The following is a 47,611-nucleotide window of genomic DNA, read 5'->3' as shown; positions in this document are numbered from 1 at the left end:
AAGGCTATCCTTGAGTTAGCTAATCAATTAGGAACTAATCTCAAGACACTGACGGTTGATCACGGGAAAGAGTTCGCCAACTACCAATCAATTGAGAAAAATACCGGCGTGCCGTTGTACTTTGCCCATGCTTATTCTCCGCATGAACGTGGTAGTAATGAGAATCGTAATCGAGTGTTACGGCGATTTATTCCTAAGGGTCAGCCAATTGAAGAGATTAGTGATGATGAATTGATTCAGATTAACTGGTATCTGAATTCACGGCCACTCAAATGTTTGAACTGGCGAACTCCAATTGAGATCTTTTTGCTTAATCTGCGTCATTAAATTTGTTCAAGTTATTTATTGCAATCTACCTTTACAATAAAATTATCAATATAGTAAAAGTTAAGGAAGTTTTCCATATGAATTCACATAACAAAATCGCCCGTTGGCTTGGACGGGGAATTGTCATCACTTTGGGACTACTGGTACTAATTGCTGCAAGTTATGTTATTTACATGCAGAGCCATTACTACCGGATCAAGGACCATCAAAAACTTACAATTAAGGATCCGCAACAAGCAGAGTTAGCCCCTGGACAAGAATATACTGCTTTAACGTATAATATTGGCTTTGGGGCCTACAACCAAAAATACAGCTTCTTCATGGATACGGGGCGCATGGTCGATGGCCAAAAGACTCAAGGTAAATACGGAACAGCAGTTAACAAACAAACCGTTTTAGCTGATACCAATGGAGCGGTCACTACGCTCAAGCAGCAACAACCAGATTTTGCTCTAATGCAAGAGGTTGATACCAACTCAACGCGCAGTTTTCATGTTGACCAGGTACAAAAAATTCAACAAAGTTTCCCCAATTACGCTAGTGTTTTTGCCAGTAACTTTCATTCAGGTTATATTTTCCTGCCTTTAAACAATCCCCACGGATCAGTCCGGTCAGGTTTGCTATCTTTGAGCAAGTACCGAATTTCTCAGGCAGAACGACGTAAATATCCTGTAACCTCCAGTTTTATTTCCAAATTTACTGATCTTGATCGGTGTTTTGAAGTGTTAACCATCCCTGTTAAGAATCATAAACAGCTACTTTTGATTAATAGCCATATGTCTGCCTATGATAAGGGGGGCGAAATGCGTAAAAAACAACTCAAGTTGCTCAATCATGTGATGGATGCTGCCGTTGCTCAAGGAGATTATGTTATCGTTGGCGGTGACTTCAACCATGCTTTTGGCACAAAAATGTTAACTCATTTCAAAAATAAACAGCAGGTACCAGATTGGGTATCAGTGCTTTCTAGCAAAAATATCACTTCAAAGATGCGAATGGTGCACGCTACTAATGAGGACCAAGTCCCTACCTGTCGGGCAACAGACATCCCTTATCAAAAGGGCGTTAATTACGAAACCGTAATCGATGGATTCTTAGTTTCCCCGAATGTAACTGCCCACGCAACTAATCTTGATACCCAATTTCAATATGCAGATCATAATCCCGTCAAACTTTCTTTTACATTGCAATAATGAACATTCTTTATAAATAAAAAACGAATCTAGACTCTTAAAATGCCTCACAATCGTTAGAATCTTTGTCTAACAATTATGGGGCTTTTTTCTATGGTGTGCATCCAATTATTTATTCTGATCAAGGTTGGAATTATCAATTGAGGATTTCCCTCACCTATTTAAGGCCGAGCTACTGGATGGATTCTCACCATGAAAGACATTAAAGAACTTAAACAGCTTTCAAGACAGTATGTTCACTACTTTAACTACAAACGAATTTCATTAAAAACAAAAGGCATGACTCCAGTGGAATATCGGAATCATACCTTAGTAGCTTAGTTATTCAATTTTGTCTAACTTTTTTGTTGTACTTCAACTCTCCAGGTTTGTCTTTTACCGCACTATATGTCGTGTCTACTTAGATAAAGAACACTATCTTCTACAAAAAATGTTTACTGAATAATATCCCGTAAAACTATCCGCCGGTACATCCATACTGCCAAAGCATAATAACCCAAGTACAGTACCATAAAAATTACAAATGGCATTCCAAAACTCTGATAAGGGGCTACCACTAGTAGCTTAAACATTTGTAAACCAAATAAAACATCCAATGTTCCCAATACAGCTGGTAAGAAGAACAAGACCGCTACTTCTTTAGCAATAGTACGCTTCAATAATTCACGCGGTGTCCCGATCTTAGCCAGCATCTGGTAACGCCGCGTGTCATCGTAGGAACCAGAAAGAATTTTGAACATTAAACATGATGCCAGCATTGCCAAAAATGCAATTGCTAAAAAGCCCCCCATGAATTCCATCACTGAGTATAACGACTGTGCAGTCACATATCCGCGATACTGGCCTCCTATACCCGCAGTCACTTGGTGAGGATCAGAACTTGCGTCAGCCACCTGCTTAATCTGCGAATAAGTCTTGCCGATAGGAGCTGTTTGGATAAAGTATGTCATCTTAGCTGGAGCCTGGACTTGCTGGAACTGTTTATGACTTACAACGAATGCGCTGCTTGTCATTTCAGTATAAAAAGTCAATTCATAGCTATGCTCCTGCATCTTTTTCCCATCATACTTAATATACTTGTAATTGGTCGTCATATTTTCTGAACCAGCTAGAGGTTGGATAGCCACATATGGCTGACGATCGAACTCACTGCTGTCATAATAATATTTCGTCCCCACTTGCTTATATGTATAACGTTGCTGCTTTTTGGTAGTGACCTTTTTCATAGCTGCTTTTTGCCGAATATTAGGATTATACACAACCATACCATATGCACTTGAAACTTCAGCAGTCTGTTCCGTTTGGTTTTTAAAAGCTACCCCCATCGTCAGTGCTCCTAGTGCCAGACCGAACATCAATGACACCATAGTTAAGATTGCTGTATAGTCCTGAATTCTGAACTGTAATTGCCCCAAGGTAAACGTATTAAGTTGTTTTTGGGCCCAGGAAGTTTTGCGAACCAGATTTACCACAGCTACTACTGTCCCATTAATGACAAAATAACTGCCAACTGCTGTAATTACAAAACACCATAGCAAAGTCCACTGGCCAAATAATACCGGGTGTCGCATCAAATAATATGCGTACCCTAAAATACCAATCCCCAAGATTACTTCCACCATCGGTAACCAAGGTTGGCGGATACTTTTATGCGGTTTAACTCCCCGTCGCAACAAGTCTAATGCAGGCTTACGCACCATGACAGCTGTATTAATCAGAGCTGCAAATCCAAATACAGCTAGATAAATCACCAACGTAATAACCATAGCGCGGAGATAAAAGGGCCGATAATAAGTTAGCTCCATTCCCATCATTTTTTCAAGAATGTGGCGAACGCTAATACTCAGCACCCCACCAAACAAAATTCCTAAAACTGTAGACAGAAGTCCGATTAACATTGTTTCACAAGCAATCAAGAACCCCACACGTTGCTTTTTGGCTCCTAGCATCATAAACAAACCATAATCTTTCTGGCGCATCCCTAACAAAAAATTATTTGCGTACAGGATATAAACAAACGTAATCATTGCCAATAAGATGATGCCGATATTGAACAAGATAGCGGAAAAGCTAATCAGGTCGTTAGACTTGTGGATCATTTCCTTATTCACCGCTAACGTTGCAAACATATAGAAGATTGCACTAGAAATAACCAGACCTGAAAACAAGACCATATAATCCTTGATCCGGGTGCGTAACCCGGCAACTGCTAATTTAGCTAGCATACTTTTCCTCCTATTCAAACGTCCCTAGTACATCCAGAATTTCTTGGTAAAATTCCTGCCGTGAACGGTCGCCCCGATAGATTTCTTGACCAACTTGCCCATCTTTAATAAAGATAATTCTCTGACAATAACTAGCCGAGAATGGATCGTGAGTTACCATCAGAATTGACATTGCTTGCTCCCGGTTAATCTTTTCCAAAAGATTTAACATCTCGCGAGAGGTTTTAGAATCCAGTACTCCTGTTGGTTCATCTCCTAGCAAAATTGAAGGTTGGTGCACCAAGCTCCGTGCGACAGCAACCCGTTGCTTTTGTCCTCCGGAAAGTTCAGCCGGATATTTTGCCAGTAAGGGCGCAATTTCTAATGTTTCCGCAATCTTTTCCACCGCCGGAGTGATCTGGCTGGCTTTTACTCCTTGTAAAGACAAAGGTAAGCGAATATTTTCAGCAACAGTTAAACTTTCTAAAAGATTGAAGTCCTGGAAGATAAAACCGATTTCTTGTCCCCGAAAATTAGCTAAATGCTTGCCTTTTAGACTAGTAACATCGTGCCCGGCAATTGTGACATGCCCACTAGTTGGTTTGTCAAACGTTGCTAACATGTTTAGTAGGGTTGTCTTGCCGGCACCTGAAGATCCCATGATTGCCACAAACTCGCCCTTAATAACATTGAAGGAAACGTCTTTCAATGCTTCATACTGCCGCCCACCTTTTTTACCATAAACTTTGCGTAACTGGCTTACGGTCACAATTTGTTCTTTTTTCATTTTCTTCCCCTTTTTGTTCCGTAGTTAATTACTTGTGTAACTAACTATATCACAAACGAAGATAAATGCAAATAAAAAATGAGGATTAGATGCTAACACCTAATCCCCACATTAGCCAAATAGTGTATAAACCATCGCTACAATCAGTGCAGGAAGCATATTTAAAACTGGTAATTTGAGCTCAAATAAAACATTTAATCCTACTGCAAAAATTAACACTGAACCTACCAAGGATACCCCATCCAACATTGCAGTGGTTAGCCATGGGCGGACAAAAACAGCTAAAAAGGTTATCCCACCTTGCAACACCCCAACTGGAACTGCTGCCAAAAGTGCCCCCATCCCATATGCAGCTGCAAAAATAGCCACTGTAACACCGTCCAAAATCGCCTTAGTAAACAATAACTGGGGATCATGCTGGAGACCATCCTGGAGCGCTCCGATGATAAGCATGGCACCAACACAAGTCGGAATCGTGGCACTAATAAATCCTGTGATAAAACGGGTATCGTTTTGTCGTTTGAAAATACGTTTAAACCACTGCGCCAAGTATGTAACTGCATTCTCCAAATGCACCAACCATCCCAGTATTCCACCAATAGTTAAGCTGATAATCAGCATCATGCTATTGATTGTTGTTAGCTGGCCATTGGCAGCAATTCGTAACATATGACTCAATGTTCCGGCCATTCCCACAAAAATTACCGCCAAACCTAAGGTCTGCATTACTATGCGACGTAATTGGGGGCTAATGAATTGTTGAAAGATCATCCCTACTAGTCCCCCACCAATAATTGCCACAACATCAACAATTGTTCCTAATCCAACCATTTTCTCGCTCATTTCTTATATTTGAAGTTAATATTACCAGAACGTTCCAACTTTAAGCAGCCGTGCTGATACCCATGTAAAAAAGAACAAAGGATACTTTTGAACTTGCTGTATCCTTTGTTCTTTATGCTATATCCAATCTGGTTGCAGTTATTTTACTGGTTCAGATGCAATAATTGTCATCTCACCACAGACTTGCCAAGTAGTAATTGGGGCCGGGATGATTAAATGCATCCCCTTGGCCAGCTGATACTCCTGCCCAGCAGCCTGCAAAGTCCCGTTCCCATCCAAAACCGACATTAGAGTATACGGCCCGTGGCTATGCTTTCGTTCCAAAGCCCCATGAACATCCCATTTGTAAACACTGAAGTATGGTGATTCAGGTTGTGTGATAAATGTCGTAACCGTCGATGCTCCCACTTGCTCATGTGTCACATGTAGGTTTGGTTCATGATAGGGAACCGTTGTTGTATCCAAGGATTGTTGAATATGCAGTTCACGCTTTTGACCAGTTTTTTGATCAACCCGATCATAATCATATAGCCGATAGGTAGTGTCCGAGCTTTGCTGAGTTTCTAACACCATAATTCCCTTGTTTAAGGCATGAATGGTTCCACTCGGAACATATACAAAATCCCCTGCCTTGACAGGTTTCTTACCTAAGAGTTGATCCCACTTACCAGCATGGATCAAGGAGGCCAGTTCTTCTTTGGTCTGTGCCGTATGACCATATGTCAAATATGCACCTTCATCAGCATGGATGACATACCAACACTCAGTTTTTCCCAATTCATGCTCATGTTCTTCAGCATAGGCATCATCTGGATGAACCTGAACTGAGAGACTATCATTAGCATCTAGGATTTTTGTCAATAATGGAAAGACTGGTGACGCAGGATTACCAAACAGCTCCGGATGCTCGGCATAAACATCGGGCAACAATTGCCCACGATATTCACCATTGATGATTTGATTAGGTCCATGCTCATGACCTGAAATAGCCCAGCATTCTCCAATCTTACCTGCTGGAATATCATAGTCAAAAGCAGTTTCTAAATTACGTCCTCCCCAAATTTTCTCATGGAAAACTGGAGCTAAAAATAAAGGCTCTGCCATATCACATTATCCCCTTTGATAATTATAACTTCTCATTCATCTTACCATGTTATGAAACCGTTTAACACCTATGATTTTGCGTCAAAGACGGCTATAATCTATCTTAAGATTAAAAAAGGAGTTTTTGGCGTGAAAAAAGCACAGCATATCAAAATTTTCTCACACAACGATCTTGACGGATTTGGTGCCCCCCTGCTTTTAGAAGCAGTTCAACCAGATTTGTTTGGAAACGTTGAATTCGACCTCACTACTTGCTCGGCTGGACGGATTGATGCGGAATTAAGTTGGTGGTTTCGCCAACCTGATATCGCTCGTTACAGTGATGTTTATATCATGGATATGACTCCGGATAGTGACTATTCTTTTGAAAAATTAGACGAACACTTTGCCAACCATTGGTTGATATTTGACCACCATGAGTCTGAACAAGAACAACGTGATCAACATCCAGCTAACAGTATCACTCCACCCCAAACACATAAAAATCCCAGCGCTACCAGTTTAGTTTGGTACTGGATCACTCAAAATGTTAACTTTGCCAATTTACCGTCCCAAAGACAACATGATCTCGCTCAAATCGTAGAACTTATTCGTGCATACGATACTTGGGATTGGCAAAATGATCCTACAATGGATGTAGCTACTAAAAAGGCGGCCGACGAACTCAATCAATTGTTCTGGTTCTACCCACTTAACAAATCCGAACAGTTCGTACGAGCCGTCTTAGCTGAAAGCTGGCAGAGTTTTCGTGCGCGTAATGCCCTTCTAATTGATACTCTCAATGATCGACGTCACCGCTACCTCGAAAAGCATCTCCGCAGCACCGAAACCTTCACTCTGGGTGAAAATAGTTTCGGAATCGTATATGCAAGTGACTATAAATCTGAAATTGCTCACGAGCTTCTCCAACGCAACGACGTTGATGCTGCCTTAGTGATTGACGGGCATAGTGTTTCCTTGCGCAGCAATGGCCGCTTAGATGTGGCAAAATTTGCGGCCCAATACTTCAACGGCGGAGGGCATGCTGATTCTGCTGGTGGAACGCTGGAACTTGATCCTTTAGTAGCTGGTGAGCAAGCTGCAATTGCTGCTTTACAAACTAAAGTCCAAGTAGCAGAAAAGATGGCTAAAGAAAGCAGTGATAATTCTTTAGGCGATAGTATTGATCCGGAAATGGCAGCTAAATTGGCTAATTTATTTAAATAATACTAGTAAAAAACGTGTCCTTGAAAATCTAACTTTTAAGGACACGTCTTTCTATGCTTGTTTTTGTGGTTGATGATGCCGGGCAAAAATCACCAAAATAAAGTTAACTCCCAGCATTAAAGCAGTCGCCAAGAATACCGTTTGGTAGTTGAAAAGACCAGCCACTCCTGATCCAATCATCGGTCCGAAAACACCACCAGCAGCTTGGAATGATTGATTATAACTGAAGACTCGTCCAAAGGCCTTGCGGGGCACTACTAAGGTTAAAACTGTTTGGGCAGCAGGCATTAAGGCAGCATCTCCGATCCCTATCAAAAATCTCAATCCAGCTAAATTCCATGGTGAAGTAACTAGAAACATCGGGATAAACAAGAGCACTTCAGCGATCAAGCCCACGGTCAACACCTTGAGTGGCCCGATCCGGTCCATCGTGTGTCCCATTTGGCGGGCTGCTAATAAGGTTCCAAAGCCAGGGGCAGCTGCTACAATCCCACTAACAAACGAAATTGGTCCCTGATTGTGCATCAATTGCTTCACTAGTAGGGAGATAATCGGTGAAATCGACATTAGTGATGATTGGATAAATAAAGTCGTCATGAACATTGTTGCAATTAAGCCCTTGTGTGGGATGGTCTTGAAGATACTATTAAATGATTCCATCTTCTGCTTCGCAACTGGTTTAAAGTGTTCTTCAGTTGCGCCTACAAGAGTTAAAATGAAACAAATTCCCATCAGAATCCCGGTTAGCCAAAATGGAACTCGGTAGCCCCAAATACCTGCAATTGCTCCACCGAAGATTGGTCCTAATAGGTTGCCAGAAACCGAAGCCGTCTGCATTTCGGCCAAAACTGTCCCCGAGTGGTTATTCGGGGTTTCACCAGCAATAAATGCCACAGAATTATTGACATAACCTGAGAAACTTCCCTGAATAAACCTTAACAAAATAATTGTCCACACGTGGTGGGCAAAACCAGTGATGAATAAGGTAAAAGTCATCACTCCTGATGCCCGCAGGCACATTAATTTACGTCCCTTGCGGTCAGCTAGACTCCCCCAATATGGAGAAACTATGGCTTGGGCCAAATATGTAACAGAAAATGCCAAGCCTGAGTAAAAACTCAGCTGGGCGGTCGAGTAGTGCCCTAATGTTTCCATATACAGTGGCATAAAGGGCATTGTCATTGAAAAGCCCAAACCAGTAATGAAACTCCCCAGCCATAATGTATAAAAAGTTTTTTTCCAAGTTTTGGTGGGGAAAGTTTGACTTGCTTGTGAAAGTCCCATTATCATTCGCCTTCTCTCCTAACCGCTAATGGTACGCCCCCCTAATTTAAAATGCAAACTTCATTACTTAACCTTTAGAAAAAATAACAAAAACTGGTATGATTTAGATAACTAATTCATCTAAGGAGTGACATCGATGTCTTTATGGGATAAGTTGCGTGCCAAATTCACCTTACCGGCAGATTATGAATTACAAACACCTGACCTGCCACATTTCGACCCTAACGCCCCTATTATCCGCCAAGAATGCTTTTTTAGTGGTCGCGTCCAGGGAGTAGGCTTTCGGTTCCAAACAGCTGAGCTGGCCCAGCAGCTTGGCCTAACTGGCTGGGTTAAAAATCTTGATGATGGCCGGGTTCAAGCCGTTTTTCAAGGACCCAGTGATAAAATTTCTTTTATTAAGAAAGCTCTAGCACACCGCCCGTATATCAAAATCACCCACATCACAAGTTGTGAGCTAGCTGTCGTCCCTGATGAGCATACTTTTGAACCTCGTTACTGATACTAAGAAAAGGAGTTATCCCAATGATTAAGCCAATTGTTACTGATACTTTTTTGTTACAACAAAAATCCTCCCCAGCTCAGGCTACTGATCAGCAAATCATTCGTGATCTTTACGATACATTGGCTGCTCACCAAGACCACTGTGTAGGCATGGCAGCTAATATGATTGGTAGTTCCAAGCGGATTATCATCGTTCAACCTGGTCCCTTGCCCTTCGTTCTGGTCAATCCCACAATCAAAAAACGGCAGGGACCTTATACCACCAGTGAAGGCTGCCTGTCACTACCGGGAACTCGCTCCACTACCCGCTACCAGATGATTACTGTTACTTATCAGGACCAAAATTTCCATCCACATACTGAAACCTTTACAGGGGTAATGGCGCAAATTATTCAGCATGAGTTGGACCATTGTGATGGTATCTTGATCTAAGGAGGACCGCACTGTGATTACAATTGGTCTAACTACCTGGTCAGAACACCAGTCACTTCTGGCTAACCATCCACAACCCCTAACGTTAACTGAATATGCCGCCTTCTTTCCAACCGTTGAAGTTGATACAACTTTCTATGCCTTACCCCAGGCACAAACGATTCGTAATTGGCAAGCAGCTGTTCCCGCAACTTTCCAATTCATCTTCAAAGCTCCCCAAGAACTAACTACTCATAATGGAGTTTTAAGTAGTTCTGCTCTAAAGACAAGTATGGCAGCCTTCATAACATGTCTGCGGCCCCTTTTAGTTAGCCACCAAGTCAAGACGATCCTTTTCCAGTTTCCACCATATTTTACGGCAACTTCGGAAAATTATATCTACCTGCAGCGTCTCCGCCAATTGGCACCTAGTTTACCGATTGCCGTTGAATTTCGCCATGAATCTTGGCTAACTGGTCCCCAGAAAACACAAACGGTGACTATCTGCCATCAACTCCACTATACGCTTGTCGCTGCTGACGAACCCCACCACTTACCTGGTTCAGTTCCTTTTGTACTGGCACAGACTACCCCCAACCTTATTCTTATTCGGCTCCATGGACGGAATGCTGTTGGCTGGGGCAATCGCAGTCCTGAATGGCGTAAAAAAAGGACTCTCTATCGTTATTCTGATCAGGAGCTGACTAACTTGGCTCGATTAATACGAAAACATCAAACTGCAGCACAAGAGTTCTGCGTAATATTCAATAATAATTCTGGCGGGGATGCAGCCCCTAACGCCCAAGCTCTTCAAAGCGAACTTCAGCTTCACTTTGATAATTTAGCTCCTAAACCTCCAGAGCAAACGGATTTATTTTAAAGTAAAAAGACTGAAAAAATGGCTTTTTAGATGAAACTATAACCAATAACAACAGTAAAAAGCACTAGAAATCAACGTTTTCAGTAGCGTAATTTCTAGTGCTTTTAAATTTTTATGCTTTTTCTCAGTCTCGCCCTAGCTCAGCTCAACGACTTGCTGCAAAGGTTATTTCCACTAATCTTTAAACCGTTAAACTACGAACAACATCTAATGCTGCTTGGTAATCTGGTTCACTAGAGATCTCAGGAACGATTTCCCGATAAATTACATCTCCTTCAGCATTTAATACCCAAACACTCCGAGCATCAAAATCTTTAGCCTGAATATACAAACCCATTGCCTTCCCGAAAGAATGATCTGCATCAGATAAAAGTTTCATCTGCTGTACACCTTCCGCCGCACACCAATCTTTTTGTTGGTCTGGTGTATTAGTTGAGATTGTTAAGAAATTAACTCCTGGAAACTCATCCACATCCTGGTTGAACTTCTTGGTAGATAAACTACATACCCTAGTATTAATATCAGGGACTACGCTAATTAAAGTGATCTTTCCCCGAAAATCTTGCGGACCAAATTCTTGACCAGCTTCGTCCACTACTGTAAATAAGGGGAGCTGTGCCCCGACAGCTGTTGGTTCAGCATTAGTAGTCACAGCTGTTCCTTTAAATGTAACTTCCATAGTAGTAATTCCTCCTTATTACACCAACAATGGTATTACTGGTTTAATTATACAAATAATACCTGTTTTTTATAAACAATTAGCTTACGTAATTCTCTATCAGTAGTCTTTCTCCGCTTTTCCCTTAGTGAAATTTATCTCCTCCCAAATGGTATAATTTTATAGAGATAAAACGCATTGGGAGGATATAATGCAACTTGAAACTATTCATCACATCGCACTGATTGGACACGATTATCAACAAATGTATGACTTTTATGTTAATAAATTAGGCTTCAAAGTCATCAGCCAGCACGAGCGTCCAGCTAAAGAAGATACCATCCTCAATGTTCAACAAGGTGCTCTGACGTTGGAGATTTTTATCAAGCCAGCAGCACCTGCACGCCCTAGCCTACCCCAGCCTGAAACGCAAGGGTTACGGCACTTAGCCTTCAAAGTAGCAAGTGTCACTACTACTTTGCACCAATTCGATCAACTAGGAATCCCGCATGAAACTTTACGCTATGACGATTTCACTCACCAACCAATGGCCTTTTTCTTTGATCCTAGTGGTCAACCGCTAGAAATTCATGAGTGACTTTACGAAAGGAGTTTTTACTATGGCCTTTACCGTTTATCTTGTGCGCCATGGGCAAACCGAGTCCAATCTTAAAGGACAAAATCAAGGTTGGGCTGACACGCCATTGACTTTAACCGGAAGACGAACTGCAATTGAAACAGGAAAACGGCTCGCTCATATTCCCTTTACCAAAGCATTCAGTTCTGATACGGGCAGAGCACAAGCAACTGCCCGCTTGATCCTTGCTCAGAATGAATTAACTTCTTTGAAGCAACCTATTCCCCTAGTTTATTTTCGTGAACAGTACTATGGTTTCTTTGAAAACGTTCCTTATAAGCAGTTATGGGCAGCTGTCTTGCGCCATGAAGGTTATCGCAGTCTGGATAAGTTCTTAAATCATCATGACTTCAACCAAACCAAAGATAGCTTTAAAAGAGCTGATCCTCTCAGTTTGGCGGAAGATCAATATGAATTTTGGTCACGCCTCAACCGTGGATTGACTTATTTACGTGATCACTGCCAAGATGGAGACAAAGTTTTGGTGACCAGTCATGCTGAAACAATAGGATGTCTAGTTCAGCATTATCGCCCTGACCTAATCGCGAAGCGCGAACAAATGCCTGAAAATGGAGCGGTCACAAAATTAGTTTTTACTCCCGACAACGTTGAGGTTGTGTACTACAACCATTATCAAACAAACCAAACCTATTAACTATCCTTATATAGCCACCTTACTCAATAGTCATCACTTAGTAAGGTGGTTTTTCATTTCCACAGGTACGGGAAAAATATTGTTAAAACAAAAAATCCCCGCCACAAAGGCGAGGATCTTAGCAATTATTTTAATGCTAAATTTTTAATTAGTTAACGTGCACAGCAAATGAAGGTGTGTAGTATGCAGTGTTACCATAGCTTACGCTTTGACCTTCAGTAGGTGCAGCAATGTAACGACCATTACCAGCGTAAATTGCTACGTGGTAGGAACTACCACGGCTACCCCAGAAGAGTAAGTCGCCAGGTTGTGCTTGGCTAACTGGGATTTGAGAACCAGCTGATTCTTGAGCAACAGTGTTGCGACCGATACTCTTACCTGCTTGACCGTAAACATATTGAGTGAAGCCAGAGCAGTCAAACCCTTGAGGAGTTGTTCCACCCCAAGCATATGGAGTACCTAAGTAACGGTTGGCAATAGAAACTACAGAACCATTGTTAGCATATGTTTGAGTTGTAGCTGCTTGGTTAGTTTGAGCTGGTTGTGCAGCTGCTTGAGTGTTGTAGCTTGTAGTTGCCTGGCTAGTTGTAGCAGTTTGTGCAGTTGCTTGACTTGCAGTAGTTTGAGCAGCTTGTGCAGTTGCTGCTTGGTTAGTTTGAGCTGGTTGTGCAGCTGCTTGGGTGTTAGCAGTTTGAGTTGCAGAAGCAGTACCAGTTACCTTAAGGCTTTGACCTACATGTAACAATGAGTTAAGGTTCAAGCCGTTTAATTGTGCTAAAGCATCAACAGTAGTGTTGTACTTTTGTGCAATTGTCCACAGAGAATCACCTGCTTGTACAGTGTATGTACCAGTAGCCGTTGGTGCTGGAGTAGTAGTCTTTTCTTCAGCTTGGTTACCATCAGTAGGGATTTCTAATGATTGGTTAACATAAATCAAGTGTGAGTCTGCGCTAACCTTGTTTAATTTTTCGATTGATTGGATGGAAACACCGTACTTCTTAGCGAAGTTCCAAACTGTATCTCCACTCTTTACTTTAACAGTTGTATTGGCGCTGGCAACTTGGGATGAACCTAACAAAAGACCCATAGCCCCGATTGTACCTGCTAAAAATGCCTTAGTATTTTTTTTCAAGACTTTGTTCACTCCTAAAATTATTAGTATTCCTTACGACTTAATGTCCACATTATATATGAGCAGTGTTGCATCACGATGTTAGTAATATTACACCTGTATTAATTATCATTTATATACGTAACATTTAACGCCTAAGCGTTGCTATAATAACCTTTTTATTTTTTGTTTTTGTAACAAAAAACGTTTTCTTGACAGTAAGTAACTGCTTAAAAAAACCGTTTCAAACATGTTTTTTTACTTTTTTGCAACAAAAATCCTTATTTTTGTAAGAAGAAAGTTTTTGATAGTTGATTAACCACGATATAGACCTTAAAATATACGGTAACTACTAGTTCAACCGAGCTAATTAATTGAGATGGAAGTGAATTATATGAGCACAAAGTTAAAGGTCGGCGTTCTTGGTGCAACCGGAATGGTCGGTCAGCGTTTCATTACCCTATTACACAACCACCCGTGGTTTGAAACTGCAGTTGTTGCAGCCAGTCCACGAAGTGCTGGTAAAACATATAGCGAAGCTGTTGACGGGCGCTGGAAAATGGATGAACCAGTTCCAGCAGAAGTTGCCAACCTCAAAATTATTGATGTTAACCAAGTTGATGAAATCTGCTCTCAGGTTGATTTTGTTTTCTCTGCTGTTAGCATGTCCAAAGATGTGATCAAAAAGATTGAAGAAGAATATGCTCAGCATGAAACACCGGTTATTTCTAATAACAGTGCTCACCGCTGGACACCGGATGTGCCAATGGTGATTCCAGAAATCAATCCTGAACACATTGAGATCATCCATGCTCAGCGGGAACGACTAGGGACCAAGCGTGGATTTATCGCTGTTAAACCCAACTGCTCTATTCAAAGTTATACCCCTGCCCTTTCTGCCTGGCAGGAATTTGAACCGACACAGGTAGTTGCTTCTACTTATCAAGCTATTTCTGGTGCGGGGAAAAACTTCGCTACTTGGCCAGAAATGGAAGGTAATATTATTCCATTTATTTCTGGTGAAGAAGAAAAATCCGAAAAGGAACCTTTACGGATTTGGGGGCATATCGTTGACAAAGAAATCGTCCCTGCAACAACTCCTGTTATCACTAGTCAGTGTATTCGGGTTCCGATTCTCTATGGGCACACTGCAACTGTCTTCGTTAACTTCAAGAAGAACCCTACTAAGGAGCAATTAGTAGAGGCGCTGCGAAATTACCGGGGGATCCCCCAAGAATTACACTTACCAAGTGCCCCTGAACACTTCATCCAATACTTGGAAGAACCCGATCGTCCTCAAGTTAAGCTTGATGTTGATTATGAACATGGCATGGGTGTTTCAATTGGACGCCTGCGGGAAGATAGTCTTTTTGATTGGAAGTTTGTTGGTCTTTCCCACAATACCTTACGGGGAGCTGCTGGTGGTGGCGTTTTAATGGCTGAACTACTAGCTGCTAAGGGTTTTTTAACTGCTAAATAATTTCTATCTAGGATCCAATAAGACGGAGAAAACTATGTTTTCCTCCGTCTTTTTGTTTATCTTTTTATATTTCATGTCACATTATATGACATGAAAACTTGCTTTATGTTGTGAGAATAGTTTACACTAATACTCATAGTTACTGCTTAACGTTTTACCATAAAGGAGGATACGGTAGTTATGAACACTAAAAGATGGAAAATATGCGGTTACACCTTCCTACTGATGTTAGGAATTATTACAGGAATATTGGGGGTACACAATCAGCAGGCTCGCGCTGATGAACCAACATACACAATCGCAACCAATAATACCTTTGCTCCTTTTGCAATCCAAGATAGCCAGGGAACATATAAAGGTAAAAATCCTGGTATTGAAATTGAAATGTTACAACAAATTGCTCAACATGAACACTTCAAGTACACATTAAAACCAATGAGTTTTGATGGTGACTTGCAAGCTTTAGAATCCGGGCAGGTTGATGCCATCATGGCCGGAATGAGTGTTACCGATGAACGAAAACAAAAATATGATTTTTCTCGTTCCTACTATACTAGTGGTGTTGTAATGGCTGTTGCTAAAGATAGTAAGATCACTAGTCTTAGCCAGCTCAAAGGCAAAGTTGTCTCTAGTAAACCCGGAACAAGTGCTGCTATTTACTTAAAGAAGAATCAAGCAAAGTACGGTTACAAGATTAAATATTTCGATTCTTCTAACACAATGTGGAATGACGTAAAAATTGGCAATACCAGTGCTACCTTCGATGATGAACCTGTTATTCGCTACGGAATCAAACAGGGAATGCCACTCAAAGTTGTTTCTAAAAAGGCTATCGATTCCCAACCAGTGGCAATTGCTTTTCAAAAAGATAAGAACCTAGCTTTCCAAGCTAAAGTCAACGATGGTATTAAATGGATGCAAAAAACTGGGCGCTTACAAAAATTGGTTGATAAGTACACTAAGAGTAATGTCACTAATAAAAAAACTAGTGATACTAGTTTCTTAGGTTTAATCAAGGCTAATCGGGCCGCCCTCCTCAATGGTTTATGGCAAACAATCCAATTAACCGTAATCGGCATTCTCTGCGCTTTAGTTTTTGGCTTAATCCTTGGAGTACTAGGAATTATGCAAAACAAAGGTGCCCAGGCATTATCAAGTACAATCATTTACGTCTTTCGGGGGCTGCCAATGATCGTCTTAGCCTTCTTCATTTACATGGGAATTCCTAACCTCACAGGTCATAAGATTCCACTTTTCACTGCTGGTATTTTAACTCTAATGTTAGATGAAGGAGCTTATATTGGTGCCATCGTCAAAGGCGGCTTCGATGCTGTCGATCAAGGGCAATGGGAAGCAGCCCGCTCCCTAGGGTTGCCCTACCATAAAGCACTACGCAAGGTTATTGCTCCGCAAGGATTGAAGATTATGGTGCCATCATTGGTCAACCAATTCATCATTACTTTGAAAGATACTTCTATTCTCTCAGCTATTGGGGTTATGGAACTGACCCAAACGGGGACGGTTATTATTTCTCAAAACATGGAAGGTTTCAAAATGTGGCTGATCATCGGCATGATTTATGTCATCATCATTACTTTACTCACATGGTTATCTAAATATATTCAAAAAAGGATGGGATAAACAATGACACAGGCAGAACAATATAAAGTCCAAGTGACTGATCTCCACAAAAGTTATGGCAAAAATGAAGTTCTCACTGGAATCAGCCTCAATGTTAAACCCAGCGAAGTTGTCTGCATGATTGGCCCATCCGGGTCAGGGAAAAGTACATTTCTTCGTTGCATTAACAAACTAGAAGAAGCCAACAGCGGACAGATCATCGTTGATGGCCACGACATCACTGATCCACAAACTGATATCAATAAAGTACGCGAAAATATCGGCATGGTGTTTCAGCACTTCAACCTTTTCCCGAACATGTCAGTTCTTGACAATATCACGCTTGCCCCGATTGAACTCCACAAAGCTACTCCTGAGCAAGCTAAGAAAGATGCGCTCCACTATTTAGAACTAGTAGGGCTTAAAGATAAGGCTAATGTCCGTCCGCAAACTCTTTCTGGGGGGCAAAAGCAACGGGTCGCTATCGCACGAGCATTAGCAATGAAACCTGACGTCATGCTCTTTGATGAACCAACCAGTGCATTAGACCCAGAAATGGTTGGCGACGTTCTTCAAGTTATGAAAGATCTAGCTAACGATGGGATGACGATGATTGTGGTAACTCATGAAATGGGATTTGCCAAGCAGGTTGCCGATCGGGTGGTCTTTTTCCACGACGGTAAAATTCGGGAACAAGGAACCCCTGAAGAAATCTTTACCAATCCACAACACCCTGATACTAAGAGCTTCCTCGACAAAGTGCTTAATATCTAAAATTTGATAAATGAGAGGTTGGAAAAAACAGCTTTTTAAATAAAACCATAGCAAACAGCAAAAAGCACTAGAAATCAACGTTTTCGGTAACGTGGTTGCTAGTGCTTTTTAAATTCCTTAGACTTTTCCAGCATCTCGGTCTTTAGTCACTAAAGTTTTTTTGAGTAACGTGAAAAACAACCGCAAGTCTATTATCTAAGCTAAAACGAAGGTCGTCGCGCTTTGCACCAACCATCGTCTTAGCTTAGCCCACCGCCTTACCACGAAAATCATTTTCTACTCACATTTAAGTTTTTTTAGCATTATCCCTCGTTATAGTTCACACAAAAATTCTCTTGGTATAATAATCTTAATTGGAGGGATTAATCATGAGTATCTATGGCGAATATCACACTACCTTAACTACTTTACTGACAGAGGTGCAAAGGCGTATTCTAGCCGCTAATCAAGAAATGCAACAAAACGGTCAACCCAAACTCTTTGAACATCTAATCGGTCGGGTAAAGACTCCTGCTAGTATGGAAGAAAAGTGTCTCCGCAAAGGATACCCGGTAACAATGACTTCGGCCCTGCGTAAATGTAAAGATGCTGTGGGTATTCGTATTGTGTGTAACTTCATTGACGACATTGATCGCTGCCTAGAGTATTTCAAACACGCTTCGTGGTGCTCAATCGTTCAAGAAAAAGATTACATTAAAAATGCCAAACCTAATGGCTACCGAAGCTACCATATTATTCTTGATGTTGTCACTCCTCACGTTGATATTGATGGTCATACTCCGGGACACTACTTTGTTGAAGTCCAGCTGCGCACAATCGCAATGGACTCGTGGGCCAGTTTAGAACACGAAATGAAATATAAACATAATATCGCTAATCCCCAACGGATTGAAAAAGAGCTCAAGCGTTGCGCCGATCAATTGGCATCATGCGATGTTCAAATGCAAACGATTCGGCAGTTAATCAATGCCGCTGATTAGATAAAAGGAAGTGAATTATTATGCGTATTCTCCTCGCTGAAGATGAAGAACAACTCGCTCGGGTCGTCACAATGGCGATCCAGAGTCTAAATTATACCGTTGATGTTGCCCATAACGGCCAAGAAGCCGTCGACTTAGCAGCAACCAACGCTTACGACGCGATCATTCTCGATATTATGATGCCAGTTAAAGATGGCATTACAGCTTTGAAAGAAATCCGGGCTCGGGGTGACAGGACATATATTATGATGTTAACTGCTAAAGCCGAAATTGATGACCGCGTTTTAGGGTTGGACACCGGTGCTGATGACTACCTCACCAAGCCCTTCTCCCTTAAAGAACTGCTAGCACGATTACGTTCTATCGAACGGCGCAATGAAGCTTACGATACCGATACTTTAACTTTTGGCGACCTATCTTTGGATACTAACGAAGGGACCCTAGTTAGTCACAACTCAATTAGCCTCTCCCCCAAAGAAACTCGGATGCTCCAATATCTAGTGCTTAATGCTGAAAAAGAACTCAGTGTCACGACACTTCTCACCCATACCTGGGATGACGATGATGAAGAAGCTGATGAAGATGACGTTTGGTTCACCATCTCTTACCTACGTCAGAAGTTAGCTGCCATTGGTTCAACCGTCTCCATTATCGGCGCACAGGTTGGTCCCTTTAAGCTCCAAGCACCGCCAGCTTCAGCTTAGGAGGTGAGCATATGATTCGTCATTTTCGTAATCGTTTCATTCTCATCTCTAGTACCGCTCTGTTAGCCGTCCTTCTAACCTTAATCGGAGGGATCTCAGCTCTAACCTACTATCGTAGTCAAAAAGTTGTCGACAACGTTTTAACAATGTTAATTGCTCAAGATGGTAGTCTGAACCGTAAAGCAGCCAACCAACAACCCCGCAATGATTTTTTCAAAACACAACCGACTCGGGAAGGAATTTTTCAATATCGTTACTTTAGTGCAACGATTGACAACAAAACCAACAAAGTCTTTATTGATGACAGCCATATCATGACTGTTCCTCCCACAACGATTAGAACGTTTGCTCAACAAGTTAAAAACACCCCTAAATTAGAAGGGAATGTTTACTATCAAAAAACCGCCTATGCTTACCGGATAAAAAAGACTAAAAAGCAAACATTGATTGTATTCTTGGATAAATCTATCCTGACAGCCGAAACCCGCGAAATCATCCGTTTTACCGTTATTGTAGGGATCATCAGCATGATTTTGTATACTGGCCTTTTGATTGGTTTTTCCAAACGAGCTATTAGACCTATTATCCAAGCTGAAAAACGTCAAAAAGAATTCATTACCAACGCAGGCCATGAGCTTAAAACTCCTCTGACCATCATTTCCGCTAATACAGAGATGCAGGAAATGCTTTCTGGGGAAACTGAGCTGACCACTAGTAATAAGCAACAGGTCACCCGCTTAACTCGTCTCGTCAATGAGCTGATCTCCTTGGCACGAATGGAAGAGCATCCCCAAATCACCCTGACTGCTGTCAACGCTACTGATACAGTGACTGAGATCGCTAATAGTTTCCGAGGGGTTGCTGATCAAAATTCTAAGAAACTAGAAGCTTTTGTTGATGACGATATCCAAATTAAAGCCGACCAAAACTACTTTTATGAACTAGTCAACATTTTGCTCGACAATGCCGTTAAGTATTGCGATGAACAAGGAACTATCTCTATCACCCTGCACAAGAATCCTGTTACTAAAAATGCCATTTTGACTGTTGCTAATACTTATGCTGCCGGTAAAGACCAAGACTATACAAAGTTTTTTGACCGCTTCTACCGTGGTGATTCTTCCCATCACAGTCATAATAAAACCCAAACCGGATTTGGCATTGGCCTCTCAATGGCACAGCGAATTGTCGCTTTATTTAAGGGCAAAATCCAAGCCAACTACAAGGATGGACAATTGCAGATGATTGTCACCTTGAAAGCATAAAAAATCCAGGTCTTCACACGAAGGCCTGGATTTTTTGCATGATTAATATTTACTACTTAGCAGTAACCTTTAAAATTGGATCAAAGTAACTAAGCTTTGGATAATCAACATTCCCACCATCAGTGATGGCCAAGTCAGGAATAGCTGTGATAGGTAAGAAGGAAAGGTAGAAGATTGGATCAGGGAGGCGACTACCAATTTGTTGAGCAGCTTGATCCAGTTCCACTTCCTTTTGTGCTAAAGCTTCTGGCTCTAAGTCAGAGGCGATCCCTGCGATTGGTAATGGTAAGAAGGAAACAACTTCACCGTCGATAACAACCACTTGCCCACCATCGTTTTCGATCAGGGTGTTAACGGCGAGAGCCATATCTTCCCGACTGACACCAGCAACCACGATATTGTTGTCGTCTGGGGCAGCAGTTGTAGCAATCGCACCTTTCTTAAAGGACCAACCAGAAATGAACCCCAATGATTGGTTACCATTGATTCCATAACGTTCTAAGACAGAAACTAAGGCTACATCTTTTTCCGGATCTGGTTGAACCACACCATCAACTACATCCAGCTCTACATCACGCCGCTTACGTACGAATGGTCCAATACTGTTAATTGTTTCAACTTCTGCCGTCCCATTAGTAATGTCTACGTGATATTCAAAGTCGGCTGCCGTAGTGAGGTCACGTTGTACAGTGTGCACCAGTGCGGCTGAGCGTTCTGGAATCTGGTAATCAAACTTGTTGACCCCATCTTCAGTCACGATTTGCCCCTTACTGATTACAGATTGAATATTAAATGTTCCTGGTTGGTCAACCAAGAGAATATCCGCATCCTTACCTGGTGCAATTGAACCAACTTGCCCATCAATCTTGCAGGCTTCAGCCCCGTTGATTGTTGCCATTTGAATAGCAGTCATTGGGTCAACCCCGGCCTTGATTGCTAAACGTACCATGTGATCAATGTGTCCATTTTCCAAGATATACCGGGCATTGACATCATCAGAACAGAAACTAGTGTGCCGAGCTGCACCAGCTGCTCCTTCAGTAATAGCACGGATGTTTTCCTTCAAGAATTGCGTTACAGCAGATTCACGGACTACGATGTGAATTCCTTTACGCGCCTTTTCCAAAAATTCTTCATGATCGTAACTTTCGTGGTCTACTTGAACCCCGCTCATCAAGAATTCATTGAGCTCCTTGCCTCGTGCCATTGGTGAGCAACCAAAGATTGGTTGGTGGTTCTTGCGTGCTGCCACTAAAGCCTGCATCGTGGTTGGTTCCTTAGTTTGGACCGCTTCACGAACAGTTTCCCAAACCCCATAACAGTTCTCATGTGTTTGGTATTCATCGTGGTCTGCTCCTTCAATGTTATAAGCAATAGTTGAAGTTGGAATAGTATATGGTGTCTTATATGGAATGCCCCAGAATACCTTCAATGGTGAAGCATCGACTTCAGCAAAGATATCATCTAACCCTTTCAAGCCTAAAACGGAGATATATTCATCAAAACCAGTGATGATGCTGGTTGTCCCCCGTGGAACAACAGCTTGTGCGAAGCGAGTCATTCCCATCTTGCTGCATTCAACGTGAATGTGGCAGTCGATCAAACCTGGTGCAAGATACTTGCCAGTAGCATCGATTTTCTTGGTGTCTTCACCAATATAATCAGAAACATCAGGATCTACCGCTACGATCTTGTCTTTGTAGACCGCAACATCAGCTGGATAGTATTCACCAGTATTAACGTTAATCAATGTCCCATTTTGAATAACCAAATCAGCTTTTTTCTTAGCAGCACCTGCATCAATATAATCTGCGAGCAATTCTTTTGTTAACATTCCGATTCTCCTTTGATCAAGGTTACAGTCAGTAATAGTTAAAATCTAAATTATTGTTTAGTGCAAAATGTTCAATACATATAACAGAAGGATAAAGAGCAGGAAGAGAATCCACATAATCGGATTGACATCCTTCCGCCGACCTGCTGCCACCATCATGATTGGGTAAGTCAAGAACCCAAAGGCAATTCCGTAAGAAATGTTGTAAGTTAATGGCATCCCGATAACTACCAAGAAAGCAGGCAATGCTACTTCGAACTTATCCCATTGGATATCACGTAAAGCAGAAACCATTAATACACCTACAACGATCAGTGCTGGTGCTGTTACTTGGGAAGTAACCACTGTCAGCAATGGGGAGAAAATCATACTGAACCCAAACAGGATCCCCGTTACCACTGCTGTTAAACCAGTCTTACCACCGATAGCAATCCCGGCTGAAGACTCAACGTAAGCAGCTGTTGGTGTAGTCCCCATGACAGCCCCACCAAGCATGGACAGGGAGTCAGCCATCAAAGCGCGACCGATCCGTGGCATCTTGCCATCCTTCATGATCCCAGCTTGTTGTGCCAAACCGATCAAAGTTCCGGCAGTATCGAAGAAAGCAACTAAGAAGAAGATCAGGACAACGGCCCACATTTGTGGACTAGAGAGAACAGACAGATGTTCTAACCCAACACCGAAAGTTGGCTTCATACTTGGAACAGTGGAGATAATGTGCGTTGGCATCTTGATCAAACCTGTTGCCAAACCAAGTAATGTAGTTGCAACTAACCCATAAAAGATTGAACCTGGAACCTTCTTAGCCATCAAAATCCCAATGAAGAAAACCCCGAAAATTGTCAACCAAGTAGTTGGAACAGTGAAGGAACCGATAGAAACCAAAGATGACTTGTCAGCAACGATCAAACCCCCACCTTGTAAACCAACGAATGCGATGAAAATCCCGATCCCGGCTGCCATCGCATACTTGAGGTCTTGCGGAATCGCATCAATGATAATTTCACGAATCTTGAAGAAAGATACTAAAGTAAACAGAACGGAAGCAATGAACACCCCAGCCATTGCCTTTTGCCATGGAATCCCCATAGCCAAAACAACTGAGTAAGTAAAGAATGCATTGTCACCTAAACCTGGTGCAATTGCAATGGGATAGTTTGCTAAAAAGCCCATCAATAAACAACCAAGAATAGCAGATAAGGCAGTAGCAGTGAAAACTGCCCCCCTATCCATTCCTGCATCCCCTAAAACACTAGGGTTAACGAATAAAATATAGGCCATAGCAACGAATGTTGTCAGCCCCGCTAAAAATTCACGCTTAACGCTGGTGTTATTTTCCGAAAGATGGAAAACACGATCTAACCAGCCAGTAACGCCCGACTTTGAACTCATTTCAGAATTCATACGATAAATACCTCCGTGTGATCAATAATTATTACACTGTGATTATGTCATACAAAAAAATGATCGTCAACCATTAATGTTCGTAAAAACCATTTATTTTTAATAAAGTTAGTGACGAAGGTTAATAAAACGCTTAAAAAGCGAACTATTTTTCGCTGGATTAAGCGTTAAATTATGTTTTATCTCTCATAGACATCACTAATTTTTGCTATAATAGTAGGTAAGCAACCGCTTACTTGATAGTTGCTTTTACTTAAAGGAGTGATTTTTATGGCCACTAAAACAAAGTTTGCGTTAAGTGACATTACGCGTGCTAATAAGATTTTCTCGGCAACCCGGACGACCATTGAAACAGCCTTCTATGGTAATAACGTTCGAGAAGTTACTACCGTGGCCGATGCGTATACCTTAGCTGCTCAAAGCCCTAAGGTAATCGTAACCGACCAACCGATTTTACATACTGATGAACTAGGTCTCCCCCCTCACGCCAAGATGCTAGTTGATAACCACGGGGCAATTGTAGGCCGGACAGCGGCTGCTCGGCATTTTATCAATAATCCCGCAGAGAACCCAGCTGCTCTTAATGCTATTTTGCGGGAGGCAATTTACAATAACCATCAGCGCAGTTTTTTCAAAACCAGCGTGATGGTTGGCTTAGATGAAGACTTCATGCTAAAAAGCCATCTGCTACTACCTAGCGGATATGAATTCAACCTTCTTTCTTATCTTTTGAATTTCCAAGCAGTAACAGCAGAATACACTCGACGTTATCAACGTTCAGTTCCATATAACGAAGGTGATATCTACCTGTATTGCGATCCGGAATGGCATGATGACCGTTATCCCCAGGGATTAGTAATCATAGACGCTGATCACAATGCAGCTGCTGTCTTAGGTTTACGGTACTTTGGAGAGTTAAAGAAAACGACACTCACTTTGGCCTGGGCCACTGCTCACCGCAATGGATATACCGCTTCTCATGGGGGCGAAAAAGCTATTCATTTCAGCAATAAAGCTGATAAAGTACTTGCCTTTTACGGCTTATCAGGTTCCGGCAAGTCTTCTTTGACGCATGCTAAGCACGATGGCAAATTCGCTATCACTGTTCTGCATGATGATGCTTTCGTCATTAGTCGTGAAGACGGCAGTTCAGTCGCTTTAGAACCCGCATACTTTGATAAGACTAATGATTATCTACCGGGCAGCAAAGAAGCTGAATATTTTACAACAGTGATGAATGTCGGAGTTACACTAGATGCGAATGGCCAAAAAACACTAGTAACTGAAGACTTACGAAACGGTAATGGCCGCACTATTAAATCCCGGTACGCGTCAACTAACCGAGTGGACAAGGAAAGTGCTCCTATCACCGATATTTTTTGGATCATGAAAGATGATAGTCTCCCTCCTGTACTCCGATTGGATGACCCGATTACCGCAACCACGTTCGGTATCACTTTAGCCACTAAGCGTTCGAGTGCTGAAAATGTTGACCCCGCTAGTCGTGATGCTCTAGTGATTGAGCCATTTGCTAACCCATTTAGGGCTTATCCTCTATCTGAGGACTATCATGACTTCAAGGAGTTATTCACTAATCATCAAGTTAATTGCTATATTGTCAATACAGACGCTTTTGGCGGACAGGATATCCCTAAGAAAGTCACTTTGGGTATTTTAGAGGATATTATTGCTGATCAAAAAACAGACCTATGGCGTCCTTTTGGTAATCTCCCACATATTAGTTACTTGCCTTTAACGGACTATCCAGTGGACTTTACTAATCAAGACTACTGCCACCGCCTTAAAACACGGCTAGAGATTCGTCTCCAATGGCTCCAAGATTATGCAGCTAACCACCCGCATGAAAATCTACCGAGTGAAATCAAAGAAACACTGATGAGCTTAATTGCTAACGTTTAAGCTTATATAACAAAAAGAGATCTGGCATTACTTACCAGATCTCTTTTTTGTGCTCAACTTATAAAAACATCTTCATTATGTGCTACTTAGTGTAGCAATATGGTCTAATTAATTATTCTTTCTTCTTTGAGCACCACTTAGCCCTACCAGTCCAAGTGCTGTTAATACTACACCAACTAGACCGGCATTGGTTGGGGTCGCATCACCTGTTTGAGCAAGCTCTTAGTTGGAGTGGTCTGAGCCTCTTCTTTAGCAGTTGCTGGCGCCTTCTTGGTTACTGCAGTTGGCGTCACTTTAGCGCTTGACACGCTTGCGTCCACTACTTCTTTATTCGTTGTTTCTGTAACTCCATCCTTATCAGGTGCTACTTGTTTTTCTTTTGGAAGTACAGTGATTGTGATGGTTATTCCTTGCTGCGAACCATCCGGATAATTAATCGTCATTATACCCGTAGTTTTTCCAACTTGATCAGTATCCGGTGCAACCGTCCAACCAATAGTTACATCATCAGGTAATTGCTCACGGTTCTTGATCAGATCTTCTGGATTAACATCTTTACCCTGAGTTACAGTCACACTTGTTGTTATGTCTGGATTGTTCTTCTCAGCATCTGTCCGGTTGTCCACTACCTTTACTGGGACATCAATCTCAACCGTTGTCCCATCGTTGAAAGTTACTACCGCCTTATAAGCTACTGGGTCCTTGGTAGTTGCTTCCAGGCTAGTGTCGATACTGTCGGCATCCTTCCAGATGATTTCCTTAATATGTTTGTCCGCCTTTGTTTCGGCATCAAATGCTTTATTAGCATCCGGAACTGTATTCAAGTTCGTCGTAACTTCATCTGGGTGTAAATTTGCCCCATATTTTTGCACATCAGTCTGTGAATAGTTAGCAGTATAGTCAGCCGTAGCAAAGTTCTGGGTATACTTTCCGTCTCGATCCAAACAGTTGGTGCTGTTGTCACAGTATTGGTATCCTTGGCCACAGCAGGTTGCTTCTGATCATGTTTGTCAGCTTCTGGCTGCACTGGCTCTACTCCAGTTTCTGGAGTAGTGTCTTGTTTTGCCAACTGATCACTATTATTTTCTTGTGCTGTTTCAACCGTAGTATTTTCTTCTACTGGTTCTGTTTTTGCTGTTGGCGCAGTAACTGTTGAATGTAATTTAACAGTATCTTCCTGCAGATCATTGGTTGCCACAACATCCGTAGTGTTATTTTCATGAACCGTTGTAGTTGTGGCGATTGTGTCAGCATGAGCCTTACCATTCATTCCTGAAAAGACCGCCCCGACTAATACCGATGCAGTTACTAAACCAACCCGATGAATAGAATAACGCTGCTTCTTATCACCATACTTTTGTTTATATTCCTGACGATTTTTGCTAGATAACATTTGTCTTCCTCCTCGTTATTCACAAAAATGAAAGATGCATTAATTAAATAAAATAATTGTATCCAAATTAAGTCTAGTAAAAATGCAGTTAATTTCTTCAATTAACATTAAATATTTATTCAATAATTTTTTATTGTGTTACGTAGAACTTTCCTTCTGTATATCCCCCAGTATAGCTATTATATAGGTATTATCACTCATTAGTCAGCAAAATGCTTTTATTGTATAAAGTAAATATTTAGGTGGTTTTTCATAAAACTAAAAATTAAATATTATCGTTACTAAACATATTTCTGATGAAGACAACGCCAATTTCAGAAAAGCATTAAAGTCCGAAATATTAAAAAAGAGACTGGATAAATTCCAGTCTCTTGTCCTAAATATTCTTAGCTTATTAGAGCTTTTCCTTGTTTACGATGTTCAAGTTTTCGTCCAAGTCATAAACAACTGGCTGACCAGTAGCCATTTCAACATTCATGATATCTTCATCAGAAATGTTTTCAATGTACTTAGTCAAAGCACGTAAGGAGTTACCGTGTGCAGCAATGATTACGTTCTTGCCTTCACGTAACTTTGGAGCAATTTCATCTTGCCAGAATGGAATAACCCGTTCCAGGGTAACCTTCAAGTTTTCACCTGCTGGAACAGTCCGTGGATCTAAGTCAGCGTAACGACGATCGTTCAATGCAGAACCTTCATCATTGGCATCCAATAATGGTGGTAAAACATCGTAAGAACGACGCCAAATGTGAACTTGTTCGTCACCATACTTAGCAGCAGCGTCAGCCTTGTTCTTGCCTTGTAATGCACCATAGTGACGTTCATTCAAGCGCCAAGTCTTAGTTTCTGGAACCCAGAGTTGACCACTTTCTTCCAATGCAAAGTGCAAAGTCTTGATGGCACGAGTTAAAACAGAAGTGTAAGCTTGATCAAATTCAATCCCTGCTTCTTTAAGCTTGCGCCCAGCAGCCTTAGCTTCTTCAACACCTTGTTCGGAAAGGTTAACATCAACCCAACCAGTGAAAAGATTCTTCAAGTTCCATTCACTTTGACCGTGACGGATAAATACTAATTTAGCCATTTAGTAAATACCTCTTTCTTTGAAAAAATATTTAGTGTAAAACTTACAGATTAATTTTACACTGAATCACATAAAATTAACAGTATTAGCCCCAAATTATTGGGTTACTTCCTTATTTTCCACAATTGCTTGCGCTAGTTGATCCATTGCCTGATGCACGATTGCTGGCGTGGTTGCCAAGTTCAAACGAATGTGCCCCTTGCCAACTTCGCCAAACCAATCACCAAAATCAACTGCCAAATGAGCTTTATGCTTGATAAAGTATTCTAGATGCTCTGGCGCAACTACCGAAGAGAGGTCCACCCATGCCAAATAGGTTCCTTGTAAATCTGCCACCTTGATCTGTGGATCTACAGCTTGCAAGCATTCCTTAACATAAAGGTAATTGTCTTTGATAACAGCTAACAGCCCTTCTAGCCATGACGCTCCATCCCGGTAAGCTGCCGTCGCAGCCGTCTGCGCCATCACTGTTGCAGATGGCAAGGATAACTCGCGTACTTCCTTATCATAGCGTTCCCGCAACTGTGGATTAGGAATAACAATATTAGATCCTAATAATGCTGCCATATTGAAAGTCTTGGAAGGCGAGTCCACCATTACTGTATTATCGCGATAAATCCCTTGGGCAATGGACAAAGCTGAAACAAACGGCTTATCCCCTACGATTAAGTCATGATGAATCTCATCAGAAACTACTAGTACCTGTTTTTCCCGACATAGTTCTAAGAGAGTTGTCAATTCCTGTTCACTCCACACCTTCCCTACTGGGTTGTGAGGACTGCAAAAGATCAACATTTTAACATGGTGCTGGTCCATTTTGTTAGCAATATCTTCCATATCCATAACATAAGTATCGTTTTCAGCACGTAAATTAGAAACCACCAAGTGACGATCATTTTCTTGGATCACACGCATAAAGGGATAATATACAGGCTGAAGAACCATGATACTTTCCCCAGGTAAAGTTAGGGCCCGTACAATTGTGCTCAGGGCATTCACTACCCCTAAGCCAAATCGCATCCAGTCTTTTTGTAGCTCAGTTTGGTAACGACCCTTCTGCCATGCAAAATAGGCATCATAATATTCATCTGGTGTCAGCGAGTACCCAAAGGCACCGTGATGCACCCGTTGAATTAAGGCATCTTGTGCTGCTTGAGGAATCTTAAACTCCGTATCGGCTACCCATAACGGTAAAAGGTCATCCCTACCAAAAGTAGCTTCTAACCCATCCCACTTTGCTGAGTTAGTATGCTTACGTTCAACTGCATACTGAGCAATAAATTCTTCTTTATTCATCTTTCTTACTCAACCTCTCTTGTAGTTTTTGTTTAACATTATGACTTTTCCCATGATTAATTTTTACCCCAAGAATATCGAGGAAGAATGTAAAAATTGGAATTCCGACAATTAATCCCCACATTCCAAAAAGACGCTCTGAAACTAGCAACACTACAAAAGTATAAAATACCGGCAGGTCTGTCTTACTCGACATTAACTTAGGATTGAGAATGTATGCTTCCAATGCATGAACAACCGTCAGCATGATGATGATATAGATCACATCGCTCAACCCTCCATCAGAATATGCAATCAAACACATTGGAATGGCCGAGATAATAACCCCTGCTACCGGCACCATACTCATCACAAAAATCAACAAGGCTAAGGAGAATAGCTGGGGGATATTAATGATCATTAAACCTAAAGTAGTAATAATCGTATTAACAATTGCAATGATAAATTGTGCTTCTAAGACAATTCCGAACGTATTGGTAAACTTGCGCGCAAAGAAAGCAATATCCTTAAACAGCCACGCATGTTCACTATTAAAGAAACTCTGATTAATACTTTGCATCTGATCAACTTCAATACTGAAAAAGAAACTCAATAATAATGACATCGCTAAAGCAAAGGCCATACTTCCCAAACTAGTTAAAGATGTCACTACCAAAGAAAGTCCGTGTTTGATCTGTTCCGTAATTGTCGAGGTACTAACAAAATTCGAAACGTAATTCAAAACATCACTAGCCCCCTTGGGCGGATGATTGTAAAAATCAAGCAATGATTTGACTAGCGTCTCTGATTCCTTGACCAGTGTTGGAATATAGGTCGTAATGGCCAAATAAATCAACCCGATCAAAAGCAGATAAACGATTACTACAATCAATGCTGGGGGGACATGCACGTAATGATGAATTTTTCTAATCAGCCGCACAATTAAAAAGGAAAAGATGAACGTCAGTAATATGATCGTCATCATCCCACGCGCCAAGTATAAAACGCCAATTAATCCCAGCAAAACTACTAATCGGCGTAACTTGATATTATTGACAAACCGATGCCAAATCTCCATAGTTCTTCCTCCTCTTCATTTACACTTAGTTTACAACATTTCCAGTTTGAAGACACTGATTACTAGCTATCTAGCGGGGATTTTCTTCTCTTTCTTTGCCAGCAAAACATAATAAAATGCGGTACAATTAAAATAATATAACTTTATTTAAAAAGGACCACGTTCATTATGAAAAAGCAAGCACACAAACACTTATTTGGCATCTTTTTAGCCTTAACCGGTGCTATTCTCTGGGGAATTGATGGGATTACCTCCCAGTTTCTATTCCAGCGAACTCCCGTTGAACTTTCCTGGCTCATTGGGGTCAAAATGATCATTTCAGGAATTCTCCTATTGGCAGTTGCTTTCGCTGTAAACGGAAAAAAGATTTTTTCTGTTTGGCATTCTCAAAAGGGAATCACCACACTCTTGATTTACACCATTTTTGGCCTAGCTGGTGATCAAGTAGCTTTTGCCATGGCCGTCAAGGTTTCTTCAGCCGCTATGGCAACTATTCTCCAAAGTTTGAGTGTTATTCTCGTTGTGATCTATGCTGCAGTAGTCTACCATGAATTTCCCAATGGGTTGCGGTGGCTTGCGATTGTGATCGCCACCTTGGGAACGTGGCTCTTAGTGACACGAGGATCGCTCAACCATATTTCTCTTGACGGACCAACTATTTTTTGGGGACTAACTTTTGCCGTCTGCGCTGCTCTCAACAACGCTCTTCCAGTAAAACTAGTCGCTTCCTATGGTTCTTTGCCAATCATGGCGTGGGCTATGCTTCTCGGAGGAATTATCTTTGAGGGGATCCACCCCGTTTGGGTTGATGCTCCCCATATCACCTGGGACTCGTTGCTAGGAATCAGCTTCACTTCTATTGCTGGAACAGGGCTAGCATATTACATCTTCATTAGTAGCCTTAAATATATTTCCCCTACTGAAGCCACAGTTTTGATTACGTTTGAAGCATTAACAGCCGTCGTTGGTGGTTTTCTCTTCATGGGGTTGGTTCTCAACTGGGCAGAAATCCTAGGTGCAGTCATGATTCTGACTGCCACGATTGTGCTGGCTTTGGCTGATCGTCCCACAACTAATAATGGTTTTTCAAAAGAAAGTCGCAGTTCTAGTGAGTAACGCACTTCTGGCAGATAATACAAATAAAGAAGGTTCCAAAAACGGAACCTTCTTTTTGTATTATCTCAATGTTAATAATTCTTGTGGATGGTCAATTAAATACGTAGGCTTTTCCTTTTCCAAGGATGCAACATCATAAGCACCCCACTTGCATCCACAAGTAGCTACTCCAGCTGCATTTCCCATCTGCAAATCATATTTGGCATCACCAATCATTATACATTGGTCTAAATTCAGTTGGTATTGCCGTGCAATATTCAACACTCCATCCGGAGCTGGCTTATAATGGTCTACTTGGTCTGAGCCAATTGTTCCAGTGAAATATTGCTCAATTGCAAGTTGCTTCAAGCTCCGCTTAATGGCCCCTGAAGCCTTGCTAGTTACTACAAACAATTCCTTGTTGTCTGCTTTTAGAGTAGCAAGCACATCTTTAATCCCTGCAAACAACTTAATATTAACCCGCTCTAATTCACCGTAGATTTGTCGAAAATCTGCATACATCGTAGCTAACGTCTTGTCATCAGCTTGGTGGTCAGTCCAGATGGGAAAAGAAGTCTCAATTGGGATCCCCATATAATATCGTATCTCGTCCGCACTGGGTTGGGTAAACTTATAGTCTGCAAACACAGCCTGAATTGCATCAACAGTTGTTGTCCCCGAATCAGCCAGAGTTCCGTCAAAGTCAAATAAATAATTTTGAAGCATAATTCTCTTTCCCTCTCTCTTTTTCTTAGTCTTTTAATTGATAAGTGTACGTTGTTCGGTAGGTCTTCTTACCTCCACGTGGTAATACAATATCGCCAAAGTTTGTCTGATTAATGGCATCAGGTAGGGTTTGAGCTTCCAGAGCAATTCCTTCAAAAACATGAGCCCGTTTTCCTTCATCACGACTATATCTAATTTGGTCACTAGCAATATGGTTCATCGTATAAACCATCAAACCGTTTCGATCAGAGTCGATCGTCACCTGGCGCCCCGTGTCCGCATCTCGCAATACAGCAATCGGCTGTGTTGCCTTTCCTGGTCCATTAACCACATAAGCCATATCAATTCCAGTTCCATCAGTAGCAAGTAAGGCTTGACCAATATTACTTAACTCTTGGAAATCATATGGTGTTCCTGCTACCTGAATCGTATCCCCTGTTGGAATCAATTCCTCATTAAGGCGTAAACGTTCAGGCGTATTGATCATTAATTCTGAACTAGCAAGGTTATCATGGTCACTAAGATTAAAGAACGCCCGACTAGTTGGATTAAAGAGTGTATCTACTTCACTATCTCCTTGGGCCGAGTAAGCAATCGTTACTTGATCGTTATTGTTGAGCGTATAAATAATCGTCACCAAGATATCCCCTGGGAACCCATCTAACTCTTGAGTAATCTGCCGTTGAAAGATCGCACTGATACTGTTGGCTGTCCGTGAAGTAGTATAGTTCCAGTTCAAATGTTGAAAACCATGTGCCCCACCATGAAGTAAGTTAACCCCGTCATTTGCTTCTAAATGATACTCCTGATTATTGAGGTGGAAGCGTGCATGCGCGATTCGTCCTCCAACACGTCCAACTGTTTGCCCCACCAACATTTGTTCATATTGCGCCGGCGTATCAAAATTCAACAATAAGTTTGCCTTAGTTCCGTCTAAACGCGGAACTTTAAAATCAGTCCACGTAGCACCTAAAGTTATACACGAAATTTCCACCCCGTTGTCATTTTCCAACGTGATCTTTGTTACCATATGGTTGTTGTACATCCCAAAATGTTTCCGTGTTATATCCATGACAATTTTGCCCTCCAGATTACAAAAAATATAGTCTCAACATACAATTAGTATCCGTTTTCATTTTAGCATGAATCATCTCTCGTAACATACTTATCATCTTTTTAAGGCAAAATAAGCAAAAACATATTTTAAAACTTTTTTTATCCGTTATATCCCCCAAATTTCCCCATTTAAAGATTTCTTTTTAAGCATTTTTGCTTAAATGCTTAAATGTTACCGTTAACGTAGTTGCAAATTGCATATTTAAGCTGTATGATATTAATCGTCAAGGATATAGATTTTATATGACTGAGAGGATTATGCATTATGAGTAATACAATTATTGAAAAAATCGATGCCCGGGAAGACAAGGATAAAACATGGCGTCTATCTGATAGTCAATCAGGACACTATTTAAACGTAATTTTTGATCGCAATTTAGAAGAAGGCATGAAAGTTAAGCGTAACTTCTCCTTCAACCGGTTCGAATCTGAACAAATTAACGAACTCACGAAGCTAGTCCCACATCTTACTGGTGATTATTCCATTTCCATTGATTCCAATGCTGTTGGTTTGGCCTTTATGCCTATTGCTAACTGCGATGCTAAGTCAATGATGGTTGAAATTAGCTAAACAATATTGATTCACACATATCCAAAAAATAATTAGTCCTTACGAACAGGTGCGCGTGTTGTCGCACCTGTTTTTTTAGGCTAAAATATATTTACGTTTAAGAAAGCGCTTTTGGCGTGAGTTTGTTACGAAGGGATTTTTTGACTATGACACAAAAACAATACATCCTCGCAATCGACGAAGGAACCACTTCTACCCGTGCGGTGATCATTGATCATGACGGGCAGGTAATCGCCGATTCGCAACGCGAGTTCACCCAGTATTTTCCGCAACCTGGCTGGGTCGAACATGACGCTAACGAAATTTGGATTAATGTTTTAGCAACCATGACCATTGCGGTTACAAAAGCTGGCATCAAACCCGAACAAGTAGCTGGAATTGGTATTACCAACCAACGGGAAACAACGGTTGTTTGGGACAAAAATACCGGTTTGCCAATTTACCACGCAATTGTCTGGCAGTCACGGCAATCCAAGGATATTACTGATCAGCTCTTGGAAGAAGGTTACGCTGATATGATCCATCAGAAAACCGGGTTGATCATTGATCCTTATTTTTCAGCAACTAAAGTTCGCTGGATCCTCGACCACGTTCCAGGAGCACAAGAACGGGCAGCTAAAGGCGAGCTATTATTTGGTACTATCAACACTTGGCTCGCTTGGAAATTGTCTGGTGGCAAACTTCACATTACCGACTATACCAATGCTTCCCGGACAATGCTGTTTAACCTTCAAACCCTCACTTGGGATCAAGACATTCTAGACTTACTCAACATTCCTCGGCTCATGATGCCTGAAGTAGTCAGCAACTCTGGCATATACGGTATGACTGCACCGGTCCACTTCTTTGGCAAATCTATCCCTATCGCGGGCATGATTGGTGACCAGCAGAGTGCACTTTTTGGTCAACAAGCCACGGCACCAGGAATGATCAAAAACACTTATGGAACTGGGGGCTTCCTCGTAATGAACACCGGGGCCCAACCGGTATATTCCAAAAACAATCTTCTGACCACGATTGCTTACAGTTTAGATGGTCAGACCACCTACGCATTGGAAGGATCCATTTTCGTTGCTGGCTCAGCTATTCAGTGGCTCCGTGACTCAATGAAAATGATCCCTAGTGCTCACGCGTCAGAGCAAGCAGTTAAAAAATCAACTTCCGCTAATGAAATCTACGTTGTTCCTGCTTTCACTGGTTTAGGTGCCCCTTATTGGGATGCCGACGCCCGGGGAGCTATCTTTGGTATCACACGGGGAACTACCAAGTATGACTTTGTCAAAGCCACCCTCCAATCTCTGGCCTATCAAACACGAGATGTTGTCGACACAATGCAAAAAGACACTGGGATCGCAATTCCTACAATCAGCGTTGATGGCGGGGCTACCCGCAATAACTACCTAATGCAATTCCAGGCTGACATTATGGGGATTCCGATTAAACGCGCTCATAATATCGAAACTACCGCCTTAGGTGCGGCCTTTTTGGCCGGGTTGGCCACTGGTTTCTGGCAAGATATGAACGAACTAAAACAACTTACTACAACCGGGCAAACATTTACTCCCCAAATGGAAAAAACAACCCGTAACCACCTCTATCAAGGATGGCAACGAGCCGTTCAAGCAACTATGGCTTTTAAACCAAACTAATAATTTAGGAGATGTGTTTCTATGATCAATCTCTATCTTGTCCGCCATGGACAAAGCGAAGCTAATGCTCAAGCAATCTTACAAGGAAGTCAAATTGACACCCCACTGACACCGCTAGGACGACAACAGGCGCAAATCACTGGAGAAAAGTTGCTTCCATTAACTTTTGACCATACTTATTCCTCCCCCCTCCTGCGGGCTGGTGAGACAGCTAGCATTATCACCGCTGGACAGCAACCAATAACTTTTGACCCGCGTCTTCGTGAATTTGACTACGGTATCTGGGATGGATACAAACTGAATAGCTTATCACAAAAGTATTCTGAGTATTTCAATGATATGAATCGTTTTATAGCGGAAGCAAGCAACATTCATCAGGGAGATACTTACGCAGGTATTCAAGAACAACTCCGTTCTTTTATGGATGAACTTTTCACGCGCTATCAGGCACAGGACAGTAACATTCTGGTAGTTAGCCACGGGATGACTATCAAGTTATGGGTCAGTTTTCTTATGGGGGTCACTAACCATGATATCCTCATGGAACCAGCTAATGCTGGGATCACTAGACTGCGCCTCGATGATCCTCATCACATATACTTGGACTATTACAGTAAATAATAAAAGACCTAGCCATCCGGATTGCATAATACTATGAATCCTTCATGTCTAGGTCTTTTTAATTAATTCAAAAACTTAATCAAAAAAGCGTGCATAACCTGCCATGCTTCCCCACAATAGTGCCAAAGATAAGGTAACGCCACCTAAAATATCTCCCAAATGATGAGCTGAGAAGTATAAGCGGGAAAATAGAATTAGTAACCACAAAATCACTAACAAAAGCGTTACGATAATTCGTACCCCTTTAGACTTGATCCGGGGAACTAAAATCATGATAACCATCCAAATTACCATAGTAGCTGCTAAGGAATGCCCACTCGGAAATGAAAAACCATCATCGGCTAACAAGTGGCCTGCTGGTCGCATCCGGTGGATTAATTTCTTGAGCACTAAACCAACAACTCCCATTACCCCAAAGGTACCTACCATCCAGATGGCCAAACTCTTTCTGTACTTGAAGAATAGTACCGCAGCTATAATGAGGACAATGATCCCCATTGGGACAATATCCCCATAAGAAGCAACAAACGTCATAATATCATTCAAAAACCCACCTTGATAGTTGAGTTGGGGATGGCCAAAGTTAGCCTGCATAGTTGCAGTCACTTTATCTTCAATAGTGGTGAAGAAGTGCACATTAGCCTTGACACAGATGGTGATCAAAATAAACAAAAATAAGCTCAGCCCCGCCGCAACATTGTACCATGGGCTGCTTTCAACCCACGCTTGGGGACGCTTTTCCATAAAAATATCATTACTTGGTAACTTCATTAACCCGATCCTCTTTCTTAAATTAAACATGTTACCTGTTCATAATAGCCAAAATACGGTAGCTATTCAATCTTATTTGCTAAAAATAAAGGCGAGCGTCCCTAACCAGGTCTAGCGGTTAGCAAACGCTCGCATTTGGTTAAATTATTAATTTTTTATAAACTACAACGCCTCTTAATCCAGCAAGTCATACTTGAGCTGCATGTGGGAATGACCTTCATCCACCATTGTTCCCAAAAGTTCAACCGTGTTGGCAAAAGTCAAATCAGCCATCTTCTGGTTAGCAGTTGTCAGAGCAGCCTGTAAGGCGGCTCCTTGTAAAGCTTGGGCTTCTTGATCCGTTGCGTGTTGAATTTGGTAACAGCCGGCTACGGTCTTTTGTTCAAAGGCATCTTCTAATTCTCCATAAAGCTTGAAATTCGTATCGCCTAATTGGGACATCAGCTTGTTCAGCCAGAAGATACTGTGTAAGTTAAACTTAGCCCCTGTGTCCCGGAAGGACGCAGGCGTATCGGTAATATTCGTGTAAAATGGCACCATTGCGTTGAAGGTATTTGGGCCAAAGCCTAACCATTGAACACCTGCCAAACCTGCAGGAACATCATTTCTAATTTGCAAGACATGAGTTTCAAAATTCCGATTAATGCCGATTGGACGGAAACGTTTCTTTTCTGCAGGAGTTCCTTGATCCCCATAAGCATCATACGGGGTATTTTGATAATGTGATGCCATCAAGAACATAATGTCATCCACGCTAATTTTACGGTTAGCATAGGTAATAAAAGGCTGATCTTGATCCAACGGAGTGGTTGTTGACTCTGGATCAAAGTAGTGATGGACATACCATGCCCGCGGGTTGTTATAGTGTGTGTCTTTGATCGTTGCACTTCCGAAAATATGGCGGAAATTATACCCTTCAAAATCAGGATTGAGATGGTAAGTATTGATCAACTCTTGCAGGTCTGCTGAAGCCATAAAATCAGGACTATCAAAATCAAATTCATCAATGTTTAAGCGGTTAGGGGCGACTACATACGCATCATCAGGAATCCGCCGCGCTGCCCAGTGATGGCCCCCAATTGTTTCCAAATACCAGATCTCATCATGGTCAGCAAAGGCCATCCCATTCATCTCATAAGTCCCATATTTTTCCAGCAGGTGACCCACCCGTGTTACCCCTTCACGTGCGGTGTGGATATAAGGCAAGGTCAAAGTGACAAAGTCTTCTTCCCCCAGTCCTGCGTTGACTAATAAAGGATCAACGCCTTGAATCCGGGCGTTAGTTGTGATTGTTTCAGTTGCAGTCATCGCAACGTTTACTTCATTGATCCCCGCGGCTGCCCAGATTCCTTGCTTGCCACTGGCATCTGGTGCACTAGTATACCGCATTGGTTCTTCTGGGAGGTCTACCTCACACCCTGTGATTACACTCTTGTAGTGGCGGGGTTGATCTGCAGGATGAACTACCTTAAAGCTCTCAGGAATGATTTCCCGTCCTCCATCTTCGCTCCGGGCAATCATCGTCGAGCCATCAATTGATGCTTTTTTACCGACTAAAATTGTCGTACATTCAGTTGGTTTCATAAAAATTCGCCTCTTCTATCTATTGAATTAATTCTATTATACGCTTCTCTAGGAAAGGAGGGAGGCCCATTTGTTTATCCGCCGTTGCTGGAGAAAACGCACCACGCCCCGTTGCAAACGCCGCAGCCCCTCGTCTAAAGTGGCCTGCGGACAACCGATAGCCAAACGAATAAATTGATCCGCACCAAAAGTGTTACCCGCAGTAACTTTCAGCCCCACTTCCTTAATCAAGAAAGAACGGAACGCTTCGGCATCAGTATTGAGGGCACTAATATCGAGCCACATCATAGTTGTTCCAGCTGTTGGCACCCATTTAATGGTTGGGATATTGTGGTCAAGAAAATGTGCTACTTCTTGGCGATTGGCCCGAAGATAGACCAAGAGTTGATCTAACCAAGCTGCTCCGGCTTGATAAGCAGCGACTGTTCCGGCAACCGCTAGCAAGTTCGGTTCGCTCAAAGCATAGTTTTTTAACGCCAAGGCTACATCCGCACGTAGCTGGTCATCGGGAACAATCGCCGTTGCAGCTTGGAGAGCAGCCAAATTAAATGCTTTACTTGGTGACACAACAGCAACCACGCTGGAGTGCAACGTTTTCGGTACCGCCAAGGCAGAAAAATATCCACCATCATTAAAAGTTAGGTCTCCATGGGCCTCATCGCTCAGTAAGACCACATCATTTTCTGTGCATAACTGAACAATGGTTGTTATTTCATCCTTTGTCCACACTTTTCCCGTTGGGTTGTGGGGATTACATAAGATCATCAATTTAACCTTGGGATCTGCTAACTGCTGGGCTAGGCGCTCATCATCTAACTGATAGGTCAACTGTTCTGCGTCATATACCAGGTCAGTTTGTACCAGTTTTCGGCCCGTTGCAGCCAGTGCCACCATACTATAACCCGGTTTTTGCACAATAATCTTATCTCCTGGTTGGGTTAACTCACGGATAATTGCATTAACAGTTGGGCGTATCCCACTAGCAAAAATTTGCCAATCCGCTGGTATGGTTACCCCATGCCGTTGTTTGAACCAGTTAGTGACCGCTGCAAAATACTGGTCTGGTACTGTTTGATAGCTATAAAAGCCTGTTTGCACCTTAGCCAGAAGTTCTTTTTGAATTGCCGGGGCGGCCAAAAAGTCCATATCTGCCAGGTCCATGGGCAAAACGGTTGCATCATCCCCCCATTTGCGTGTGTTATCCCCACGCAAGTCAACCACTTGGGTAAAATCGTACGTTTCTGTCATAATTTCACATCTTTTCCACAAACTAAACTTACTCTGGTTTGATTTTACCATGCTTAACTGGGGATAAGTTGGCTTTTATCCCCATAAAAATCAATAAATCTGTTATTTATATTTAACCCCTTAACTTATCCATATCACACAAAAAACACCAGGCGCTCAACTGTGTTGATAACCTAGTGTTTTCTTCTAATTTAATACCATTTGGTTGGTATACAACTTATAATAAAATCCCTTCTGCGCTAATAATTCTGCATGGTTTCCTTGCTCCACTACATTCCCATCTTTGAGAACAGCGATCTGATCAGCATTGATAATCGTCTTGAGCCGGTGAGCAATTACAAAACTCGTTCGTCCAGCAATGATATTGTCCATCGCTGCTTGAATTTTCGCTTCGGTAACAGTATCCACATTGGCTGTTGCCTCATCCAGAATCAAGAAATCAGGATCCGTTAATAAAGTCCGTGCAATCGAAAGTAGCTGCTTTTGCCCAGTCGAAAAGATTCCTTGTTCCCCATCAATCTCAGTGGCATAGCCTTGGGGCAACGTCATAATATAATCATGAATATTAGCTTGTTTAGCGGCTGCAATCATCTCTTCATCCGTTGCTGCAGGTTTGCCAAACTTAATGTTAAACGCTACCGTCCCAGTAAATAAAACTGAGTCCTGGAGCACTATTCCGATACGCGACCGCAATGATTTAAGCGTCAAAGTCCGTACATCCTGTTCGTCGATAGTAACACAGCCCTGATCAACATCATAAAAGCGATTGAAAAGATTCATTACCGTTGTTTTTCCCGAACCAGTTGGTCCTACCAATGCTAACATTGTTCCCTGGGGAATGTTCAGGTCAATTCCGTGGAGAATTTCTTTATCGGGTTGGTAACCAAAGTGGGCATCCACGACTGCTACCTTTTTTGTGAGCGGTGCCAGATTCTGACCTGTCGGCACTTGATCTTCTTCTGGTTGAATTTCCACCTGATCAATCCGCTTAGCCCCTGTCAGCGCGAGCTGAATCTGGGAATAGATTGATGCTAATTGGGTCAGGGGCGAAAAATATTGCTGCGAAAACTGAACAAACGTCACAATCAATCCCAAGCCGACGGACCGCGATATCCCACTGTTCATCACAATAACTGAGCCTGCCGCAATTACGATGGCCAAGTTAAGGTATGACAAACCTTGTAGCAAAGGATTGAGCATTCCAGAGTAAAGTTGCCCCTTAAACATTGCTGTCCGTACCTCATCGTTATAGCGATTAAATCCAGCAATAGATTGTTGCTGCAAACCGTTAGTAATAATAACTTTTTGGCCGTTAATCTGCTCGTTAACATAACCATTGAGGGCACTGATCTTTTCTTGTTGCAAGTCAATATACTTTTTAGACTTCCGCATCAAAATTACGGTAACCAGTAAAGCCACTGGTGTCAAAGCCATTGTTACCAGGGCCAGCTGCACGTTAACCCGCAGCATCAACCAAATTGTTCCAGCGAAAATCGCCACCTGGGCAATTAGTTCAAAAATAGCATTGTTGAGGGCATTGAAAATGTTATCCAAATCTGACGTAAATAACGATAACAGCTTGCCGTCCTGGTGTGTATCGAAATATTTAATCGTTAACCGCTGGAATTTTTTAAATAAATTAACCCGCATATCATGGTTAGCAAAAGAGTTAATCCGGACTGCAATTAGCCACGATGCTAACAGCAACAACAAGAACAGACTATACATCAGAATCATCAGTTTCAAATTTACTTGAAACGCTCCAATAGTTATCTGCTTCCCTGCCCGATAAGCTGCAACATACTGAGCTAATGCCGTTACTGCCCGTCCCATAAAAAGCGGAGCCACCACTTCAAAGACAACGGAGAGTAAGCTCAATACGATCATTACCAGCATTCCCCGCCAATATGGGGCTAGGTAATGCTTAAAATACTGGATTGCACTTGCTTTACGCATATTCTTCCTCCCTTCTAATGGAAATTTTGGGCATGCGCGACTTGAGTATCATAAATCTCCTTATAAAGTGGAGATGTTTGTAGTAATTCAGTATGGGTTCCTTGAGCCTGGATTCGACCATTATCTAACACAAAAATTCGATCTGCATTAACAACTGACATGATCTTTTCCGCAATAATGATCGTTGTTGTCGCACCTAATTCATGCTCCAATGCCTCTTGGACAATTTTTTCCGATTCAGCATCTAATGCCGAGGTAGTATCGTCAAGGATCAGGATCTTCGGTTGTGCAATTAAGCCCCGGGCCAAGGATAACCGCTGTTTTTGCCCCCCAGAAAGGTTAGCCGATCGCTCCTCAATCTGATGATTATACTCATCATTAAACTGAGTAATAAATTCATCAGCCCGGGCTAACCGCGCAGCCAACTGCATTTCCCGCAGTGTAGCATCCGCTTTGCCTTGCCGCAGATTATCTTTGATCGTCCCACTAAATAGGGTTGCCCGTTGTAAAACAAAACTAACTGTTCGGCGCAACGACTGCTCATTGACTTCCCGTAAGTCACGCCCTCCGACTTTAACTGTCCCTTCCGTCGGATCGAATAATCGTGGGATCAGTTGTGCCAGGGTCGTTTTACCGGCCCCTGTTGCACCAACTAGTCCAATCATCTCTCCGGGTTGGATCTTAAAAGTAATATCCTTGAGAACTAGTCGGTCTGCCTGATCCGGATATGCAAACGAAACATGCTCGAACTCAACGCTTCCATCTAAAGCTTCTGCTGGTGCATCAGGGGAGAAGGTTAATGCTGGCTTGGTCACCAATACTTCACTAATTCGTTCTAAAGCAACCAGCCCCCGGGACATCATGGTTAACAGCATTCCCGCGATCATAATAGCAAAAATCATTTGCATTAAATATGTAATGAACGTACTAATTGCTGTCACTTCCTGCGGATGCGCCAAAATATCCTTCCCCACCAATAGCAATGCTAATGCGACCGCCGCATAAGCCACTACCATAAATACTGGATATGATGTAACAAAGAGATTTCCAATCCGCAGATTGAGCTGGTTGAGGTCCGCGGAACGTTCTTCGAATCGGTGGCTTTCAGCTTCTTCCTGATTAAACGATTTGATCACCCTGATCCCTTGCAAAGCTTCTTTAGCTTTATTGTTGATTACGTCAATTTTCTCCTGGTAACTGGTAAATAATTTGCCCATCTGTGAAAAAACTAACCAGGCTAACAATATCATCAGCGCCATTGCAAGGGGAAAAATCCACCATAAACGCGGAATAGTTAGTACCCCCAGCACTAACGAACCAGCAAAAAGGAACGGCACCCGTACAATCTGCGTGATCCCATTCATTACCAGGTTCATCACTTGATTCATATCATTAACTAAGCGCACAACTAAACTCCCAGCTGAAAATTGGTTAATATTAGCATATGAAAAAGACTGGATCTGCGCATATAGGTCAGCCCGGAGGTCGTTGGTCACCCCTTGTGTCACTTTTGCTGCGAAGAAAACAGCTAAAATCCCAAAGATAACCCCTAGTATCCCCACAGTCGTTAGTTGCACGCCATACTGAATTAACTGGTGCTGATGGTTAGCCGTCAAAGCGTTCAAAACTGACTGAAGTAACCGTGGAATCCACAGAGCAGTAAGGGTGGCGGCTGCAACTGACAAACCAGCAGCAAGCACAGTTAGCCAGTAGCGCCGAAAATATGGAAACAGAATTTTCATGACCATCCTCCTTTTAAATCGACAAAATAATAAAACGATTATACTATATTTAACCTAATTTTAACAATTTTGCTTAGCGCTGTCGCCTTTTTCAATTGCAAATGCAAAAGCGAATAGGACATAAAAAAGAAGCTGGAAAAAACAGCGGTTCTTCCCAGCCTCCTCTAAAGCTTCGGTTAGTTAAGTTTATTTTTCTAACCACACCTGCTTGGCTAAGTTAAAGGCACTCCATGCATTGGGCCAGCCAACATAAAAAGCGAGTTGCGTAATCACAGCACTAATCTCTTGCTTAGAAATTCCATTTTTCTTGGCCGTCTGCAAATGATACGGTAATTGTGCAAAAGCCCCCTTAGTAATTAATGCGGTTACTGTTAGTAACGAACGATCACGTGCACTTAAACTTTCTTCATCAGCCCATACTTCGCCAAAAAGGACGTCATCATTAAAATGAGCAAATTGAGGTGCAAAATCACCTAATTGTTCGCGGCCTGCGGTCTGTTTTACTGTCATAAATATAACCTCCTTGCGTTAATCCTGGTGCAACTTAGCATAATCAGAATCACTAACAGGTTCCAGCCATTCACTGGTCCCTTTTGTCACTGCTAAATGGGTGAACCAACTATTCTGCGTAGCTCCATGCCAATGCTTCACCCCTGCCTTAATCACCACAACATCTCCGGACTGTAACAGCCGCGCCGGCTTTCCTGCTTCCTGATACCATCCCTGCCCAGCAGTCACAATGAGTATTTGATACCCATTGTGATGGATGTGCCAGTTATTACGGCATGCCGGCTCAAAACTGACACTACTGATATTGACGTCAACCATGTCATCAGGTGCAACGATGCTTTGCAAATAACTCTGTCCGCTAAAATACTTTGCATAAGCTACGTTAGGTTCACCCAAATCAAAAAGGTTATTTCTCATCTGTGCTGCTTGTTCTTGCATTAAAATGACCTCCCTTAGTTGTCTTATGCTCAGTATAATTCTCTCGTTAATTCATGAAAAATACCTATTATTAGTAGTTGATCATGCAAAAAATGAATTATTATTTTGATTCTGCTGTATAATGCAGTTAGCTTTTTAGGGAGGAATACGCATGGATACTCGCATTTTACGTTATTTCTTGGTTGTAGCTGAAACCAACAACATCACTCAGGCGGCACAGCGACTTCACCTGACTCAACCTACTCTATCTCGCCAAATTCAAGAATTGGAACGGTTAGTGGGGCGACCATTATTTGACCGTAACAATCACCACCTGCAACTGAATGCGGCCGGATTATTGTTTCGCGAACGCGCGCAGGTCATTCTTGACCTGCTTGACCATGCGCAAAAGGAAATTCAGACTAGTAGCGATCAATTAGTGGGAACCATCAACTTAGGCTTGGTAGAATCAGCTGTCACTCCCTGGTTGATGAGCCAGATTGATCTATTTCAAGTCCAGCATCCAGGAGTTAAATTTGCGCTTTTCGCCGGTGATGGGGATAGCCTGCGTCCCCGTCTTGACCAGGGCCAAGATGACTTTGCTGCTTTAATCGAGCCTGTCGAAACCGCTAAATATCACTTTTTTAGACTTCCCGTTACTGAAGAATGGGGCGTACTTATGCGCCAAGACGACCCCTTAGCCCAACAGGATAGTATCACACCAGCACAGCTAGCTTCGCTTCCACTCATCATGGGGCGCCGGTCAATTGTTCGTGACAACGTTGCAGAGGCATTGTCCCTTTCCAGTAACCGTTTAAACGTAAAAATTACAACCAACCTTCCTGGATCCCTATCAACTTTGCTTTTGACCGGAAACTACTACCACTTAGGCATCCGCGGGGTAGCTGAGCAAATTCACGACGCCCGGTTAACATTTGTGCCACTAAGTCCCCGTACTACCAGTGCCCACTTATTGGTATGGAAGAAACAGCGTTCCCTTGCGCCAGCTGCCCGGGCTTTCTTGCACTTTTTGACCAATGTAACTCCAAAATAAAGAAAGGGGCTGGGAGAAAACAGTGTTTTCTCACCAGCCGCGATCTTCATTTACTAATTTTCACAGATAACGGGGAAAATACTCGCAAGCCTAGTATCTAAGTACAAACGAAGGCCAACGCCTTGCTACAAAGGTAATTTTCCTCTTACTTTTTATATCATTCAGCTAATTCAGGGAACCATAGTGCGATTTCACGTTCAGCTGATTCAACACTATCTGACGTGTGCACAACGTTGTGGATTGATTCCTTGTTGGTCCATTCCCGGGCAAAATCGCCACGGATTGTTCCCGGAGCAGCTTCTGATGGGTTAGTTGCCCCTGCCATCTTGTGTACTACGTTGATAACGTTAGTCCCAGATACCACCAAGGCAACAATTGCGCCACTTTCCATGTATTTCAAAATTCCCGGGAAGAATGGCTTATCCACCAAATGACTGTAATGCTTCTTTAAAATTTCATCGTCAGCCGTCATTGTCTTAATTGCGTCAATAGTAAACCGCCGATTTTCAATCCGACTAATGATGTTCCCCACCCGGTGGTCACGAACGCCATCAGGTTTAATCAAGAGGAGAGTTCTTTCTTCTTGTTTTTCTGCAATTGCCATGAATATCATTCCTAACATATTTAATCTATTTAATTTTATACCAAATAAAAATAAAGCGCTACCTTTTAAAAAATTATGCACACTTTTCGTCACTTAGTCCCTGTATTTCCATTTTAAATTTAACTCAATAGTTATATATTTTTCGGCTAATATCTTTATTAATTTATTCGCCACTTTATTACTTAGTACAACCAATTTAATTCAGCATGCTTAGTAGTGGATTAATGTGATCTATTAAGGTTATTTAACTATATTTTTTCGTCCGTAAATCGTTTTTTCTCGTCATTTCTTAATTGAAAGTGTTTTATTTTAATTCAAGTCAAAATTATTGTTTGGGTTAGAAATTTGTAATTCCATTTTTACTATCTGATCTGGTATAATATGGCGTCTTATAAAAATACTATCAAAAAGTGCACAACTGATCCTGTTGTGTTCAAAATGGAAAAGGAAGTGAAAGTGAGATGGCAAACATTTATACTCGCCGAGCAACACTAGACGATTTAGACAAAATCATGGAGATTATCAACTCTGCCAAACAATATCTAAAAGAAATCGGTAGCCCGCAATGGCAAAGCGGTTACCCTGCTAATAATGATATTGCTAAAGATATTCGCGCACATAGTGGCTACGTCTTGATTGTTGACGGACAAGTTGCGGGGTATTCAGCAATGATTATCGGCGATGACCCCATGTATGAAGTTATCACGGAGGGAAGCTGGGCCAATAATCGTGATCCTTATGCAACATTGCATCGGGTAGCTATTTCCTCCCAGTACCGTGGGCAAAATCTAAGCTCCTTCTTACTTTCAGGCTTAATTTCATTGGCAATGAGTCAAGGCGTCCGTAACTTACGTATTGATACGTTTGAAAAGAATGTCCAAATCCACCGAATCGCTGCGCGCTTTGGTTTCCAAAAACGCGGACAAATCTTGATTAACGACCCCCTCGATCCACGTCGAGTGGCATTTGAATTGAATATTGCATAAAAAAAGTGCCTTTTCATAGGCACTTTTATTTTATCCAATTCTACTATTTCCATAACAGTCCTTGGGCGTGGGTCACTTCCAAAACATCATCCCGTTTAGTAACTTTCTCATTCAAGGTACTATTTTCTCCTGCAATTAAACTCGTGAAATTTTCTTGTCGCGCATTAGCGTTACGCTCAGCATAGTACGTAGCCAAAGTCCGATCAAACTCTTGATATGCTTGTTCATCTAAAGCATCATTATATGTGTTTTCCATTGGCAGATTGTAAAATTTAAGTTGAACATTTTAGTGGACAGAAAAACCCATAAAGGTCTTTAATGGTGTCGTTACAACATTCCATTAGAAAGA

At 41.9% G+C, this 47,611-nt stretch carries 47 protein-coding genes and 1 pseudogene; 22 read left to right on the top strand and 26 right to left on the bottom strand.

Going from position 1 to position 47,611, the window contains the following annotated elements; genetic code table 11:
• The 3 genes from G541_RS0105265 to G541_RS10800 all read left to right on the top strand — a co-directional run.
• On the top strand, positions 1 to 327 hold a 327-nt coding region (locus G541_RS0105265; RefSeq protein WP_027826748.1), incomplete at its 5' end, for an IS30 family transposase.
• Positions 328 to 404: 77 nt separating this feature from the next.
• Positions 405 to 1,520, top strand: a complete 1,116-nt coding sequence (locus G541_RS0105260; protein WP_027826747.1) for an endonuclease/exonuclease/phosphatase family protein — start codon at positions 405 to 407, stop codon at positions 1,518 to 1,520.
• Between the two features lie 192 nt (positions 1,521 to 1,712).
• Positions 1,713 to 1,841 (top strand): IS3 family transposase, encoded by a 129-nt coding sequence (locus G541_RS10800; RefSeq protein ID WP_155824502.1) that lies wholly within the window; start codon positions 1,713 to 1,715, stop codon positions 1,839 to 1,841.
• A 113-nt stretch (positions 1,842 to 1,954) separates the two neighbouring features.
• On the opposite strand, the gene G541_RS0105255 is transcribed toward G541_RS10800, so the two are convergent.
• The 4 genes from G541_RS0105255 to manA all read right to left on the bottom strand — a co-directional run bounded on the left by G541_RS0105255 (position 1,955) and on the right by manA (position 6,458).
• Complete coding sequence (locus G541_RS0105255; protein ID WP_027826746.1) at positions 1,955 to 3,745, bottom strand: FtsX-like permease family protein; 1,791 nt, start codon at positions 3,743 to 3,745, stop codon at positions 1,955 to 1,957.
• A gap of 10 nt (positions 3,746 to 3,755) precedes the next feature.
• A complete protein-coding gene (locus G541_RS0105250) occupies positions 3,756 to 4,511 on the bottom strand; it encodes an ABC transporter ATP-binding protein (RefSeq protein WP_027826745.1) in 756 nt (251 codons plus the stop codon).
• Positions 4,512 to 4,622: 111 nt separating this feature from the next.
• Positions 4,623 to 5,342, bottom strand: a complete 720-nt coding sequence (locus tag G541_RS0105245) for a DUF554 domain-containing protein (protein ID WP_027826744.1) — start codon at positions 5,340 to 5,342, stop codon at positions 4,623 to 4,625.
• A 150-nt stretch (positions 5,343 to 5,492) separates the two neighbouring features.
• Positions 5,493 to 6,458, bottom strand: a complete 966-nt coding sequence (gene manA / locus G541_RS0105240; RefSeq protein WP_027826743.1) for a mannose-6-phosphate isomerase, class I — start codon at positions 6,456 to 6,458, stop codon at positions 5,493 to 5,495.
• A gap of 129 nt (positions 6,459 to 6,587) precedes the next feature.
• Here manA and G541_RS0105235 point away from each other — a divergent pair, with 129 nt between their 5' ends.
• Positions 6,588 to 7,664: a DHHA1 domain-containing protein gene (locus G541_RS0105235; RefSeq protein ID WP_027826742.1), complete on the top strand. Its 1,077-nt coding sequence runs from the start codon at positions 6,588 to 6,590 to the stop codon at positions 7,662 to 7,664.
• Positions 7,665 to 7,715: 51 nt separating this feature from the next.
• Here the strand turns inward: G541_RS0105235 and G541_RS0105230 are convergent, their stop codons facing one another.
• Entirely contained in the window at positions 7,716 to 8,948 is a 1,233-nt protein-coding gene (locus tag G541_RS0105230; RefSeq protein ID WP_027826741.1) for an MFS transporter, read from the bottom strand.
• A 136-nt stretch (positions 8,949 to 9,084) separates the two neighbouring features.
• Here G541_RS0105230 and G541_RS0105225 point away from each other — a divergent pair, with 136 nt between their 5' ends.
• From G541_RS0105225 to G541_RS0105215, 3 genes are read left to right on the top strand one after another with little or no spacing between them, the layout of a single operon-like run.
• A complete protein-coding gene (locus G541_RS0105225) occupies positions 9,085 to 9,450 on the top strand; it encodes an acylphosphatase (RefSeq protein ID WP_051174566.1) in 366 nt (121 codons plus the stop codon).
• 23 nt (positions 9,451 to 9,473) lie between these two features.
• A complete protein-coding gene (locus tag G541_RS0105220; RefSeq protein WP_027826739.1) occupies positions 9,474 to 9,884 on the top strand; it encodes a peptide deformylase in 411 nt (136 codons plus the stop codon).
• A gap of 13 nt (positions 9,885 to 9,897) precedes the next feature.
• Positions 9,898 to 10,743 carry a DUF72 domain-containing protein gene (locus G541_RS0105215; RefSeq protein WP_027826738.1) on the top strand — a complete coding sequence of 282 codons (846 nt, stop codon included), beginning with the start codon at positions 9,898 to 9,900 and terminating at the stop codon, positions 10,741 to 10,743.
• A 181-nt stretch (positions 10,744 to 10,924) separates the two neighbouring features.
• Here G541_RS0105215 and tpx read toward each other — a convergent pair whose 3' ends face one another.
• Complete coding sequence (gene tpx / locus G541_RS0105210; protein WP_027826737.1) at positions 10,925 to 11,422, bottom strand: thiol peroxidase; 498 nt, start codon at positions 11,420 to 11,422, stop codon at positions 10,925 to 10,927.
• 190 nt (positions 11,423 to 11,612) lie between these two features.
• On the opposite strand from tpx, the gene gloA2 reads away from it, so the two are divergent.
• Complete coding sequence (gloA2, locus tag G541_RS0105205) at positions 11,613 to 11,999, top strand: SMU1112c/YaeR family gloxylase I-like metalloprotein (RefSeq protein WP_027826736.1); 387 nt, start codon at positions 11,613 to 11,615, stop codon at positions 11,997 to 11,999.
• Positions 12,000 to 12,021: 22 nt separating this feature from the next.
• Positions 12,022 to 12,693 carry a histidine phosphatase family protein gene (locus G541_RS0105200; RefSeq protein WP_027826735.1) on the top strand — a complete coding sequence of 224 codons (672 nt, stop codon included), beginning with the start codon at positions 12,022 to 12,024 and terminating at the stop codon, positions 12,691 to 12,693.
• Between the two features lie 148 nt (positions 12,694 to 12,841).
• Here G541_RS0105200 and G541_RS0105195 read toward each other — a convergent pair whose 3' ends face one another.
• Positions 12,842 to 13,825 (bottom strand): C40 family peptidase, encoded by a 984-nt coding sequence (locus tag G541_RS0105195; protein WP_027826734.1) that lies wholly within the window; start codon positions 13,823 to 13,825, stop codon positions 12,842 to 12,844.
• A gap of 373 nt (positions 13,826 to 14,198) precedes the next feature.
• Here G541_RS0105195 and asd point away from each other — a divergent pair, with 373 nt between their 5' ends.
• The 6 genes from asd (at position 14,199) to G541_RS0105165 (ending at position 20,627) form a co-directional block, all read left to right on the top strand.
• Entirely contained in the window at positions 14,199 to 15,284 is a 1,086-nt protein-coding gene (gene asd / locus G541_RS0105190; protein WP_027826733.1) for an aspartate-semialdehyde dehydrogenase, read from the top strand.
• A gap of 180 nt (positions 15,285 to 15,464) precedes the next feature.
• A complete protein-coding gene (locus tag G541_RS0105185) occupies positions 15,465 to 16,925 on the top strand; it encodes an ABC transporter substrate-binding protein/permease (RefSeq protein ID WP_027826732.1) in 1,461 nt (486 codons plus the stop codon).
• A gap of 3 nt (positions 16,926 to 16,928) precedes the next feature.
• Positions 16,929 to 17,678 (top strand): amino acid ABC transporter ATP-binding protein, encoded by a 750-nt coding sequence (locus tag G541_RS0105180; protein ID WP_027826731.1) that lies wholly within the window; start codon positions 16,929 to 16,931, stop codon positions 17,676 to 17,678.
• 368 nt (positions 17,679 to 18,046) lie between these two features.
• A complete protein-coding gene (locus tag G541_RS0105175; RefSeq protein WP_027826730.1) occupies positions 18,047 to 18,658 on the top strand; it encodes a GTP pyrophosphokinase in 612 nt (203 codons plus the stop codon).
• A gap of 20 nt (positions 18,659 to 18,678) precedes the next feature.
• Positions 18,679 to 19,362 (top strand): response regulator transcription factor, encoded by a 684-nt coding sequence (locus tag G541_RS0105170; RefSeq protein WP_027826729.1) that lies wholly within the window; start codon positions 18,679 to 18,681, stop codon positions 19,360 to 19,362.
• A gap of 11 nt (positions 19,363 to 19,373) precedes the next feature.
• A complete protein-coding gene (locus G541_RS0105165) occupies positions 19,374 to 20,627 on the top strand; it encodes a sensor histidine kinase (protein WP_027826728.1) in 1,254 nt (417 codons plus the stop codon).
• 52 nt (positions 20,628 to 20,679) lie between these two features.
• Here G541_RS0105165 and G541_RS0105160 read toward each other — a convergent pair whose 3' ends face one another.
• Positions 20,680 to 22,461: an adenine deaminase C-terminal domain-containing protein gene (locus tag G541_RS0105160; RefSeq protein WP_009552057.1), complete on the bottom strand. Its 1,782-nt coding sequence runs from the start codon at positions 22,459 to 22,461 to the stop codon at positions 20,680 to 20,682.
• Positions 22,462 to 22,518: 57 nt separating this feature from the next.
• Complete coding sequence (locus tag G541_RS0105155; RefSeq protein ID WP_155824500.1) at positions 22,519 to 23,865, bottom strand: NCS2 family permease; 1,347 nt, start codon at positions 23,863 to 23,865, stop codon at positions 22,519 to 22,521.
• 270 nt (positions 23,866 to 24,135) lie between these two features.
• On the opposite strand from G541_RS0105155, the gene G541_RS0105150 reads away from it, so the two are divergent.
• On the top strand, positions 24,136 to 25,785 hold the full coding sequence (locus G541_RS0105150; RefSeq protein WP_027826726.1) for a phosphoenolpyruvate carboxykinase (ATP): 1,650 nt from the start codon (positions 24,136 to 24,138) through the stop codon (positions 25,783 to 25,785).
• A gap of 108 nt (positions 25,786 to 25,893) precedes the next feature.
• Here G541_RS0105150 and G541_RS10795 read toward each other — a convergent pair.
• The 6 genes and pseudogenes from G541_RS10795 to G541_RS0105125 form a co-directional block, all read right to left on the bottom strand.
• Positions 25,894 to 25,959 (bottom strand): annotated as a pseudogene (locus tag G541_RS10795) (hypothetical protein); the annotation flags it as partial.
• A 2-nt stretch (positions 25,960 to 25,961) separates the two neighbouring features.
• Positions 25,962 to 26,411, bottom strand: a complete 450-nt coding sequence (locus G541_RS10730; RefSeq protein ID WP_338086456.1) for a Rib/alpha-like domain-containing protein — start codon at positions 26,409 to 26,411, stop codon at positions 25,962 to 25,964.
• 194 nt (positions 26,412 to 26,605) lie between these two features.
• Positions 26,606 to 27,178 (bottom strand): hypothetical protein, encoded by a 573-nt coding sequence (locus G541_RS10620; protein ID WP_027826724.1) that lies wholly within the window; start codon positions 27,176 to 27,178, stop codon positions 26,606 to 26,608.
• 394 nt (positions 27,179 to 27,572) lie between these two features.
• On the bottom strand, positions 27,573 to 28,259 hold the full coding sequence (locus tag G541_RS0105135; RefSeq protein ID WP_009552073.1) for a 2,3-diphosphoglycerate-dependent phosphoglycerate mutase: 687 nt from the start codon (positions 28,257 to 28,259) through the stop codon (positions 27,573 to 27,575).
• Between the two features lie 96 nt (positions 28,260 to 28,355).
• On the bottom strand, positions 28,356 to 29,555 hold the full coding sequence (locus G541_RS0105130) for a MalY/PatB family protein (RefSeq protein ID WP_027826723.1): 1,200 nt from the start codon (positions 29,553 to 29,555) through the stop codon (positions 28,356 to 28,358).
• Positions 29,548 to 30,612 (bottom strand): AI-2E family transporter, encoded by a 1,065-nt coding sequence (locus G541_RS0105125; protein WP_027826722.1) that lies wholly within the window; start codon positions 30,610 to 30,612, stop codon positions 29,548 to 29,550. Before G541_RS0105125 ends, G541_RS0105130 begins: the two co-directional genes overlap by 8 nt.
• A 168-nt stretch (positions 30,613 to 30,780) precedes the next feature.
• Here G541_RS0105125 and G541_RS0105120 point away from each other — a divergent pair, with 168 nt between their 5' ends.
• Positions 30,781 to 31,728 (top strand): DMT family transporter, encoded by a 948-nt coding sequence (locus tag G541_RS0105120; RefSeq protein WP_027826721.1) that lies wholly within the window; start codon positions 30,781 to 30,783, stop codon positions 31,726 to 31,728.
• A gap of 60 nt (positions 31,729 to 31,788) precedes the next feature.
• Here G541_RS0105120 and G541_RS0105115 read toward each other — a convergent pair whose 3' ends face one another.
• Together G541_RS0105115 and G541_RS0105110 are read right to left on the bottom strand one after the other, a co-directional pair.
• Positions 31,789 to 32,433, bottom strand: a complete 645-nt coding sequence (locus G541_RS0105115; RefSeq protein WP_027826720.1) for an HAD family hydrolase — start codon at positions 32,431 to 32,433, stop codon at positions 31,789 to 31,791.
• Between the two features lie 25 nt (positions 32,434 to 32,458).
• A complete protein-coding gene (locus G541_RS0105110; protein WP_027826719.1) occupies positions 32,459 to 33,505 on the bottom strand; it encodes an aldose epimerase family protein in 1,047 nt (348 codons plus the stop codon).
• A 309-nt stretch (positions 33,506 to 33,814) separates the two neighbouring features.
• Here G541_RS0105110 and G541_RS0105105 point away from each other — a divergent pair, with 309 nt between their 5' ends.
• The 3 genes from G541_RS0105105 (at position 33,815) to G541_RS0105095 (ending at position 36,390) form a co-directional block, all read left to right on the top strand.
• Positions 33,815 to 34,120, top strand: a complete 306-nt coding sequence (locus G541_RS0105105; protein ID WP_027826718.1) for a hypothetical protein — start codon at positions 33,815 to 33,817, stop codon at positions 34,118 to 34,120.
• Positions 34,121 to 34,266: 146 nt separating this feature from the next.
• Positions 34,267 to 35,769 (top strand): glycerol kinase GlpK, encoded by a 1,503-nt coding sequence (gene glpK, locus G541_RS0105100; RefSeq protein ID WP_027826717.1) that lies wholly within the window; start codon positions 34,267 to 34,269, stop codon positions 35,767 to 35,769.
• A 21-nt stretch (positions 35,770 to 35,790) separates the two neighbouring features.
• Positions 35,791 to 36,390, top strand: a complete 600-nt coding sequence (locus G541_RS0105095) for a histidine phosphatase family protein (protein WP_027826716.1) — start codon at positions 35,791 to 35,793, stop codon at positions 36,388 to 36,390.
• 75 nt (positions 36,391 to 36,465) lie between these two features.
• On the opposite strand, the gene G541_RS0105090 is transcribed toward G541_RS0105095, so the two are convergent.
• The 7 genes from G541_RS0105090 to G541_RS0105060 form a co-directional block, all read right to left on the bottom strand.
• Entirely contained in the window at positions 36,466 to 37,161 is a 696-nt protein-coding gene (locus G541_RS0105090) for a phosphatase PAP2 family protein (protein WP_027826715.1), read from the bottom strand.
• 174 nt (positions 37,162 to 37,335) lie between these two features.
• Positions 37,336 to 38,745, bottom strand: a complete 1,410-nt coding sequence (locus G541_RS0105085) for a C69 family dipeptidase (protein WP_027826714.1) — start codon at positions 38,743 to 38,745, stop codon at positions 37,336 to 37,338.
• Positions 38,746 to 38,793: 48 nt separating this feature from the next.
• Complete coding sequence (locus tag G541_RS0105080; protein WP_035162988.1) at positions 38,794 to 39,993, bottom strand: MalY/PatB family protein; 1,200 nt, start codon at positions 39,991 to 39,993, stop codon at positions 38,794 to 38,796.
• 186 nt (positions 39,994 to 40,179) lie between these two features.
• Positions 40,180 to 41,949 (bottom strand): ABC transporter ATP-binding protein, encoded by a 1,770-nt coding sequence (locus tag G541_RS0105075; RefSeq protein ID WP_027826712.1) that lies wholly within the window; start codon positions 41,947 to 41,949, stop codon positions 40,180 to 40,182.
• A gap of 14 nt (positions 41,950 to 41,963) precedes the next feature.
• Positions 41,964 to 43,691, bottom strand: a complete 1,728-nt coding sequence (locus G541_RS0105070; RefSeq protein ID WP_009552098.1) for an ABC transporter ATP-binding protein — start codon at positions 43,689 to 43,691, stop codon at positions 41,964 to 41,966.
• 186 nt (positions 43,692 to 43,877) lie between these two features.
• Entirely contained in the window at positions 43,878 to 44,201 is a 324-nt protein-coding gene (locus G541_RS0105065) for a carboxymuconolactone decarboxylase family protein (RefSeq protein WP_027826711.1), read from the bottom strand.
• Between the two features lie 18 nt (positions 44,202 to 44,219).
• On the bottom strand, positions 44,220 to 44,639 hold the full coding sequence (locus G541_RS0105060; protein WP_027826710.1) for a cupin domain-containing protein: 420 nt from the start codon (positions 44,637 to 44,639) through the stop codon (positions 44,220 to 44,222).
• Positions 44,640 to 44,790: 151 nt separating this feature from the next.
• On the opposite strand from G541_RS0105060, the gene G541_RS0105055 reads away from it, so the two are divergent.
• On the top strand, positions 44,791 to 45,672 hold the full coding sequence (locus G541_RS0105055) for a LysR family transcriptional regulator (RefSeq protein ID WP_027826709.1): 882 nt from the start codon (positions 44,791 to 44,793) through the stop codon (positions 45,670 to 45,672).
• 157 nt (positions 45,673 to 45,829) lie between these two features.
• On the opposite strand, the gene ndk is transcribed toward G541_RS0105055, so the two are convergent.
• The gene (ndk, locus tag G541_RS0105050; RefSeq protein WP_027826708.1) at positions 45,830 to 46,276 is read right to left on the bottom strand and encodes a nucleoside-diphosphate kinase; all 447 of its coding nucleotides are present in this window, start codon (positions 46,274 to 46,276) and stop codon (positions 45,830 to 45,832) included.
• 461 nt (positions 46,277 to 46,737) lie between these two features.
• Here ndk and G541_RS0105045 point away from each other — a divergent pair, with 461 nt between their 5' ends.
• Positions 46,738 to 47,262 (top strand): GNAT family N-acetyltransferase, encoded by a 525-nt coding sequence (locus tag G541_RS0105045; RefSeq protein ID WP_009552110.1) that lies wholly within the window; start codon positions 46,738 to 46,740, stop codon positions 47,260 to 47,262.
• Between the two features lie 43 nt (positions 47,263 to 47,305).
• Here the strand turns inward: G541_RS0105045 and G541_RS0105040 are convergent, their stop codons facing one another.
• Positions 47,306 to 47,518, bottom strand: a complete 213-nt coding sequence (locus tag G541_RS0105040) for a hypothetical protein (RefSeq protein ID WP_027826707.1) — start codon at positions 47,516 to 47,518, stop codon at positions 47,306 to 47,308.
• Between the last annotated feature and the right edge of the window lie 93 nt (positions 47,519 to 47,611).

It is taken from the genome of Ligilactobacillus saerimneri DSM 16049 (assembly GCF_000423265.1).
GTDB lineage: Bacteria > Bacillota > Bacilli > Lactobacillales > Lactobacillaceae > Ligilactobacillus > Ligilactobacillus saerimneri.
This window is presented reverse-complemented; position numbering and strand designations above follow the sequence as displayed.

Excerpts from the sequence above, each read along its gene's own strand:
- G541_RS0105090 (WP_027826715.1), bottom strand. The coding sequence starts at position 37,161 with ATGAAGTTACCAAGTAATGATATTTTTATGGAAAAGCGTCCCCAAGCG.
- G541_RS0105040 (WP_027826707.1), bottom strand. The coding sequence starts at position 47,518 with ATGGAAAACACATATAATGATGCTTTAGATGAACAAGCATATCAAGAG.
- G541_RS0105165 (WP_027826728.1), top strand. The coding sequence starts at position 19,374 with ATGATTCGTCATTTTCGTAATCGTTTCATTCTCATCTCTAGTACCGCT.
- asd (WP_027826733.1), top strand. The coding sequence starts at position 14,199 with ATGAGCACAAAGTTAAAGGTCGGCGTTCTTGGTGCAACCGGAATGGTC.
- G541_RS0105230 (WP_027826741.1), bottom strand. The coding sequence starts at position 8,948 with ATGGGACTTTCACAAGCAAGTCAAACTTTCCCCACCAAAACTTGGAAA.
- G541_RS0105225 (WP_051174566.1), top strand. The coding sequence starts at position 9,085 with ATGTCTTTATGGGATAAGTTGCGTGCCAAATTCACCTTACCGGCAGAT.
- G541_RS0105180 (WP_027826731.1), top strand. The coding sequence starts at position 16,929 with ATGACACAGGCAGAACAATATAAAGTCCAAGTGACTGATCTCCACAAA.
- G541_RS0105115 (WP_027826720.1), bottom strand. The coding sequence starts at position 32,433 with ATGCTTCAAAATTATTTATTTGACTTTGACGGAACTCTGGCTGATTCG.
- G541_RS0105220 (WP_027826739.1), top strand. The coding sequence starts at position 9,474 with ATGATTAAGCCAATTGTTACTGATACTTTTTTGTTACAACAAAAATCC.
- G541_RS0105250 (WP_027826745.1), bottom strand. The coding sequence starts at position 4,511 with ATGAAAAAAGAACAAATTGTGACCGTAAGCCAGTTACGCAAAGTTTAT.
- G541_RS0105085 (WP_027826714.1), bottom strand. The coding sequence starts at position 38,745 with ATGAAACCAACTGAATGTACGACAATTTTAGTCGGTAAAAAAGCATCA.
- G541_RS0105160 (WP_009552057.1), bottom strand. The coding sequence starts at position 22,461 with ATGTTAACAAAAGAATTGCTCGCAGATTATATTGATGCAGGTGCTGCT.
- G541_RS0105075 (WP_027826712.1), bottom strand. The coding sequence starts at position 41,949 with ATGCGTAAAGCAAGTGCAATCCAGTATTTTAAGCATTACCTAGCCCCA.
- G541_RS0105130 (WP_027826723.1), bottom strand. The coding sequence starts at position 29,555 with ATGAATAAAGAAGAATTTATTGCTCAGTATGCAGTTGAACGTAAGCAT.
- G541_RS0105260 (WP_027826747.1), top strand. The coding sequence starts at position 405 with ATGAATTCACATAACAAAATCGCCCGTTGGCTTGGACGGGGAATTGTC.
- ndk (WP_027826708.1), bottom strand. The coding sequence starts at position 46,276 with ATGGCAATTGCAGAAAAACAAGAAGAAAGAACTCTCCTCTTGATTAAA.
- G541_RS0105155 (WP_155824500.1), bottom strand. The coding sequence starts at position 23,865 with ATGAATTCTGAAATGAGTTCAAAGTCGGGCGTTACTGGCTGGTTAGAT.
- G541_RS10800 (WP_155824502.1), top strand. The coding sequence starts at position 1,713 with ATGAAAGACATTAAAGAACTTAAACAGCTTTCAAGACAGTATGTTCAC.
- G541_RS0105200 (WP_027826735.1), top strand. The coding sequence starts at position 12,022 with ATGGCCTTTACCGTTTATCTTGTGCGCCATGGGCAAACCGAGTCCAAT.
- G541_RS0105055 (WP_027826709.1), top strand. The coding sequence starts at position 44,791 with ATGGATACTCGCATTTTACGTTATTTCTTGGTTGTAGCTGAAACCAAC.
- G541_RS0105125 (WP_027826722.1), bottom strand. The coding sequence starts at position 30,612 with ATGGAGATTTGGCATCGGTTTGTCAATAATATCAAGTTACGCCGATTA.
- G541_RS0105135 (WP_009552073.1), bottom strand. The coding sequence starts at position 28,259 with ATGGCTAAATTAGTATTTATCCGTCACGGTCAAAGTGAATGGAACTTG.
- G541_RS0105185 (WP_027826732.1), top strand. The coding sequence starts at position 15,465 with ATGAACACTAAAAGATGGAAAATATGCGGTTACACCTTCCTACTGATG.
- G541_RS0105080 (WP_035162988.1), bottom strand. The coding sequence starts at position 39,993 with ATGACAGAAACGTACGATTTTACCCAAGTGGTTGACTTGCGTGGGGAT.
- glpK (WP_027826717.1), top strand. The coding sequence starts at position 34,267 with ATGACACAAAAACAATACATCCTCGCAATCGACGAAGGAACCACTTCT.
- G541_RS0105245 (WP_027826744.1), bottom strand. The coding sequence starts at position 5,342 with ATGGTTGGATTAGGAACAATTGTTGATGTTGTGGCAATTATTGGTGGG.
- G541_RS0105070 (WP_009552098.1), bottom strand. The coding sequence starts at position 43,691 with ATGAAAATTCTGTTTCCATATTTTCGGCGCTACTGGCTAACTGTGCTT.
- G541_RS0105255 (WP_027826746.1), bottom strand. The coding sequence starts at position 3,745 with ATGCTAGCTAAATTAGCAGTTGCCGGGTTACGCACCCGGATCAAGGAT.
- gloA2 (WP_027826736.1), top strand. The coding sequence starts at position 11,613 with ATGCAACTTGAAACTATTCATCACATCGCACTGATTGGACACGATTAT.
- tpx (WP_027826737.1), bottom strand. The coding sequence starts at position 11,422 with ATGGAAGTTACATTTAAAGGAACAGCTGTGACTACTAATGCTGAACCA.
- G541_RS0105110 (WP_027826719.1), bottom strand. The coding sequence starts at position 33,505 with ATGGATATAACACGGAAACATTTTGGGATGTACAACAACCATATGGTA.
- G541_RS0105120 (WP_027826721.1), top strand. The coding sequence starts at position 30,781 with ATGAAAAAGCAAGCACACAAACACTTATTTGGCATCTTTTTAGCCTTA.
- G541_RS0105175 (WP_027826730.1), top strand. The coding sequence starts at position 18,047 with ATGAGTATCTATGGCGAATATCACACTACCTTAACTACTTTACTGACA.
- manA (WP_027826743.1), bottom strand. The coding sequence starts at position 6,458 with ATGGCAGAGCCTTTATTTTTAGCTCCAGTTTTCCATGAGAAAATTTGG.
- G541_RS0105150 (WP_027826726.1), top strand. The coding sequence starts at position 24,136 with ATGGCCACTAAAACAAAGTTTGCGTTAAGTGACATTACGCGTGCTAAT.
- G541_RS0105060 (WP_027826710.1), bottom strand. The coding sequence starts at position 44,639 with ATGCAAGAACAAGCAGCACAGATGAGAAATAACCTTTTTGATTTGGGT.
- G541_RS0105065 (WP_027826711.1), bottom strand. The coding sequence starts at position 44,201 with ATGACAGTAAAACAGACCGCAGGCCGCGAACAATTAGGTGATTTTGCA.
- G541_RS0105095 (WP_027826716.1), top strand. The coding sequence starts at position 35,791 with ATGATCAATCTCTATCTTGTCCGCCATGGACAAAGCGAAGCTAATGCT.
- G541_RS10620 (WP_027826724.1), bottom strand. The coding sequence starts at position 27,178 with ATGTTATCTAGCAAAAATCGTCAGGAATATAAACAAAAGTATGGTGAT.
- G541_RS0105170 (WP_027826729.1), top strand. The coding sequence starts at position 18,679 with ATGCGTATTCTCCTCGCTGAAGATGAAGAACAACTCGCTCGGGTCGTC.
- G541_RS0105105 (WP_027826718.1), top strand. The coding sequence starts at position 33,815 with ATGAGTAATACAATTATTGAAAAAATCGATGCCCGGGAAGACAAGGAT.
- G541_RS0105045 (WP_009552110.1), top strand. The coding sequence starts at position 46,738 with ATGGCAAACATTTATACTCGCCGAGCAACACTAGACGATTTAGACAAA.